General features: G+C 64.7%; 54 protein-coding genes and 1 pseudogene (2 of these 55 running past the window's edge). 17 read left to right on the forward strand and 38 right to left on the reverse strand.

Annotation, left to right across the window (positions count from 1 at the left end; translation table 11 throughout):
• From LDO54_RS21260 to LDO54_RS21295, 8 genes are all read right to left on the reverse strand, one after another.
• A protein-coding gene (locus tag LDO54_RS21260; protein WP_224012639.1) for an alpha/beta hydrolase crosses the window boundary here: on the reverse strand, positions 1 to 588 show its 5' portion. Its footprint begins 315 nt before the window's first position; the window shows 588 of its 903 coding nt (coding positions 1–588); the start codon lies at positions 586 to 588; its stop codon lies beyond the left edge, outside the window.
• Between the two features lie 101 nt (positions 589 to 689).
• Positions 690 to 1532, reverse strand: a complete 843-nt coding sequence (locus LDO54_RS21265; RefSeq protein ID WP_224012640.1) for an AraC family transcriptional regulator — start codon at positions 1530 to 1532, stop codon at positions 690 to 692.
• A 101-nt stretch (positions 1533 to 1633) separates the two neighbouring features.
• Positions 1634 to 3061, reverse strand: coding sequence for a gamma-aminobutyraldehyde dehydrogenase (locus tag LDO54_RS21270; RefSeq protein ID WP_224012641.1), 1428 nt, complete (start codon positions 3059 to 3061; stop codon positions 1634 to 1636).
• A gap of 68 nt (positions 3062 to 3129) precedes the next feature.
• Complete coding sequence (locus tag LDO54_RS21275; RefSeq protein WP_224012642.1) at positions 3130 to 3939, reverse strand: ABC transporter permease; 810 nt, start codon at positions 3937 to 3939, stop codon at positions 3130 to 3132.
• Positions 3929 to 4891, reverse strand: a complete 963-nt coding sequence (locus LDO54_RS21280; protein ID WP_224012643.1) for an ABC transporter permease — start codon at positions 4889 to 4891, stop codon at positions 3929 to 3931. The genes LDO54_RS21275 and LDO54_RS21280 overlap by 11 nt, the downstream gene beginning before the upstream one ends.
• A 2-nt stretch (positions 4892 to 4893) precedes the next feature.
• Positions 4894 to 5919 carry an ABC transporter ATP-binding protein gene (locus tag LDO54_RS21285; protein WP_224012644.1) on the reverse strand — a complete coding sequence of 342 codons (1026 nt, stop codon included), beginning with the start codon at positions 5917 to 5919 and terminating at the stop codon, positions 4894 to 4896.
• A 77-nt stretch (positions 5920 to 5996) separates the two neighbouring features.
• Entirely contained in the window at positions 5997 to 7154 is a 1158-nt protein-coding gene (locus LDO54_RS21290) for an ABC transporter substrate-binding protein (RefSeq protein ID WP_224012645.1), read from the reverse strand.
• A gap of 399 nt (positions 7155 to 7553) precedes the next feature.
• Positions 7554 to 8471 (reverse strand): LysR family transcriptional regulator, encoded by a 918-nt coding sequence (locus LDO54_RS21295; RefSeq protein WP_224012646.1) that lies wholly within the window; start codon positions 8469 to 8471, stop codon positions 7554 to 7556.
• A gap of 243 nt (positions 8472 to 8714) precedes the next feature.
• On the opposite strand from LDO54_RS21295, the gene LDO54_RS21300 reads away from it, so the two are divergent.
• Positions 8715 to 9248 carry an EF-hand domain-containing protein gene (locus LDO54_RS21300; protein WP_224012647.1) on the forward strand — a complete coding sequence of 178 codons (534 nt, stop codon included), beginning with the start codon at positions 8715 to 8717 and terminating at the stop codon, positions 9246 to 9248.
• A 143-nt stretch (positions 9249 to 9391) separates the two neighbouring features.
• Here the strand turns inward: LDO54_RS21300 and LDO54_RS38925 are convergent, their stop codons facing one another.
• From LDO54_RS38925 to LDO54_RS21320, 3 genes are all read right to left on the reverse strand, one after another.
• Positions 9392 to 10930: a methyl-accepting chemotaxis protein gene (locus tag LDO54_RS38925; RefSeq protein ID WP_290371120.1), complete on the reverse strand. Its 1539-nt coding sequence runs from the start codon at positions 10928 to 10930 to the stop codon at positions 9392 to 9394.
• Positions 10931 to 11186: 256 nt separating this feature from the next.
• Entirely contained in the window at positions 11187 to 11537 is a 351-nt protein-coding gene (locus tag LDO54_RS21315; RefSeq protein ID WP_224012648.1) for an immunity protein Imm33 domain-containing protein, read from the reverse strand.
• 76 nt (positions 11538 to 11613) lie between these two features.
• Complete coding sequence (locus LDO54_RS21320) at positions 11614 to 11910, reverse strand: 4Fe-4S dicluster domain-containing protein (RefSeq protein ID WP_224012649.1); 297 nt, start codon at positions 11908 to 11910, stop codon at positions 11614 to 11616.
• Positions 11911 to 12340: 430 nt separating this feature from the next.
• Between LDO54_RS21320 and LDO54_RS21325 the strand changes: the two genes are divergently transcribed.
• Positions 12341 to 13318, forward strand: a complete 978-nt coding sequence (locus tag LDO54_RS21325; protein WP_224012650.1) for a dienelactone hydrolase family protein — start codon at positions 12341 to 12343, stop codon at positions 13316 to 13318.
• 131 nt (positions 13319 to 13449) lie between these two features.
• Here LDO54_RS21325 and LDO54_RS21330 read toward each other — a convergent pair whose 3' ends face one another.
• The 7 genes from LDO54_RS21330 to LDO54_RS21365 form a co-directional block, all read right to left on the reverse strand.
• A complete protein-coding gene (locus LDO54_RS21330) occupies positions 13450 to 14781 on the reverse strand; it encodes a leucine-rich repeat-containing protein kinase family protein (RefSeq protein WP_224012651.1) in 1332 nt (443 codons plus the stop codon).
• 210 nt (positions 14782 to 14991) lie between these two features.
• Positions 14992 to 16323, reverse strand: coding sequence for an MFS transporter (locus LDO54_RS21335; RefSeq protein WP_224012652.1), 1332 nt, complete (start codon positions 16321 to 16323; stop codon positions 14992 to 14994).
• A gap of 134 nt (positions 16324 to 16457) precedes the next feature.
• On the reverse strand, positions 16458 to 17141 hold the full coding sequence (gene ligK, locus LDO54_RS21340) for a 4-carboxy-4-hydroxy-2-oxoadipate aldolase/oxaloacetate decarboxylase (protein ID WP_224012653.1): 684 nt from the start codon (positions 17139 to 17141) through the stop codon (positions 16458 to 16460).
• 2 nt (positions 17142 to 17143) lie between these two features.
• Complete coding sequence (locus tag LDO54_RS21345) at positions 17144 to 18169, reverse strand: amidohydrolase family protein (RefSeq protein WP_224012654.1); 1026 nt, start codon at positions 18167 to 18169, stop codon at positions 17144 to 17146.
• Between the two features lie 37 nt (positions 18170 to 18206).
• On the reverse strand, positions 18207 to 19556 hold the full coding sequence (locus tag LDO54_RS21350; RefSeq protein ID WP_224012655.1) for an MFS transporter: 1350 nt from the start codon (positions 19554 to 19556) through the stop codon (positions 18207 to 18209).
• A gap of 957 nt (positions 19557 to 20513) precedes the next feature.
• A complete protein-coding gene (locus LDO54_RS38930) occupies positions 20514 to 21071 on the reverse strand; it encodes an H-NS histone family protein (RefSeq protein WP_290371121.1) in 558 nt (185 codons plus the stop codon).
• 208 nt (positions 21072 to 21279) lie between these two features.
• A complete protein-coding gene (locus tag LDO54_RS21365) occupies positions 21280 to 21621 on the reverse strand; it encodes a hypothetical protein (protein WP_224012656.1) in 342 nt (113 codons plus the stop codon).
• 308 nt (positions 21622 to 21929) lie between these two features.
• On the opposite strand from LDO54_RS21365, the gene LDO54_RS21370 reads away from it, so the two are divergent.
• On the forward strand, positions 21930 to 22205 hold the full coding sequence (locus LDO54_RS21370) for a helix-turn-helix transcriptional regulator (protein WP_224012657.1): 276 nt from the start codon (positions 21930 to 21932) through the stop codon (positions 22203 to 22205).
• On the forward strand, positions 22202 to 23440 hold the full coding sequence (locus LDO54_RS21375) for a type II toxin-antitoxin system HipA family toxin (protein ID WP_224012658.1): 1239 nt from the start codon (positions 22202 to 22204) through the stop codon (positions 23438 to 23440). Before LDO54_RS21370 ends, LDO54_RS21375 begins: the two co-directional genes overlap by 4 nt.
• Positions 23441 to 23562: 122 nt before the next feature.
• Here LDO54_RS21375 and LDO54_RS21380 read toward each other — a convergent pair whose 3' ends face one another.
• Positions 23563 to 23754: a hypothetical protein gene (locus LDO54_RS21380; protein ID WP_224012659.1), complete on the reverse strand. Its 192-nt coding sequence runs from the start codon at positions 23752 to 23754 to the stop codon at positions 23563 to 23565.
• A 39-nt stretch (positions 23755 to 23793) separates the two neighbouring features.
• Here LDO54_RS21380 and LDO54_RS21385 point away from each other — a divergent pair, with 39 nt between their 5' ends.
• A complete protein-coding gene (locus LDO54_RS21385) occupies positions 23794 to 25014 on the forward strand; it encodes an MFS transporter (RefSeq protein ID WP_224012660.1) in 1221 nt (406 codons plus the stop codon).
• 72 nt (positions 25015 to 25086) lie between these two features.
• Positions 25087 to 25467 (forward strand): hypothetical protein, encoded by a 381-nt coding sequence (locus tag LDO54_RS21390; RefSeq protein WP_224012661.1) that lies wholly within the window; start codon positions 25087 to 25089, stop codon positions 25465 to 25467.
• Positions 25468 to 25516: 49 nt separating this feature from the next.
• Here the strand turns inward: LDO54_RS21390 and phbB are convergent, their stop codons facing one another.
• From phbB to LDO54_RS21415, 5 genes are all read right to left on the reverse strand, one after another.
• A complete protein-coding gene (phbB, locus tag LDO54_RS21395) occupies positions 25517 to 26260 on the reverse strand; it encodes an acetoacetyl-CoA reductase (protein WP_224012662.1) in 744 nt (247 codons plus the stop codon).
• A 208-nt stretch (positions 26261 to 26468) separates the two neighbouring features.
• On the reverse strand, positions 26469 to 27650 hold the full coding sequence (locus LDO54_RS21400; protein WP_224012663.1) for an acetyl-CoA C-acetyltransferase: 1182 nt from the start codon (positions 27648 to 27650) through the stop codon (positions 26469 to 26471).
• Positions 27651 to 27879: 229 nt separating this feature from the next.
• Positions 27880 to 28404, reverse strand: a complete 525-nt coding sequence (phaP, locus tag LDO54_RS21405) for a TIGR01841 family phasin (RefSeq protein ID WP_224012664.1) — start codon at positions 28402 to 28404, stop codon at positions 27880 to 27882.
• A gap of 333 nt (positions 28405 to 28737) precedes the next feature.
• Positions 28738 to 29862 carry a porin gene (locus LDO54_RS21410; RefSeq protein WP_224012991.1) on the reverse strand — a complete coding sequence of 375 codons (1125 nt, stop codon included), beginning with the start codon at positions 29860 to 29862 and terminating at the stop codon, positions 28738 to 28740.
• A 184-nt stretch (positions 29863 to 30046) separates the two neighbouring features.
• The gene (locus LDO54_RS21415) at positions 30047 to 30190 is read right to left on the reverse strand and encodes a hypothetical protein (protein WP_224012665.1); all 144 of its coding nucleotides are present in this window, start codon (positions 30188 to 30190) and stop codon (positions 30047 to 30049) included.
• Between the two features lie 180 nt (positions 30191 to 30370).
• On the opposite strand from LDO54_RS21415, the gene LDO54_RS21420 reads away from it, so the two are divergent.
• From LDO54_RS21420 to LDO54_RS21435, 4 genes are all read left to right on the forward strand, one after another.
• Positions 30371 to 30838, forward strand: coding sequence for a hypothetical protein (locus LDO54_RS21420; protein WP_224012666.1), 468 nt, complete (start codon positions 30371 to 30373; stop codon positions 30836 to 30838).
• 44 nt (positions 30839 to 30882) lie between these two features.
• On the forward strand, positions 30883 to 31128 hold the full coding sequence (locus LDO54_RS21425) for a hypothetical protein (protein WP_224012667.1): 246 nt from the start codon (positions 30883 to 30885) through the stop codon (positions 31126 to 31128).
• 134 nt (positions 31129 to 31262) lie between these two features.
• On the forward strand, positions 31263 to 32894 hold the full coding sequence (locus tag LDO54_RS21430) for an alkaline phosphatase family protein (protein WP_356791071.1): 1632 nt from the start codon (positions 31263 to 31265) through the stop codon (positions 32892 to 32894).
• A 161-nt stretch (positions 32895 to 33055) separates the two neighbouring features.
• A complete protein-coding gene (locus LDO54_RS21435) occupies positions 33056 to 35449 on the forward strand; it encodes a DNA polymerase II (protein WP_224012992.1) in 2394 nt (797 codons plus the stop codon).
• On the opposite strand, the gene LDO54_RS21440 is transcribed toward LDO54_RS21435, so the two are convergent.
• The 5 genes from LDO54_RS21440 to LDO54_RS21460 all read right to left on the reverse strand — a co-directional run bounded on the left by LDO54_RS21440 (position 35446) and on the right by LDO54_RS21460 (position 42325).
• Positions 35446 to 36054, reverse strand: a complete 609-nt coding sequence (locus LDO54_RS21440; protein ID WP_224012668.1) for a GNAT family N-acetyltransferase — start codon at positions 36052 to 36054, stop codon at positions 35446 to 35448. The genes LDO54_RS21435 and LDO54_RS21440 overlap by 4 nt on opposite strands.
• On the reverse strand, positions 36051 to 38141 hold the full coding sequence (locus tag LDO54_RS21445; RefSeq protein ID WP_224012669.1) for a heavy metal translocating P-type ATPase: 2091 nt from the start codon (positions 38139 to 38141) through the stop codon (positions 36051 to 36053). Before LDO54_RS21445 ends, LDO54_RS21440 begins: the two co-directional genes overlap by 4 nt.
• Complete coding sequence (gene hflK / locus LDO54_RS21450; protein ID WP_224012670.1) at positions 38138 to 39172, reverse strand: protease modulator HflK; 1035 nt, start codon at positions 39170 to 39172, stop codon at positions 38138 to 38140. Before hflK ends, LDO54_RS21445 begins: the two co-directional genes overlap by 4 nt.
• Positions 39169 to 40230 (reverse strand): protease modulator HflC, encoded by a 1062-nt coding sequence (hflC, locus tag LDO54_RS21455; protein ID WP_436975639.1) that lies wholly within the window; start codon positions 40228 to 40230, stop codon positions 39169 to 39171. The genes hflK and hflC overlap by 4 nt, the downstream gene beginning before the upstream one ends.
• 61 nt (positions 40231 to 40291) lie before the next feature.
• Entirely contained in the window at positions 40292 to 42325 is a 2034-nt protein-coding gene (locus LDO54_RS21460) for an SPFH domain-containing protein (protein WP_224012672.1), read from the reverse strand.
• Positions 42326 to 42671: 346 nt separating this feature from the next.
• On the opposite strand from LDO54_RS21460, the gene LDO54_RS21465 reads away from it, so the two are divergent.
• Positions 42672 to 44102: a sensor domain-containing diguanylate cyclase gene (locus tag LDO54_RS21465; RefSeq protein WP_224012673.1), complete on the forward strand. Its 1431-nt coding sequence runs from the start codon at positions 42672 to 42674 to the stop codon at positions 44100 to 44102.
• 140 nt (positions 44103 to 44242) lie between these two features.
• Positions 44243 to 45790 (forward strand): alkaline phosphatase family protein, encoded by a 1548-nt coding sequence (locus tag LDO54_RS21470; RefSeq protein WP_224012674.1) that lies wholly within the window; start codon positions 44243 to 44245, stop codon positions 45788 to 45790.
• Positions 45791 to 45895: 105 nt separating this feature from the next.
• On the opposite strand, the gene LDO54_RS21475 is transcribed toward LDO54_RS21470, so the two are convergent.
• The 4 genes from LDO54_RS21475 to LDO54_RS21490 all read right to left on the reverse strand — a co-directional run bounded on the left by LDO54_RS21475 (position 45896) and on the right by LDO54_RS21490 (position 48506).
• The gene (locus tag LDO54_RS21475) at positions 45896 to 46546 is read right to left on the reverse strand and encodes a septal ring lytic transglycosylase RlpA family protein (RefSeq protein ID WP_224012675.1); all 651 of its coding nucleotides are present in this window, start codon (positions 46544 to 46546) and stop codon (positions 45896 to 45898) included.
• Positions 46547 to 46630: 84 nt separating this feature from the next.
• Positions 46631 to 47416, reverse strand: coding sequence for a peptidoglycan DD-metalloendopeptidase family protein (locus LDO54_RS21480; protein ID WP_224012676.1), 786 nt, complete (start codon positions 47414 to 47416; stop codon positions 46631 to 46633).
• A gap of 153 nt (positions 47417 to 47569) precedes the next feature.
• Positions 47570 to 47770 carry a hypothetical protein gene (locus tag LDO54_RS21485; protein WP_224012677.1) on the reverse strand — a complete coding sequence of 67 codons (201 nt, stop codon included), beginning with the start codon at positions 47768 to 47770 and terminating at the stop codon, positions 47570 to 47572.
• Positions 47771 to 47972: 202 nt separating this feature from the next.
• Positions 47973 to 48506 carry a flavodoxin family protein gene (locus LDO54_RS21490; protein WP_224012678.1) on the reverse strand — a complete coding sequence of 178 codons (534 nt, stop codon included), beginning with the start codon at positions 48504 to 48506 and terminating at the stop codon, positions 47973 to 47975.
• Positions 48507 to 48631: 125 nt separating this feature from the next.
• Here LDO54_RS21490 and LDO54_RS21495 point away from each other — a divergent pair, with 125 nt between their 5' ends.
• The 3 genes from LDO54_RS21495 to LDO54_RS21505 all read left to right on the forward strand — a co-directional run bounded on the left by LDO54_RS21495 (position 48632) and on the right by LDO54_RS21505 (position 50589).
• The gene (locus LDO54_RS21495) at positions 48632 to 49153 is read left to right on the forward strand and encodes a DUF1697 domain-containing protein (RefSeq protein WP_224012679.1); all 522 of its coding nucleotides are present in this window, start codon (positions 48632 to 48634) and stop codon (positions 49151 to 49153) included.
• 96 nt (positions 49154 to 49249) lie between these two features.
• Entirely contained in the window at positions 49250 to 49915 is a 666-nt protein-coding gene (locus LDO54_RS21500; protein WP_224012680.1) for a DUF2278 family protein, read from the forward strand.
• Positions 49916 to 50079: 164 nt separating this feature from the next.
• A complete protein-coding gene (locus LDO54_RS21505) occupies positions 50080 to 50589 on the forward strand; it encodes a molybdopterin-dependent oxidoreductase (RefSeq protein WP_224012681.1) in 510 nt (169 codons plus the stop codon).
• Positions 50590 to 50640: 51 nt separating this feature from the next.
• Here LDO54_RS21505 and LDO54_RS21510 read toward each other — a convergent pair whose 3' ends face one another.
• The 4 genes and pseudogenes from LDO54_RS21510 to LDO54_RS21525 form a co-directional block, all read right to left on the reverse strand.
• Positions 50641 to 51366 carry a copper homeostasis protein CutC gene (locus tag LDO54_RS21510; protein WP_224012682.1) on the reverse strand — a complete coding sequence of 242 codons (726 nt, stop codon included), beginning with the start codon at positions 51364 to 51366 and terminating at the stop codon, positions 50641 to 50643.
• A 77-nt stretch (positions 51367 to 51443) separates the two neighbouring features.
• Entirely contained in the window at positions 51444 to 52418 is a 975-nt protein-coding gene (locus LDO54_RS21515; protein ID WP_224012683.1) for an ROK family protein, read from the reverse strand.
• Between the two features lie 260 nt (positions 52419 to 52678).
• A pseudogene (locus tag LDO54_RS21520) lies at positions 52679 to 53818 on the reverse strand (cysteine desulfurase family protein); the annotation flags it as partial.
• Between the two features lie 178 nt (positions 53819 to 53996).
• Positions 53997 to 55088 (reverse strand): FUSC family protein, encoded by a 1092-nt coding sequence (locus LDO54_RS21525; RefSeq protein ID WP_310633043.1) that lies wholly within the window; start codon positions 55086 to 55088, stop codon positions 53997 to 53999.
• On the opposite strand from LDO54_RS21525, the gene LDO54_RS21530 reads away from it, so the two are divergent.
• Both LDO54_RS21530 and LDO54_RS21535 read left to right on the forward strand, forming a co-directional pair.
• Complete coding sequence (locus tag LDO54_RS21530; RefSeq protein ID WP_224012685.1) at positions 54991 to 55485, forward strand: hypothetical protein; 495 nt, start codon at positions 54991 to 54993, stop codon at positions 55483 to 55485. The genes LDO54_RS21525 and LDO54_RS21530 overlap by 98 nt on opposite strands.
• A gap of 20 nt (positions 55486 to 55505) precedes the next feature.
• On the forward strand, positions 55506 to 56516 hold the full coding sequence (locus LDO54_RS21535) for a glycosyltransferase family 2 protein (protein ID WP_224012686.1): 1011 nt from the start codon (positions 55506 to 55508) through the stop codon (positions 56514 to 56516).
• Between the two features lie 26 nt (positions 56517 to 56542).
• Here the strand turns inward: LDO54_RS21535 and LDO54_RS21540 are convergent, their stop codons facing one another.
• Positions 56543 to 56820, reverse strand: the 3' portion of a protein-coding gene (locus LDO54_RS21540) for an MFS transporter (protein ID WP_224012687.1). 1075 nt of this gene lie beyond the right edge of the window; only the last 278 of its 1353 coding nucleotides appear in the window; the start codon falls outside the window, past its right edge; the stop codon is at positions 56543 to 56545.

The raw sequence follows: 56820 nt of genomic DNA on the forward strand, positions 1-56820 counted from the left end.
CGCGTGGCTGTCCGCGCCCGCCATCGCGCAGGGTTCGGCGGGATCGGCGCTGGTCGCGGGCAGCATGGCGGGCGCGCCGCCTGCGAAACGCTGCGCGCGGTCGGCTTCGAAGCGGGCCAGCAGCGCGGGCACGTGGTCCGCGCGCGTGCGCCGCAACGCCGACTGATATCCGCTGATCTGCGGCACCTGCGAGACCACGCACTTCACGCGCCGGTCGATCGCGGCGACTTCGAGCACGTGGCCGCCGCTGAAGCTCGTCCCCCAGAGGCCGATGCGCGACGCGTCCACGTCGGCGCGCGTCTGCACGTAACTGATGGCGTCGCGATAGCCGCGTTTCTGCAAGGCCGGATCGACTTCCTGGCGCGGCGTGCCTTCGCTCGCGCCGAAATTGCGGTGATCGTAGACGAGCACGGCGAAGCCCGCTGCGGCGAACACCTCGGCGTAACGGTCGAGATATTGCTCCTTGACCGCCGAAAAACCGTGCGCCATCAAGATGGCCGGATGCGGTCCCTCTTGCGCCGACGGCAGATAGAACCAGCCGCGCAGGCGCGCGCCTTCCGAATCGAACTCCACGTTTTCACGTTGCATCGCGTATTCCTCTTGAGTGGGCCCGCGCGTTTGAACGAACGCGCGTGATTCAGGACGATACGCAGACGCGGCGCGCGATGCGCCGCGCGTCCAGACATCCGCTACGCCGGATCGGACAGGCTGACATCGGGCAGGCTGAAATACGCGCTCGGCGTCGAGCCCGTCACGCGGCGGAACATGGCGGCGAACGCGCCGGGCGTGTCGTAACCGAGCGCGGCGCTTACGTCGGCGACCGGCAGACCGCTCGCGAGCAGCGGCAGCGCGTGCTGCACGCGCACAAGCTGTCGCCAGTGCACGAACGACAGCCCGGTTTCAGCGAGAAAAAGCCGCGCGAGCGTGCGTGTGGACGCGCCCGCCTCGGCGGCCCAGGCGTCGAGCGTGCGCGGGTCGGCGGGCGCGTGGAGTATCGCGTCGCAGATGCGTTTGAGACGGCGGTCGCCGCCCGCCGGCATCCGCAGCGGATGGCCCGGCACCCAGTCGATTTCGGCGAGCAGATGCGCGATGACGAGCGCGTCGCGGCCCGTGGGTTCGTCGTCGACGGGAATCGACGCGGCGCGCACGATCAGTTCGCGCAAGAGCGGTGTCACGTTGACGGCGTGCGGCATCGCCGGGAAGCCGGGCGGGCAATGTTCGGCGCGAATATACGGGCTGCGCAGCGAGACCGCGCCGCGCGCGCGCATCGCGTGCGGCGTGTCGGCGGGCATCCAGAGCGCGCGCTGCGGCGGCACGAGCCAGAGCGTGTGCGCGACCGACACTTCGATGACGCCGCGCGTCGCGTAGATCAGTTGCGCGCGCGCGTGGCGATGTTCGCCGACTTCGAAGCCGTCCGCGTATTCCTTCGCGAGCACCGAGGCAGGACCGGGCGCGCCTTGATAGTCGGCGGGATCGGTGCTGCGCGCGGGCGGCGGCGCGGGTGAATGGCGTGATGGAGCGGCGGACGGCATGGGCGCATGCGGGAGAAGCGAAGGCGAGCAGTATAGTGCGGCCTTCGGCTCCTCATCGCGCGGCGCGCATCAGGCCCGCGCGCCGCCACGCGCCATGCGCCTCAGGGAAACTTCGCCATGATGTGGCGCGCGCACGTGTACTCCTCCAGCGCGAACACCGACATGTCCTTACCGTAGCCCGAGCGCTTCATGCCGCCGTGCGGCATCTCGCTCACGAGCGTGAAGTGCGTGTTGATCCAGGTGCAGCCGTATTGCAGTTCGGCCGCCACCTTGAAGGCCTTGTTGACGTCGCGGGTCCAGACCGAACTGGCGAGGCCGAAGTCCGAATCGTTGGCCCAGTCGATGGCCTCTTGCGCACCATTGAAACGCGTGACCGACACCACCGGCCCGAACACTTCGCGGCGCACGATCTCGTCGTCCTGACGCGCGCCCGCCACCACGGTCGGCTCGTAGAAGAAGCCGCGCCCCTCGGCGAGCTTGCCGCCCGTCGTGATCTCGATGTGCTTCTGGCTCGCCGCGCGCTCGACGAAACTCGCCACGCGTCCGCGCTGGCGCTCGGAGATCAGCGGTCCCATCTCCACGCCTTCGAGGTGCTGCTCGCCGTAGCGAATCGAACTCACGGCGCTCGACAGATCGGCGACCAGACGCTCGTAGACCTTGTCTTCCGCGTAGACGCGGCACGCGGCCGTGCAGTCCTGCCCCGCGTTGTAATAGCCGAAGGTGCGCAGGCCCGCGACCACTTCGTCGATGTCGGCGTCGTCGAACACGATTACGGGCGCTTTGCCGCCCAGTTCCAGATGCGTGCGCTTCACCGAGCGCGACGCGGCTTCGAGAATGCGCTGGCCCGTCGAGACATCGCCGGTGATCGAAATCATGCGCACCTGCGGCTGCGTGATGAGCGGCGCGCCCACGGTGTCGCCGCGCCCCGTCACCACGTTGATCACGCCCGCCGGGAAGATCGCCGCGATCAGTTCGGCGAGCTTGAGCGTGGTGAGCGGCGTCTGCTCGGACGGCTTGAGCACCACGGTGTTGCCCGCTGCCACGGCGGGCGCGAGCTTCCACGCGGCCATCATCAGCGGATAATTCCACGGCGCGATCGAGGCGATCACGCCCAGCGAATCGCGGCGGATCATGCTCGTGTGGCCCGCCAGATATTCGCCCGCGACCGGACCGTGCTGGACCCGGCACGCGCCCGCGAAGAAGCGGAACACGTCGGCGACCGCGGGGATTTCGTCGTTGAGCGCGCCCAGATACGGCTTGCCGCAATTGAGCGATTCGAGCCGCGCGAATTCGGTGGCGCGCGACTCGATGGCGTCGGCGAGCTTGAGCAGCAGCGTCGCGCGATCCTTCGGCGTGCTGCGCGCCCATGCGGGCCACGCGCGGCTCGCGGCGGCCGTGGCGGCCTGCACCTGTTCGAGCGACGCCTCGGCCACGAGCGCGATCACTTCGCCCGTCGACGGATTGAAGATGTTTTCCTTGCTGCCGTGGCCCGGCACGAATTCGCCGCCGATCAGCAGGTTCGTTTGCATCGATTTTTCCATTTGCTCTCTCTTCGTTGAGCCCACGCTCGTGAAAGTCGATCGGGTCCGCGCGCTGTTCAGCGGCTGCTGCCCGCGGTGCTTTCGGTGTCGCGCGTGAGATACCACGCGCCCAGAATCGGAATCATCGTGATGGTCATCACCATCAGCGCGACCACGTTGGTCACGGGCACGTCGCGCGGCCGCGATAGCTGGTTCAGCAGCCAGATCGGCAGCGTGCGCTCCTGACCCGCCGTGAACGTCGTGACGATGATCTCGTCGAAGCTCAGCGCGAACGCGAGGATCGCGCCCGCCAGCAGCGCCGTGGCGATCTGCGGCAGCACGACGTAACGGAAGGTCTGCCAGCCGTCCGCGCCGAGATCCATCGACGCTTCGACGAGACTCGCGGGCATGCGCCGCATCCGCGCGACCACGTTGTTGTAAACCATCACCACGCAGAACGTGCCGTGCCCGACCGCGATGGTCCAGAAGCCCAGGTCGAGATTCGCGGTCTTGAACGCGGACAGCAGCGCGATGCCGGTGATGATGCCGGGCAGCGCGATCGGCAGAATCAGCGCGAACGTGATCGCTTCCTTGCCGAAGAAGTTGCGCCGGTACAGCGCGGCCGCCGCCGCCGTGCCGAGCAGCAGGGCCAGCAGCGTGGCGAGCGCGGCCACCTTCACCGAGAGCCACGCGGCCGCGAGCATGTCGTCGCGTGCGAAGGCGTCGGTGAACCAGTGCAGCGTGAAGCCCTTGAGCGGGAAGCTGAACGCGCTGGTTTCGGTGTTGAACGCGTAGAGCGCGACCACGAGAATCGGCAGATGCAGGAACGCGAGGCCGCCCCACGCGGCGCAGCGCAACAGGCGCGAGGGTTGGGCGTCAGAGTGCATCGAAGGCTCCGAGGCGTTTGGCGATGACGAGATACACGCCGATCAGCACCATCGGCACGACCGTGAAGGCGGCGGCCATCGGCACGTTGCCGATCGAGCCTTGCATCGTGTAGACCATGGTGCCGATGAAGAGGCCGCTCGGCCCCACGAGTTGCGGAATGATGTAGTCGCCGAGCGTGAGCGAGAATGTGAAGATCGAGCCCGCCGCGATGCCAGGAAACGCGAGCGGCAAAATCACGGTGCGGAAGGTCTGGCCCGGATGCGCGCCGAGGTCGGCGGATGCCTGGAGCAGATTGGCCGGAATGCGCTCGATGGCCGCCTGAATCGGCAGGATCATGAACGGCAGCCAGATATACGTGAAGACCAGAAAGCGGCCGATGTTCGAGGTCGAGAGCGAATCGCCGCCAATCACGGGCACGCGCAGCAGCGCGTCGAGCGCGGCGCGCAGATGCAGCGTGTCGATGATCCAGTAGAGCACGCCGCCCTGCGCGAGAATCACGGTCCACGCGTAGACCTTGACGATATAGCTGGCCCACATCGGCAGCATCACGGCCACGTAGAACAGGCCTTTTTTCCAGCCCTTCGCGTAGCGCGCCATGTAGTACGCGACCGGAAACGCGAGCAGCGCGCTCGCGAGCGTCACGCAGCAGGCCATGCCGGTCGTGCGCAGGACCACGTCCAGATTCGCGGGATCGCGGACCAGCGCCAGATAGTTCGCGAGCGTGAAATCGGGGCTCACGGCCATCGTGAAGTCGTCGAAGCGCCAGACGCTTTGCAGCAGCAGCGCGAACAGCGAGCCCAGATACACCACGCCGAACCACAGCAGCGGCGGCAGAAGCAGCAGCAGCAAATACAGATTCGCGTGCCGGTGCAGGAAGCCGCTCGCGCGGCGTATCAAGCCGGTGCGTGGCGCGGCGGCGCGCGTGACGGCCGCGTTCGAGGTCGTGGTCATGCTCACCCCTGCGGCTCCAGCGTCACCATCGCGCGGCGCGCCCAGGCGAGCGTGACCGTATCGCCGACCGAGGGCCAGGCCGTGCCCGCATCGTCCTGATTCGCGACCGTCACCGCGAGGCGCTGCCCCGCATCCGAACGCACCTCGAAGCGGCTCGTCGCGCCGTAATACTGGATGTCGATCAGCGTGCCGGGCAACTGCACGTCGTCGGCGCTTGCGGGCGCTGTGCCGTTCAAGCGGATGTGCTCGGGGCGAATCGAAAACGGCTGCGCCGCGCCGATGCGTTGCAGCGAGGCCGCGTCGGCGATCACGTTCGAGGTGCCGACGAAATCGGCGACGAACGGCGTGGCCGGACGCGTGTAGAGATTGCGCGGCGTATCCACCTGCTCGATGCGGCCTTTGTTGAACACGGCCACGCGGTCCGACATCGACAGCGCCTCGCCCTGATCGTGCGTGACGTAGATGAAGGTCACGCCGAGCTTGCGCTGCAAGGTCTTCAGTTCGATCTGCATCTGCTCGCGCAGCTTGAGGTCGAGCGCGCCGAGCGGTTCGTCGAGCAGCAGGATGCGCGGACGACGCACGAGTGCGCGCGCCAGCGCCACGCGCTGCCGCTGGCCGCCCGATAACTGCCCGGGACGCCGCGCGCCATAACCGCCGAGCGCGACGAGTTCCAGCGCCTCCTCCGCCTGCCGATGACGCGTGCGTTTATCGACGCCGCTGACGAGCAGCCCGTAGGCCACGTTGTCGAGAATGTTCATGTGCGGGAACAGCGCGTAATCCTGGAACACGGTGTTCACGTCGCGCTGATACGGCGGCAGGCCGGTCGCGTCGCGCCCATGCAGCACGACGCGGCCCGCACTCGGCTGCTCGAAGCCCGCGATCAGACGCAGGCAGGTGGTCTTGCCCGAGCCCGACGGCCCGAGCATCGAGAAGAATTCGCCGTCGTTGACGACGAGCGACACGTCATCCACGGCGCGCACGCCGTCGTAGTGACGCGAGACCCCTGAGAATTCCACTGCGCTATTCATGATGTTTCCTGCCTGTCGCTGCGGTGTGCTGCGTCGTGATGCGGACTGCCGCGGAATGTCGATAAGCGCGCGTGGCTCTATCGACCGCCCATGATCGAGATGAAATCCTGGGTCCAGCGGCTGTACGGCACGCACTTTCCCTGCGAGCAATTCGCCACCGGCGTCTTCCAGAAGTGGATCTGGTCGAAACGGTCATAGCCGTTCGCGACGCAGAAGTTCGAACCGCCCACCGCCGCCTGCTGGCAGCCGCCCTGAATCACCGGATTCGAGCCGAACCATTCGGCCAAATCGGCCTGCAATTTGCGGTTCAGCGACCAGTTCATCCACTTGTAGGCGCAGACCGGATGCGGCGCGTCGGCGTGCATCATCGTCGTGTCGGCCCAGCCCGTCGCGCCTTCCTGAGGAATCGTCGCCGCGATCGGGAATTTCTCCGCTTGCAGCGAGTTCACCGCGTAGCCCCACGCGCTCGACACGGCCACGCCTTCGTTCTTGAAGTCGTTCATCTGCACCGTGACGTCGTGCCAGTAGCGATGCACGAGCGGCTTCTGCGCGCGCAGCACCTTGAGCACCTCGGCGTACTGCGCTTCGTTCAGTTCGTACGGGTCCTTGATGCCGAGCGCGGGATTCTTGTGCATCAGATAAACGGCGGCATCGGCCACGTAGATCGCGCCGTTATAAGCCTGCACGCGGCCCTTGTTGCTCTTGCCGTCGGGCAGCGTCTGCTGCTCGAAGACGACCGACCACGAGGTGGGCGCCTTCGGGAAAATCTTCGTGTTGTAGGCGAGGAAGTTCGCGCCCCACTGATACGGCACGCCGTAATGCACGCCGTTGACCGTGTGCCACGGCGCGTTCTGGAGACGCGGCTCGACCGTGTTCCAGGCGGGAATCAGCGCCGTGTTGATCGGCTGCACCTTCTTGCCGTAGACGAGCCGCAGGCTCGCATCGCCCGACGCCGTGACGAGGTCGTAGCCGCCCTGGTTCATCAGCGTGACCATTTCGTCGGAGGTCGCGGCCGTCTTCACGTTCACCTTGCAGCCCGACTCCTTCTCGAAGCCCGTGACCCAGTCGTATTTCTTGTCGGTATCGCCGCGCTCGATGTAGCCCGGCCACGCGATGATGTTGACCTGGCCTTCCGGCTTGCCCAGTTGCGTGAGCGGCCCGGCCGCGCTGGCGAGCCCCGTGTTGACGAGCGCGGCAAGGGCGATGGCGGCGGCCATGCGAGTGGTATGCGACATGCTCCGATTCCTCGTGGTTGTGGCCCGGGCGGTCTACCGGAAAGCCCCGTGGGCAAAGGGTTTGAGGCAATGCGATGGTGGTCGGATCTATTCTAGGAGGCCGCCCTTTTTGACCGATAGGCCGAAAGCCAGATACGAGCTATCGGTAAATCAGAATGCGCAACCCGCGAAAGGCGACGAAAACGTGCTCAAGCGTGGCCGCACAGCAAGGGAGGAATCGAGGCTGCTCCGCATGACGCGGAGCTTTCGGGCGCGGCGCGATGGCTTGAATGCGCCGCCTGGCGCGACGTCGCGGCGATGGCGATGCTGCACGCGGGCTCCGTGAAAACCCGCACGATTATGCGTAACGCTTTCGTCAATTTCGATAAAACAGAACGATTGCGCGCTGATATCTGAAATTCAGATCGACGATTTGCTGAGTGTGCGCGAATATTCGCGCGCGACCACGAGGAAGTGCTGGACCATCTCGGGCAGCGTCAGGCTGCGCCGCCACGCGATGCCGATATCGACGGTCGGCATTTCACCCAGGATTTTGCGCACCTCCAGGCGGTCGCCGTCGAGCGACCACGGGCGATAGAGCACGTCGGGGAGAATCGACAACCCCGCGCCGGTCGCCACGAGACTGCGCACCGCTTCCACCGACGCCGTGCGCATCACCGTGTTCGGCCGCAGGCCCGCCGCGCGCCAGAACGCGGTGGTGTTGTCTTCGAGCTCGTCCACCTTCAGCATGATCATGCCTTCGTTGGCGATCTCCTGAAGCGAGATGCTGCCGAGTCCGCGCAATGCGTGATTGGCCGGCAGCCACAGTCGCCACGCGGCCTCGATCAGCGACTCGGTTTCGATCGCCTGGCTGTTCTGCACGTTCGAGACGATCAGCACGGCCACGTCCAGTTCGCCGTTGACGAGCAGATGTTCGATGTAGTCGCGCTGGTCTTCGACCACCTGCACTTCCACTTTGGGGAACACCCGCTTGTAGTGGTCGAGCAGGTAGGGCAGGAAATAGCCCGTCATCAGGCTCGTGACGCCAACGTTCAACCGACCGGTCTTGGTGTCCGGCCGCGCGGCGAGCGCCTGTTGCGCGTTGCGCACGGCCGCGAGGATCTGATGCGCATGACGAAGGAATTGATGGCCCGCATGCGTGAGCACCATGCCGCGCGCGTGACGCACGAAGAGTTGTGCGCCCAGTTCGCTTTCGAGGCTTTTGATCGCTTCGGTGATGACCGATTGCGAAATGTTGAGCGTCTGGGTCGCGCCGGTGACCGACTCGGCTTCCGCCACTGCGATGAAATAACGCACGCTTTTGACGGAGAGGCTCATTGCCAGGGCTCGTCGGTCGGGGGTTGAGGATCGGGGGAGTATATATCGGGGGTGGAGTCCACTGTCTTTCGCCAATCACCGGCTTTCAGGTATGGGTGCATGACTCTATTCCGTGAACCGATTTGTAGAGTTTTGTACAACACCTAAAGTCAGATGAAATGAAACCGAAATCCAGAGTGAATGTCTGCACGGCCGTACTGCATTTTGCGGCCCACCCAACACCACTCGTCAAAGGATTCCGTGATGTCCATATCTTCAGTGACCGGTTCGACCGCTGCTTATGACGCGTATTTCAACTTCGCGCAAAAGCAGTCGGCTTCGTCGGACTCGCCCGATCGCGACACGCTCAACAGCTTTTCGACCCAGAAAACGGTCACGGCCATCAATACGAGCACCGGCGCGGCCGAAACGCAGACACTGCGCGCGACGCCGCTCGCGGTGGCATGGGCGCCCCAGATGTTCGTGCAGGGCGACACGAACAACGACGACTCCCTGTCGCTCGATGAATTCCAGGCTCAACTCTCGCGCATCGGCGTAGGCGCCGACGACGTCAAGCAGCTTTTCAGCAGCTTCGATACGTCCGACGACGGTCAGGTATCGCTGACCGAGTTCGTGAAGGGCGTGAACAAGAGCATTGCGAGCGGAAGCCAGGTGTTCAACAATCTTCTGGATTCCTACACAAGGGACGCGGACGGCAATCTCGATCAAACCAAAACCGACAATTTCCTGAGCGCCGGCCTGAGCCTGGCCGAAACGTTCTGGAAAAATCTCGGCTAGCAAACGAAACGCGCCGGCACAAACCATTGCATCAGGTCGCAAAATACGTTGCGATGCAAGTTTGTGTGCCGGCGCAGCTTTAAATCCAGTCGATCGGCCGTTACCGATTAACGGCGATCGACAAACCGCTCACTTTCCAACGATCAAGCCAGCTGGAAAACCGCCACGGTTTCGCGCAGTTTCCCGGCCTGGTCTTCGAGCGACTGCGCGGCAGCGGCAGACTGCTCGACAAGCGCCGCGTTGCGTTGCGTCGCTTCATCCATCTGGCCGACGGCAACCGCCACCTGACCAATGCCGTTGCTCTGCTCCTGCGACGCCGAGGTGATCTCGCCCATGATGTCCGTCACACGCTTGATCGCGGTGATGATCTCGCGCATCGCGCGGCCGGCGTCGTCGACCAGCGTCGTGCCCGAGCGCACGCGCGACACCGACGTATCGATCAAATCCTTGATTTCCCGCGCCGCGGTGGACGAACGTTGCGCCAGCGTGCGCACTTCGCCGGCAACGACCGCGAATCCGCGGCCCTGCTCGCCCGCGCGCGCGGCTTCCACAGCGGCGTTCAACGCGAGAATGTTGGTCTGAAACGCGATCCCTTCGATGATCGAGATGATGTCCGCGATCTTCGCCGAGCTATCGTTGATTTCACTCATCGTCGACACGACTTGCTCGACCACGTTCGCGCCTCGCTGCGCGGTTTCCGACGCGGTCCCGGCCAACGTATTCGCGTGCTTCGCATTTTCCGCGTTCTGTTTAACGGTGCCGGTCAGTTGCTCCATGCTCGCGGCCGTTTCCTGCAACGCCGACGCCTGTTCCTCGGTACGCGACGACAAATCGAGGTTGCCCGCGGCAATTTCGCTGGTCGCCTGCACAATGGCCGCGCTTCCGCTGCGTACGGAACTCACGGTTTCGGTCAGCGCCGTTTTCATCGCCGAGAATCCATTGAGCAATTGGCCCATTTCATCGCGTGAATGAACGTGCACCGGGCGCGTCAAATCGCCTTTGGAAATCGCCTGAAAATGTTCGAGTGCGATCGACAACGGCACGCCAATCGCGCGACTCAACATGAACCACGCGTATCCCGCCAGCGCAAGACCGACCAGGATCGCGATCAGGCTGATCGCCCTGATGCGCTCATATCGAGCGGTTGCATCCTGAAAGGCGCTATCCGTGCTGTTTTGCTGGAAGGCAAAGAGCGCCTCGTTGGACTTCGCGTAGGCGTTGAATTGCCCGGCGAGTTCACCCGCGATGCGTTGCGCCGTCGGCGCATCGCCCGCCTTGACCGCCGCCCATCCCTGATCGAGCAGTTGCTGATGGGCTTCATAGGTCTTGCGGACGGCGTCGTGCAAATCCGCTTCGCCTGGCGCATCCGGCAGGTTCTCGTAAATCTTCAGTTGCTTGGCTGCGGCCTGGCGAAACGCGTGAGCCTTTTCAATGGCCACATCGACGGAGGGTGTACCGATCTGAATCACGGCACGGTCGTAATTCAGCCTTTCGCGCGCGACGTTCAGATTGGCCATGGCCGCGGCCAACATGCCGGGCATTTTAATGTTGTGGGTATCGCCGAAATCTCGATTGCTCGAAGACATACCATACAAGCCAAGCGCGCCGATCATAATCATCAATGCGCCGAGTACGAGCATTGATAAACCCACTTTCGCCTTGATTGTGAAGCCGTTCAACATATTTTTCTTACCTGCAGGAAAGTCTTGCTACCGTGGACAGAAACACTTCATCTACGGTGACTTACGACAGAACTTAAAAAAATCTTTAGGGTTTGCACCTATCAAGTCACGACGCAACCCGCGTTGCGGCGACTGCCGGCACGCTCGAAATGGCGTGAGGCCGCGTATTGCGGGCGAGGCGTGAGTGGATACGGCGTGCTGGCGCGGCGTAATGCCGCAACCCTTTTGAACGGCTTCGTTGTGTTCGAAAGGCCAGTTAGAACGGCGGCTGCGGATCCAGCCAGACGTCCTCATATGTTTCAGTGATCAGGAATCTCCACCCTCGGGCCAGTCCCAGATAAGGGACGACCAGCGGCGCCCATTGATGAAGATGGGCCGCATGCAATGGGACGAAAAAATCCAGATCGTCGCGAAACTCGCCTGCCCAGATGTACCAGCCGCACGTATCGCCTTCCGGTTCGAGACGAATGCCATGAATCGGCCGCACGCCTTCCCCGACATTGCGAGAGATGCCCACTTTCAAGCTCATATCGCATCCAGCAAACGTTGCGCCGAATCGGGCACAGACCGTCCGCATTGCATCGTCCGGGTGATTTTCACGGCTCATTCTTTTTCGAGGCCTATAGAAGAGGATCGGGTACGCGAAGATAAGTCGGCTATCCGGCGAAAGCGCGGAAAGGATGCTAAGCCGTTCTGGCAAGTTTGATCGCGCGTTCCGGGCATGCGCTCACGCAAAGACCGCACGACCGGCACGCGTTTGCGTTCGGCGTGTAGGCGACTTTCATTCCATGAACACGCAGTTTGAAGCGATGCAGCACATTGAGTTTGAGATAGTCGGATTCACCGATGCGCCGAATCTCGAACACGTTCTCTGGACATACTTCCAGACAATCGCCCTTGCCTTCACAACGTTTCAAATCGACGACTGGCGCGATCACACCCGGCTTTTGTTTGCAGTCAACCGATGAATCCTTGCTCATGTTCCATCTCCCCTTTTTGCATGCGCAGACGGACCCACGTCACGGCGATATCGCCGTTCCGGTCGGTCACTGCGTGCGTGTGGCCATTCCATGCAGTTGAAGACGATTCAGGTGCGTGGATATTGTGGGGAGTGGAAAAATATGACTGGCTGGCCGTCGACCGCATTCAATTTGTTAGCAGCCGGAAGGTTTCGAAATATCGATGTAAGTTCAGTTAGCGCTTCCCGGAGTTCATCCAGCTAAGTGGAACGATTGCAGACCGATGTCGAGCGAGCGGATATTGACCATGTCGAAAACACGCGCGAACCGTGACACAACCGAATAAGCGCTTCCAGTTGAATCTCAAGGCAATCGACCGCGCGCTTCATGCTTCTGTCTATACTGAATCTCGTCAGGCATCACGCGAACCATGACCGAAAGGAGGGACGCCGTGTTGACGACAAACCCCTACCCAGCGATTCGAATCGTCTTGATCTGCGTGTTCATCTGCGTAGCGAACGCCGGACACGCGCAGGTCACGCGAATGGAAGTCATCCCGATTCCGTCGGTGACGCTCAGTGATCAGGAATTTCTTGGTGGCCGGGAGGATGGCAAACCTGTCACGGTTGCCGGCGAGCTTCGGCTTCCGCGAAGCGGCACTGACCGGCTTCCGCTTGTCATTCTGCTGCATGGTTCCGGCGGGGTCGGCAGCAGCGTCATCGACTGGGAGACGTATTTTCTTTCGCTCGGTGTCGCGACTTTTGTACTCGACAGTTTCTCGGGGCGAGGCATTGCCAATACGATCAATGATCAATCCCAACTCGGCCGCCTGGCGCAGACCGAGGACGCCTATCGAGCACTCGCAACGCTTTCGAAACACCCGAGAATAGATCCGAACAGGATCATGCTCATGGGATTTTCGCGTGGCGGGCAAAACGCACTGTATGCGAGCCTGAGCCGGTTCCAGAAGATGCACGCCCAAACCGGCACCCAGTTTGCGGCATTCGTCTCGTTCTATCCTGACTGCACTTACACGTATCTCGAAGACGAGGAGATGGTCGACAGACCAGTCCGTATTTTTCAGGGGACGGCGGACAATTACAATCCTGTCGCGCCATGCCGTGCTTATGTGGACCGTCTGAAAGCGAAAGTGAAGGACGTTCAGTTGACTGAATACGGCGGCGCGAGTCACTTCTTCGACGCCCGGGCGCTCAAACGACCTCAGCAGCTATCGCAAGCGCAGACGACGCGAAATTGCCGGACGGTGGAGATTGAAAGAGGTCGGCTCGTTGACGCAAAAACGAAACAACCGTTTAGCTATAGCGATTCGTGTATTGAGCGTGGGACAACCATCGCATATGACGAGGACGCGGCGGCCAAGGCCAAAGCGGCGGTCGGCGAGATCGTTAGTGCCGTGCTGAAGCCCTAGTTCACGTATCGGACGGCAAGGCGGAACTGGTGGCGCATTTTGTCCTCAGGCGAGACAGACCATCCGCTACGACAAGGTCTTGCGTGTGAGCAAGCAGTGGGATGCGCAGTTTCTTGCCTTCCACGCGGCAATCAACCGTCAATCGCCGCCAGCCGCTCCACCACCTCATCAAACGAAGGCCGATCCTCAACGCTTTCGGCCAAACAATCCGCGCTCAACGCCTCAAACCCCGCAGCGAGATCGCCAGACTCCCCCGCCAGCCGCTGCCCCAATTCCTCAACCAGACACCCAAACGCCCGCACTTCGATCCGCTCAAGCGCCTTCGCCAGCGACGCGTCACGCGCATCAAACAGCGACGCCGCGCCGAAATCCCCCAGCAACGCGTGCCCCGCGCCGTCATGCAGGATATTGTGCGCATACAGATCGCCATGCATGATCCCGCGCCGATGCAGATGCCGCGCCGCCGAAGCGATCCCACGCGCGATCCGCAGCGCGGCCGTGCGGTCGAACAACGCATCGGCCGCATAGACATCGCGCGTGCACGACTCGAGACTCGGCGGACCGCCAAGATTGCCGAACGCCGGATCGATCAACGCCATCACGAGCCCGTGCTCGCCAAGCGGATGCCCCGCGGCCTTGCCCAGCACCGGAATCAGATTCGGATGCCGCCCCGCCTGCAAGCAAGCGGCCATTTCCAGCTCCGGCAAGCCGTCGCTCGTCACCGCGCCCTTGAACAGCTTCACGGCGACCGCCTCGACCGGATGCCCGTCCTTCAACAGACGCGTCGCGCGATGCGTGACGCCTGACGCGCCCTCGCCGAGCGTTTGCCCGAGCGCGAGCGTATGCCAGTCGATATCGGGCACCGATGCATCGGCCAGCGCCGTCTGCTCGCGCACGGCGTTCAGCGGATTGCCCGCGTACGCGAGCCATGCGAGCCTCGGCAGACGCAGCAGCCAATCCGGCAACCCATCGAGCCGATTCGCCGACACACGCAGCAATTCGAGCCGCTCACACGCCGCCATCGTCTCGGGCAGCGCGCGCAGGCGGTTGCCCGCCAGCATCAGTTTCTGCAATTGCGGACGTTCGCCGATTTCCGGCGGCAACGTATCGATAGCGTTATCGGTCAGGATCAGCCAACGCAATTTCGGCGGCAGCGCGCTCGCCCGCACGTGACGAATTCGGTTCGCCTTGAAGCCGACCATGCTCAGCGACGCGCAATCGCCGAGCATCGGCGGCAATTCCGTGAACGGATTATTCGAGGCGAACAGAATGCGCAGATGGCGCAGCGTCGGCAGGTCGTCGGGCAGCGAAGTCAGCGCGTTGCCGGAGAGGTCGAGCACCTCCAGCGTATCGGCGAGGTCGAAGATCTCGCGCGGGAATTCGGTCAACCCGCAAGCGAGCTTGAGCTGTCGTGCGCCAGCCAGCCGGCCGGCGCGCAGTTGTTCGAGGGTGGCGGTCGTCACGCGTGGATCGAATCGGAGAATGGCAGGGAGTCGCGGGCGCGCGCGTGCGAGCGGCGTCCACGCTGCCAATTCTAGCGGTAACGATCAGCGAAGGCGGCGAAGGCGGCGATGACGCGATTTCGCGCCGTTCGAACACCGTTTCGGCACGCAGAAATGACAACGGCGCCGCGTGAGATTCCACGCGGCGCCGTTGCTCGATCGGGTCCGGTTTTACGGACGGCGCGTGCCGCCCGTGTCGTCCGTGACGCTCACGCGTTGCAGACGCGCGTCCGTCATTTGCGCGTCGTTGGCGCGCGCCGCGTCATCCGTTGCGACCTGCGAAAGATCGCGGCCGCGCGTTTCGGGCAGCATCAGCGCCGCCGTCACCACGAGCAGATACGAGACGCACGCGCAGATGCCCATCGCCGCGCCGAGTTCGAGCTTGGCGCTCAGCACGCCGACCATCGTCGGCATGATCGCGCCGATTGCGCGGCCCGCGTTGCCGCAGAGCCCTTGCGCCGATGCGCGGATGCGCGTCGGAAACAATTCGGCGATATACGCGCCCGTGCCCGCCGCCGTGCCCGATTGCAGCGTGCCGAGCACGAAGCCGAGCACCAGCGTGACCGGCAGCGTGATCGGCGCGAGCGTGTACGTCGCCACCGCAATCGCCTGCAGGCACGCGATCACGATGAACGTATGGCGTCGGCCGAAGCGGTCCGCCATCCAGCCGTTCAGGAACGCGCCCGCGAACGAGCCGAGAATGTTGATCGCGAGATAGCCGCCGACATTCGTGATCGACAGATGCAGCGCGAGTTTCAGATACGCGGGCAGCCACGTGATCATCACGTAGTTGCCGCCGTAAATGCCGAACGTCAGCAGGATCGCCTTGAAGGTCGTCACGCGCGTGGGCGCGGCGAACACTTCCCAGATGCTCGGGCGATCCTCGGCGTGTTCGCGCTGGATCTGTGCGAACACCGGCGCTTCCTTGATGTGTCGGCGAATCCACAGCACGAGCAGCGTCGGCAGCAGGCCGATGGCGAACAGCACGCGCCATGCGAGCGCCGGTTCGAGCGTGTTGAACAGCAAGGTGGAGAGCAGCACGGCCACGCCATAACCCACGGCCCAGCCCGCCTGGAGCGAACCGACCGCGCGGCCGCGCACCTGCGGACGGATCGTTTCGCTGATGAGCACCGCGCCCACGGCCCATTCGCCGCCGAAGCCCAGACCTTGCAGCCCGCGCGTGATCATCAGTTGCCAGAACGAGTCCGTGAACGCGGAGAGCAGCGTGAACGCCGAGAACCACAGAATGGTGATCTGCAGCACGCGCACGCGTCCGTAGCGGTCGGCGAGAATACCCGCGATCCAGCCGCCCAGCGAGGCCATGATGAGCACCGTCGTGCCCAGAATGCCCGCCTGGCCGCGCGTCATGCCCCACAGCGCAATCAGCGTGGGAATCGCGAGCGCATACATCTGCGTATCCATCGCATCGAGTCCCCAGCCGCTGAAGCACGCCCAGTAGGTGCGCTTCTCCTGCTTCGTCAACTCGGTGTACCACTTGAACATGCTCTGTCTCCTTCCGCCCTGCTTGATGCTCAAACTGATGCTCAAACTACGGCTCTAATTGCTGCTTAAATTGCTGCTCAACCACTCACTTGCGTGCGCCGAAGCGCAACAGCAAAGTCGACCACGCAGCGAACTCAGTCGATGTAACGCAGCCCGAGCTTTTCGAGCGGCTCGCGCATCTTGTACATGTCGAGGCCCAGCACGCCCGAAGCGAGCTTCGCGCGCTTTTCGCCTTCGAACGATTCGCGTGCGATGGCCTTGTCGAGGGTCTCGACGGCCTTCGCCGACGGCACCACGACCACGCCGTCGTTATCGGCCACGATCACGTCGCCCGGATTCACGAGCGCACCCGCGCAGACCACGGGAATGTTGACCGAGCCGAGCGTCGCCTTGATGCAGCCCTTCGCCGAAATGGCCTTGCTCCACACCGGGAAGCCCATTTCCTGCAGCACGCTCACGTCGCGCACGCCGGCGTCGATGATCAGCGCACGCGCGCCGCGCGCCTGGAAGCTGGTCGCGAGCAGGTCGCCGAAATAGCCATCGGTGCATTCGGCCGTGATGGCCGCGACCACGATGTCGCCGGGCTGAATCTGTTCGGCGGCCACGTGCATCATCCAGTTGTCGCCGGGATGCAGCAGCACCGTCACCGCCGTGCCGCTCACGGGCGCGCCCGCGTAGATCGGCCGCATATACGGCTTCATCAGGCCGACGCGGCCCATGGCTTCGTGCACGGTCGCGCTGCCGAGCGCGCCGAGTTCGTCCGCCGCGCGGCGTTCCGCACGCGCGATGTTGCGATAAACCACTCCGAGTTCAGTCATGTTCAACGTCCTTGTGCCTTGAGCGTGGCGTCGAGGCGCGAATACACGCGACGCGCATTGCCTTCGTAAATCTTGTAGCGCTGGTCCGGGTTCATGTCCGCGGCTTCCACGTAGCGCTTCGTATCGTCGAAATAATGGCCCGTTTGCGGATCGATGCCGCGCACCGCGCCAATCATTTCGCTCGCGAACAGAATGTTGTCGACCGGAATCACCTTCGTCAGCAGGTCGATGCCCGGCTGGTGATACACGCAGGTGTCGAAGAAAATGTTCTTCAGCAGATGCTCTTCGAGCAGCGGCTTTTTCATTTCCTGCGCGAGACCGCGGAAACGGCCCCAGTGATACGGCACCGCGCCGCCGCCATGCGGGATCACGAACTTAAGCGTCGGGAAATCGCGGAACAGATCCGACGTGAGGCATTGCATGAACGCCGTGGTATCCGCGTTCAGATAATGCGCGCCCGTGGTGTGGAAGCACGCGTTGCAGCTCGTGCTCACGTGCACCATCGCCGGAATGTCGTACTCGACCATCTTTTCGTAGATCGGGTACCACGAGCGGTCGGAGAGCGGCGGGCTCGTCCAGTGACCGCCCGAGGGATCGGGATTCAGGTTGATCGCGACGTTGCCGTACTGCTCCACGCACTTCACGAGTTCGGGAATACAGGTGGCGACATCCACGCCCGGGCTTTGCGGCAGCATCGCGGCCGGAATGAAATGCTCCGGGAACAGCTCGCTCACGCGATAGCAAAGCTCGTTGCAGATCGCGGCCCACGTGGCGGAGACTTCGTAATCGCCGATGTGGTGCGCCATGAAGCTGGCGCGCGGGCTGAACACCGTGAGATCGAGACCGCGCTCGCGCATCAGGCGCAGCTGGTTCTGCTCGATCGACTCGCGCAGCTCGTCGTCGCTGATCTTCAGCTCGGAGACGGACGGCATTTCCGACGGGCTGTTGATGCCCGCGATCTGGCGGTTGCGCCACGTCTCCAGCGCCTTGGGAGCGGTCGTGTAGTGACCGTGGATGTCAATGATCATCAGTATTCCGTACTACATGAAAAATTCTTGAAACGGTTCAATGCGAGGCGCCCACCGTCGCGTTCGCCGCCGCCACGCTCGTGCGCTGAGCAAACAGGATCGCGATGGCCGCCAGCACCGCCGGCACCGCCAGCGTCGCGAGAATCGACTCGAAACCCCAGCCGAGACCGAGCAGCGCACCGCCGATCGCCGAGCCGAAAATGCTGCCGAAGCGGCCCATGCCCAGCATCCAGCTCACGCCCGTGGCGCGCGCCTGGGTCGGGTAACGGCCCGGCGCGAATGCATTCAACCCCGTCTGCGCGCCGCTCATGCAGAAGCCCGCGGCGAACACCAGCATCGTCAGGCTCGACGACAGCGCGCCCACCGAAGCGACTGCCAGCACGCACAGGCCGCCGCCCACATACGCCGCGCTGATCACCGGCGCGGGACGCGTCTTGTCCATCAGCCAGCCGACGATCACCGCACCGATCGTGCCGCCGATCTGGAACATCGCCGTCACGTTGGCCGCGACCGTCACCGAGAGACCCGCGTCCTTGATCAGCGTCGGCAGCCAGCCCGTCAGCAGATAAATCACCAGCAAGCCCATGAAATACGTCACCCACAGCAGCAGCGTCATCGCGCCATAGCCCTGCGAGAACAGGATGCCGATGGGCTTGCGCGACGGCACCGGCGGCTCGTTCGAGATGAAGCGCTCCTCACCCGTGAAGCGGCCTTCGCAGACGCGGTTCAGGATCTGCGCGATACGCGCCGAAGCCGCACCCCGCACCGCCAGCAGACGCGCCGATTCCGGCAGCAGCCACAGATGCAGCGGGATCATCAGCAGCGGCAGCGCGCCGCCGACGATCAGCACCGTGCGCCAGCCGTGCGTCGGAATCAACCAGCCCGCGACGAAACCAATCAGCGCCGAGCCCAGATTGAAGCCCGTGAACATGATGGTGATCATCAGCGCGCGCTTGCGTTGCGGCGCGTACTCCGACAGCAGCGTCGTCGTGTTCGGCATCGCCGCGCCGAGACCGATACCGGTCAGCAGACGCAGGACCGCCATTTCAGTCGGCGTATTCGTGAACGCCGTCGCGATCGTGAAGATCCCGAATACGAAAATCGACGACAACAGCACCACCTTGCGCCCGAAGCGATCCGACGACGGACCCGCAACCAGCGCACCGATCACGAGACCGAGCGGCGCCGCGCTCATGACGAGGCCAAACGCGGGGCGGGAAATCGCCCACTCGTGGAGAATCGGCGGCGCGACGAAACCCATGATCGCCACGTCCATACCGTCCGCCGTCACGACGAGAAAGCACAGCGCGACCAGCAGCCACTGGTACGCCGTAATTTTCTGCTCGTCGATAAAGGCCTTGATGTCGATAACCCTGCTCCCCGCCATTGCCTCGTCTCCTCTGTCATGGCGGTGCTGCCCGCACATCCGTGCAACGCGCACCGCGAATTCATGTTGTCTACCCGCGCTCGCCGGCATCTTCCGGTCGATTGGCGCTGACAATAAGGAGACCGCTGGCGTGAGGCTACTACGGGTTAACCACAGGTCAAGCCGTCGCGCGTGGAATGCAAGGGGCAACCGGATGCTTTTCGAGGCTGCCTTGCAGGGCTGAAAGCCAAGCCGCATAAGGCTCGGCGTGGCTTGTAGCGAACACCCGCGCGGGGCGCGAACGCATCGGCGCGCGAACAAGCCGATAAGTGAAACAGATGGGGATTGCAAGACTTCGCAATCGGGCTCGATGCGTCGCCGTGAAAGCCAGGGAACGCCCTGGGTACGCCTCGTGGACACACTCGGCGGGAGCGGGAAGCTTGCGGTCATTCGCGAAACGCAGTCCGTTTGCGCAAATATCGCGTGCGGAAAGCCGTCGGGCAGGCGCGGCAAAAAACTCGCGGCATGACAAACGACAGCTTCATGAAAGCCCAACGCGAACGAAATGTGCAGACGCGATTTCAATCATTCGGAACCCTGATCAACTTCGGCGGACGCGATATCGCGTGAGTCACGCTCAGCGTTAATCGGACAAATTCGAACCACGGCGCGATTTCGCTCACCGGCAATTCGCTGAGATCGATTAAAAATGGCGCAGCGCAGCAGAGTGCGGCTTGAGATTGCGAGGACTAGCGGAACAAAAGAAAAGTCCGTTCACTGCTGAAGCAAGCAGCTAATGAAGCGGTCAACGGAATTGAAACGCGGAGGGATAAAGCGATGGGTGATGCTGTTGAAAACGCGGTCGAAAACGCGATCGAAAAGCGCCGTCGAAAACCGTAGCCAGCGCTGCGCTATCGAAAAAGGCGGAGCAACGCACCGCCAGCTACGGTTATCGGCTTTGAACGGCTTTAAGCCGCTTTATTCGGCAGCCGCTGCGGGCGCGGCAGCAGCCGGCGCTTTTGCAGCCGTCTTGCGCGGCGCACCGCGTTTTTTCGCGGCGACGGTCTTGCGAGCGCGCGTGACACCGGCCGGTGCTGCGGCGCGGCGGCCTGCTGCCTTTTTCGTTGCAACCGTCTTTTTCGCGGCAGCGCGTTTTGCCGGTGCTTTCTTTGCTGCCGCCGCCTTGCTTTCCACGGCGCCGGCAATCAGGAATTTCGAGCGGTCTTTCACGTCGCGAATCCAGGCCGGAGCACGACCGCGGCCGGTCCACGTTGCGCCCGTTTTCGGGTCGGCGTATTTCGGCGCGACCGGTGCGCTTGCACGCGTGGTTTTCAGCGCGCCATTCGCGGACTTGACGCCCGGCTTGCGGCCGCGTTTTTTCCCGACGAAGCGTTCGATATCGACGAGGCTCAAGCCATGCTTGTGCATCAGATCGCGAATTTTAGCGAGGCCGACCGAAGTCTGCTTTTCCGCCATTGCGGAAGCCTGCTTCTGGAGTTTTGCAATTTTCAAGTTGATCGAATCGAGCGTAACCATTCTTCCCTCCCTGTCAGGAATGCGTCTCCAGGCTTTGCCTGAAAAACTTCTTTGGCATCTCGAAGTTTGGCCGGAGACATAGTGGCGATATCATTGCGCCACGCAGATTATGAAGGCAAAGCGCTGACACATGCAAATTGCGTGTCCGTATTCGATCAATAGACGTGGTGAAATTGGCTTTTTCGCCACGAAAATCTTTCGAACGCTTTCACGGTAAGCGAACAGCAAACCCAATACCCACCCATACTTCGCTTCGCATGCCATGTCTTGCGCGCTTGATGCATTCGATACGCTCGATCCGAAGTTTCAAAAATTGAAACGCGCGATGCTTGCGCAAGAGCTCGTGCAGGCTTCTATTGCCGCGCAAAAAAAGTCGCGCGATGTCTTTGCCGCATTTTTCATGCAAGACCGGCACCGCGATTTCGGTGATCGGAATTTGCAGTTGCGTGCGTTTGCTTTTTCTTTTGATGACGATGAAGCAACGCGATGCAAATGCGAGGTAGCGCGCTGAGATCGGCAAGTGAATTGTCATGGCGAAATGGAGCGTCATTGAAGCGTGTTGTGAATGCGTCAATGTCGATGCGGATTGAAGCTGGCGAGCGTGGCGATACTCGATCGCATGAAGCAAAAACCGAAGCGTTGAGCGTCGCGGCGTGTGTGCTGAAAGTCGGTGCGAACGCGTGCGGAGCTTCTCGACACACGAAATTCAGTGCGCACAATTTTGCGCAATTTTAAGTCTTACACATAGAATGCGCATAATCATGCGCATTTCTAGCCATCGTCACGGCACATAACACCCGCGGAAATGCGCAAAATTCCGCGCAACCATCGTCCAGATAGACTACTATGCGCATTATCATGCGCAAAAATAGCCCCAACGAACCGATTTCCAACGTCGAGCGCCTCGCCGGGAGCCTGCGCGCGGCCCGGCGCGAGCGCAAGCTCACCCAGCAGACGCTCGCCGAGCAAGCCGGCGTCGCGCGCCGCACGATCACCAATGCGGAACGCACAGGCAGCGTCGGCGTAAAAGAGTTCTGCCGGATGGCGAACGCGCTCGGCTACGAACTCGTGCTGCGCCCGATCGGCTCCGTGGCGCTCGAAGATCTGCCCGACGTGTTCAAGGACGACGAATGAGCACCGAAGCCGCGCTCGACTTCGAGCGTCTGCTGCGGCAGATCCGCCAGCTCGAAGTGCATACGCCACAAGGATCGAGCGGCTTGCTCGCGCGCGAAAGCCGCTTCGTCTTCAACTATGGCGCGGCGCCCGACGCGGCCGCCGTCTCGCTGACCATGCCGGTGCGCCGCGAGAGTTATGCGAGCGGCGACCTGATGGGCGTGTTCGCCATGAATCGTCCCGAAGGTTATTTGCGCTTCGTGATCGAAGATCGTCTCGCGCGTTACGGCGCGCCCAGCGATCTCTTTCTGCTCTTTCTCGCGGGCCGCAATCAGATCGGCCGCCTCACGTATTCGGTGCCCGGCGAGCGCGTGCCCGAAGGCGAAGGCGAGCAACTCGACGAACTGCTTTCGTCGCCATCGGGACGCCTGTTCGAGCGGCTCATCGATCGATACGCATTAGGCTCGGGCATTTCCGGCGTGCAGCCGAAAGCGCTGGTGCCGCTCGCGAGCGAATCGCCCGCGCAAAAACCGCCGCTCGAACACACCACGTTGCCGCTGAAAACCGTCATCGTGAAAGCGGAAGGCGAGGATTTTCCCGGCCTCGCGCGCAATGAATTCTTCTGCATGTCGGTAGCGCAAGAAGCCGGGCTGGAAACGCCGGACTTCTGGCTGTCGAGTGACGGACGACTGTTCGTGATGTCGCGCTTCGATCGTCTGCCCGACGGCACGCCGCTCGGGTTCGAGGATATGAGCGTGCTCACCGGCAAGGCGAAATACGAAGGCAGTTACGAAATGATCGCGAAAGCGGTCGACATTTACACGCGCGGCGAACCGTTGCAGCAACGGCGTCTGTTCGAGCGCGTGGCGCTCTCGTGCCTGCTGCGCGACGGCGACGCGCATATGAAGAACATCGGCATTCTCTACGCCGATCCCACCGGTGCGCGCCGTCTCGCGCCCGTGTTCGACGTGGTCTGCACCGACGTTTATCCCGACCTCGACGGCCGCATTGCACTGAACCTGCATAAGAGCAAAACCTTTCCGGTGCCCGCCGAACTCGTGGCGTACGCGAAGCGGCTCGGTCTGCGCGCGACGGAAGCCGAGCGCATCATGACGCGTCTGCGCGAAGCCTATACGCGCGTCGCGGACCGCTTCGAAGCCGACGCGCGTTATCGGGAAGGCGATTTGCTCGCGCGAATGCGGCACGCGATCGAGCATGCGGGCGTGAAGCCCGTCGCACGGCCCAAGCTGCGTTGATCCGACGTTGAATGCGACGTTGAATGCGAAGTTGAACGCGAGTTGATGCGGCGTTGTCATGCGCGATCGAGCGACAGGTGATACCCTGCGTTCCGGTCTCGTCTGGCAAATCGCCGAGTCGCTCATGAATGGTGATTGACGCCCGCAAGCCGTTCCATGCGGCCGGCGACGCCATTCGTCTGTGCAATCGCGTTGCGCCGCGCATTTGAGCCCGTATTCGGGCCGATCCGTTGCACCAATCCGTTGCACCAAACTGCTGCACAAATAAAGCCGCAGCCATCAAACCCGATTTCCACCACACCAAAATGGGTCATTCGCCCATTCAGTACGCAATAAGTCTTTAGAAAAAACCCATGAGTGCCTCCGCAGAAACCACCTTTCGCGACGAACAAATCGAGCGCGTCGTGCCGCCCATCGAACCGCCTCACGGACTCGGCGTCGCGGAACTGTCGCTCGCGCTCGGCGGATTCGCCATCGGCACCGCCGAATTCGCCGCGATGGGCATCCTGCCCGACATGGCCGGCGACCTGCACGTTTCGATTCCGCAAGCGGGCCACATGATCAGCGCGTATGCGGCGGGCGTCGTCGTGGGCGCGCCGCTGATCACCGTGCTGCTCGCACGCATGCCGCGCCGCGCGCTGCTGATTCTGCTGATGCTGCTCTACGCGATCGGCAATGGCGCGAGCGCGATTTTCCACAGCTACACGCTCGTGCTCGTGAGCCGCTTTATCGCCGGTCTGCCGCACGGCGCGTATTTCGGTCTCGCCGCGCTGGCCGCCGCCGCGCTCGTGCCGCCGCATAAACGCGGCGCGGCCATCGGCAAGGTCATGCTGGGTCTGAGCGTCGCGAATGTGATCGGCGTGCCGGTCGCCACCTGGCTCGGCCAGGGACTCGGCTGGCAGGCGTGTTTCGCGGCAGTCGCGATCATCGCGCTCGTCACGGCGGGCATGATCGCGTGGTCGGTGCCCAGCTTGCCGATGTCGAACAAGGCCAGCCCGCTGACCGAACTGGGCGCGCTCGGCCGTCCGCAAGTGCTGCTCACGCTGCTGGCCTCGGCGGTCGGTTTCGGCGGCATTTTCTCGGTCTACAGCTACGTCGCGTCCACGCTCACCGAAGTCACGCACGTCGCGAGCCATCATGTGCCGTGGGCGCTCGCCCTGATCGGTCTCGGCATGATTCTCGGCAACATGGCCTGCGGATGGCTCGCCGACCGCTGGCTCAAGCGCACCATGCTCGGCATGTACGCGTTCACGGCGGTCGTGCTGCTGGTGTTCGTGGTCGCCGCGCCGCACGTCTGGTCGATGTTGCCGATCCTGTTCTGCGTGGGCTTCGGCTCGGCCTGCACGCCCGCGTTCCAGTCGCGCCTGATGGACGTGGCCGGCGACGCGCAATCGCTCGCCGCCGCGCTCAATCACAGCGCGTTCAATATCGCCAATGCGCTGGGCGCGTGGCTCGGCGGCATCGTGATCGCCGTGGGTTTCGGCTGGATCGCAACGGGCTGGGTCGGCGCGATTCTCGCGGCGCTCGGCATCGCCGTGCTGATGGTCTCGTTCGCGCTCGACCGCAAGGCCTGAGCGTCGCGCGCCATCACGTATGATGTTTTGCGAGGTCCCGCGCACGGCGGGACCGCCGAGGACCTATACGCCATGCCGTCTTCCATTCGCAATTCGCTGGTCTGGATTTTCGACGCCTTCGAGCGCGAACCGAATTACGTCCGCAAGCTGATGTTCGGCTGCGACGCCGCTTATATCGACGGCCTGCTGTGTCTGATTGCCGCCGATCGCGGCGAGCCGTGGAGCGGCATGCTCGTGTGCACGTCGAAAGACCGCCACGCGGCGCTGATCGACGCCATGCCGGCGCTGCGCCCGCATCCCGTGCTCGGGAAATGGCTGTATATCTCGCAGGCCGATCCGGCCTTCGAAACGGTCGTCGAGGAGATGACGGCCCTCGTGCTCGCGCGCGATCCGCGCGTGGGCGTGGAGCCCAAGCCGCGCAATCGCGGCCGCAAGAGCGTGTTGCCGAAATAATGGCGGATAAAGCGAAGCGCGCGCGGTAAGGCGCGCGCGCTTTGTTACGTTACTGCATGTGCTGCCCGCCGTTGATCGGAATATTCGCGCCGGTCACGAAACCCGCGTCGTCCGAACACAGGAACAGCACGAGCGCGGCCACTTCCTCCGGGTTGCCGAGACGGCCCATCGGAATTTGCGGCAGGATCTTCGCATCGAGAATGTCCTGCGGAATCGCGGTGACCATTTTCGTCGCGAGATAGCCGGGCGAAATCGTATTCACCGTCACGCCCTTGCGCGCGACTTCGAGCGCCAGCGATTTGGTGAAGCCGTGCATGCCCGCTTTCGCCGCCGCGTAATTGGTCTGCCCCACCGAACCCTTCGACCCGTTCACCGACGAAATGTTGATGATGCGGCCCCACGCGCGCTCGACCATGCCGTCGCACAACGGCTTCGAGATATTGAAGATCGAGTCGAGATTGGTGCGCAGCACCGCGTCCCAATTCACCTTGTCGAGCTTGCGGAACGTCATGTCGCGCGTGATCCCGGCGTTATTCACCAGAATGTCGATCGGGCCGACTTCGCTCTGAATCTTGTCGGCGCCGCGCTGGCACGAATCGTAGTCGGCCACGTCCATCGAGTACGCACGAAACGTGCGGCCCGCCGATTCCATGCGCGACAGCCAGTCATTCGCTCCGGCGTTGTCGGGGGAGTGCGTTACCACGACCTTGTAACCCGCGTCGTGCAGGCGCACGCTGATCGCTTCGCCAAGACCGCCCATTCCGCCCGTTACCAATGCAATACGATTAGTCATCCTGTATATCCGCGAGAGTCAATTATCAAATAATGGCGTGACGCCACTGGGTCCGTCACGTTGTTCGTTGCCCGGCAGACGTCGTGTGTGGGGACGCTGCAAGCCAGCGCGCGCGGGTTTTACTCACGTCTAATATTGCGCGAACTCTTTCGGGTGGTCCCGCCAGCACGCCGGCGCCAACGGGACCACCGCATTCCTTCAAGGCGGATCAGGCGCGCTCGAGCGCGAGCGCCACACCCATACCGCCGCCGATGCACAGCGACGCCAGGCCGCGCTTTGCGTCGCGGCGCTGCATTTCATGCAGCAGCGTCACCAGAATCCGGCAGCCCGACGCGCCGATCGGATGGCCGATCGCAATCGCGCCGCCATTCACGTTGATCTTCGACGTGTCCCAGCCCATCTGCTTGTTCACAGCCAGCGCCTGCGCCGCGAACGCCTCGTTGATCTCCATGAGATCGAGGTCGTTCACCGACCAGCCCGCGCGCTCCAGCGCACGCTTGGACGCCGGCACCGGGCCCATGCCCATCACCTTCGGATCGACGCCGCCCGAGGCATACGCCTTGATGCGCGCGAGCGGCTTCAGGCCCAGTTCTTCGGCTTTCTTCGCCGACATCACGACCACCGCTGCCGCGCCGTCGTTGATGCCCGACGCATTCGCCGCCGTCACCGTGCCTTCCTTCGAGAAGGCGGGCTTCAGGCTCGACAGCGATTCCGCCGTCACGCCGTGACGCACGAATTCATCGGTCTTGAAGACGAGCGGATCGCCCTTGCGCTGCGGAATTTCGACCGGCACGATTTCGTCGTCGAAACGGCCCGCCTTCTGCGCGGCTTCCGCCTTGTTCTGCGAGGCCGCCGCGAACGCGTCCTGTTCCTCGCGCGTAATACCGTATTCCTTCGCGACGTTTTCCGCCGTGACGCCCATGTGGTACTGGTTGTACACGTCCCAGAGACCGTCGACGATCATGCTGTCGATGAGCTTCGCATCGCCCATGCGGAAGCCGTCGCGCGAACCCGGCAGCACGTGCGGCGCCGCGCTCATGTTTTCCTGACCGCCCGCCACGACGATTTCGGCGTCGCCCGCGATGATCGCGTTTGCGGCCAGCATCACTGCCTTCAAGCCCGAACCGCAGACCTTGTTGATCGTCATCGCCGGCACCGACGCCGGCAGGCCTGCCTTCAGCGAAGCCTGACGCGCCACGTTCTGGCCCGAACCGGCCGTCAGCACCTGACCCAGAATCACGTCGCTGACCTGCTCGGGCTTGAGCCCCGCGCGCTCCAGCGCCGCCTTGATGGCGATGGCGCCCAGATCCGGCGCGGCGATTTTCGCCAGCGAGCCGCCGAATTTGCCTACCGCGGTACGTGCGGCCGAAACGATCACAATCTCAGTCATTTTCCATTCCTGCGTTAGAAGTACTCACGAAATTCGTGGCGCATAAAAACCTTGAACTGCCGACCCTGAATTGCTACCCGTTACGCATGTCGATGACGACATCGATGCAACGAATTGAGGTCTTATCACACGCCAATGACGAATCGGTGAAACGGGAAAGCGCTGTCCGTAATAGATAACATTTAATTGCGGAACAGCGTCTCTCCGTGTGATTGAACGCGAAGAATTATTATTTCGCGGTGGCGGTGGCCGTAGCGGCCTCGAATTGATTTTGCGTCGCTTCGATCGCCTGGCGCGTCATGCCGCGAATGCTTTCCGCGGCATTGCCAAATGCAGAAAATGTGGAATGCATCGCCGCGACAAAGGCTTCCGAGCCCACGGGCGCATGTTGCGAGAATTGCTCGGTCAGCGCCTTCACATTGCGCTCCTGCTGCGTGGCCTGCGCTTGCGCGGCTTCGGTCCAGGCGGCTTGCGTCTTCGTCGCGATATCGAATAGATGGCGGCTATACGAGAGGCTTTTCGCGGCGATCTGCTGCGATGCGCTCACCTGCTGCGTGAAGAATTCCACGGGGCTATTGGTCTGCAACGCGCCCTTGAACGCGGCTTCATTCTCGTTGAGCGCCGCGCGCGCTGCCTGCATGTTGAGCGCAACCACGGCTTCCGCGCCTTGCCATGCGGGCGTGATCAGCGCAAACCAGGTCGCGACGCCAGATGCGTAATTGGCTCGAAGATGCTCAGGTGCGGAAACGGTCATCAGCGATGCTCCATGATTAGAAATGCTAAATAGATAGACTAAATGGCGCATCTGACGACGGGCGGCCCAGAATGCATTGCTCGGTCTCTCATTTCAGCGGCCTGCGACGTGCGCGGCGCCATTTAGAGATTTCATTCTAAGCCAGAAATTTAACAATTTTGTGCAATACGGAATTAGGTATTAACCCTGGGTTATCCCGAATGGGTTTATTTTTTGCGGTTGTCAGGCAAATACATAAAAGCCCTTAAATACAGGCTAAAACGTATTAGCTCGCGTTGTCCGCTCCAATACCGCTACCGGACAACGCGTCGCTTTTGGCGTGTGGTCAGACGATCAGAAGCCGTGAATTAGTGCAATGCGGTAGAGCATCTGGTTTTCTCCAGACGAAATATCGGCCGAGCCCGGAATGTTTGCGTAATCGAATTGCGTTCCGGTGTTGGCGCTGACCGCGTGCTGCCACGCGCCTTCGAGATATACCGATGTGCGCGGGGACAGGTCGTAATTGAGCTTGAGGCTCAGCTGATGCCATTTCGGACGGAAGCTGCCCACGCTCGACGTGAGATTCGCCTGGGTATAGGTGTACGCGCCGCCGAGATAGAGCGCATGCGTGAAGTGATAGAGCGCGTTCACTTCGATGTTGTCGAATTTCCATGCATTCCAGGTGCCGCCCGCGGGCTGCGTCGCGCCGCCGTCGGACGTGAAATAGGCATTCGCCGTGGGATCGTAGACATCGACGTGCGAATAGGCGACGCCGAGCAGCCAGTTCGAAAAGGCGTAAGTCGCGCCGACGCCGATATTCTGCTGCGAGCCCGCCGTGAACGTGGCGTCGTCCGATACCGCGCCCGATGTGGTGCCGGCGTGATTGAGCTTCAGATACGACGCCGCGACCGTCAGCCCGCCATGCACGTATTGCGCGGCGAAGCCGTACAGCCGGTTGTCCGCGAAGCCGCCCGTCTGATTGCTGAATGCGTACATCGCTTCGGCGCTGAAGCCGTGATACGTCGGCGAGACGTATTTGACCGCGTTGTTCGCGCGAAACGAGTAGTCGGTGTTGTCGTTGTCGTAGGGGTGCGCAAAGATATAGCCGGTCCAGTTGCCATTGGCCGTCGTCGGCGAAAACATATCGACGCTCGGGTCGTACTGGCGGCCCAGCGTCAGCGTGCCGTAACGGTCGGACGCGATGCCGACAAACGCCTGGCGTCCGAATTCGCGGCCACCCTGGCTATTGCGTCCGGTATTCACGTCGAAACCGTTTTCGAGCTGGAAAATCGCATGCGTGCCGCCGCCGAGATCCTCGCTGCCCTTCAGGCCCCAGCGGCTGCCGTAGTCGTAGCCGCTTTCGAGTTGATACGCGCTATGGCCTTGCGCATTGCTCGTGTAATTGAGCCCGTCTTCGATCTTGCCGTAGAGCGTCACGCTGCTTTGCGCCTGGGCCGCGCCGCTTGCGACGAGCGCCATGCACAGCAGGCCGCCGCTTTTTCCCCATGTTTTTGCGTGCAAATCCGATCTCCCCGTTGAGACGGACACGGCACGGCGAGCGCGCCGTGCCGATCCGTCGTTGTTGAAAGGGAGGAGTGTCGAATACCGATATTTTCGAACTAAGTGCCTGCGCGAGAAGGGACCGTTGCGAGATCTGGCGCAATCAGTGCGGCTGCGTGACCGACTCGATGGCGTCGCGACGCACTTTCTCGATGTACTTTCCCAGCGCGACCGTCGAAATGATTCCCACGGCCAGCGTGATAGCAAAAGCGGCGAGATGTTCGAGCGGCGAGGTGTTGTTGATCATGTGACGTGGCTCCGTGGCGGGTCGTGATATCGGCTGCGCATTGCGCTTCGATGCGCGTGAACGGCAGTTGCAATCAATGTAAATCGGCATCTGGACACTGTCTGTCCTGATGCGTCCGCGCATTTCCACCCGCAAAAACACGAGGCAATTGGACAGCCGCTGTCCGATTGCGGATTCACCATGCAGGCCATCGTCACTGCCCGCATGGAAACCATGAACGCCTCGAATTCTCACGCCCGCTCGCTCGCCGACCTGACCGTGCGCGAACTCGCCGGACTGCGTCTCTTGAACGAACGCCTTGCGCTCGCCGAACGCGGCATTCTCGAACGCGCTTTCGCGCGCACGCAGCCAGAGCACGACATCGAATCCAGCAACGACGTGAACGTGCAAGCGCACGTGATCTGCAGCGCCGCCGCGAGCGACAGCGCGACCTTCACACTCGACGCGCGTGCGCTGCTCGATAACACCCACGCGCAATGTGCGAATGAAGCCTTGCCGGATCCGCTGGCCGACATGACCGCGTGTCGTCTCTTCAACGATCTGCGTGTGCAGCATTGCGGCGGCGACTGGACGCGAATGCTCGCAATCGACGTGATTCGCATCGACCTGTCGATCGTGCAGCGCCGCTCGAATACGTGGACCGCGTGAGCCCGGCGCATCATGCATTCACGCCTTTGGCAATCACGAAAGCCATGACCGGCCCGCGCAACGCGAGCCCCTATACCGCGCGCAATCTCGATGCCGCCATCGCGCATCTCGAACTCGCGATCGAAGCCGATCGCGAAGCCGCCGTGTTCGGGCCGCATTACTGGCTCGAACGTGTGCGCCAGGCGGGCGCGACGCCCGGCATCGTAATCGCGCAAACGCGTCGTCTCGAACGCCTCGCGCAGCACCTCATCGCGTCGAGCGGATCTGCAATTGAAATCAATTCCAGGTAATAAAATGTAATTGAAAGTCGAACGTCACCGCATCGACGTAATACGCCTGCAAATTTTCACTGATTTTTTTCGCGTGATTTCCCCACGAACGAATGAGGTGAACAATGAAGACAGCACGGCGGTGGAAAGCAGCAATGGCGGCAACGGCGGCGTTCGGTGCAGGCGCGTTTGCGTTCGGCGGCATGCAGACGCCCGCCCAGGCGCGCGAAGCGTCGGATATCAAACATGTCTTGCTGATCAGCTTCGACGGCCTGCACGAGCAGGACGTCTCGCGCTGCATCAGCGGCAATACCTGCCCGAATCTCGCGCTGCTCGCGAAATCGGGCGTGACCTATACGAACGCCTATACGCCGGGACTTTCCGATTCTTTCCCCGGACTCGCCGCGCTCGTCACCGGCGGCTCGCCGAAATCGGCGGGCCTGTTCTATGACGTCTCCTACGACCGCACGCTTTACGCGCCCAACGACACGGGCTGCGTCGGCAAGCAGGGCTGGAATGTCGTATTCGACGAAACCACCGGCATCGACGCCGAAAATGGCGGCGCGCTCGTGCACCTCGACGGCGGCGGCGCATTCAATCCGCAAGCCATTCCACGCGCGCGCGTCGGCAAGAAATGCGTGCCGGTCTTTCCGCACGACTACGTGAAAACCAACACGATTTTCGAAGTCGTGAAGCAGAATCTGAGCGGTTCGCGCACCGCCTGGGCCGACAAGCACGCGTGGGGTTACGACTGGCTCAACGGGCCTTCGGGACGCGGTGTGGACGATCTCGCGCGCACAGAGATCAATTCGATCGATCCGGCCACGCAAACGGCCTACACCGATATTTATACGCACACCGAAAAGTTCGACGACTATCACGTGCAGGCGATCCTGAACCAGATTGGCGGCAAGAATTCCACGGGCACGCGCGACGAACCGGTGCCCACGCTGTTCGGTACCAACTTCCAGACCTTGAGCGTCGCGCAGAAAGCCACGGTGGCCTCGGGCGGCGGCTATCTCGACGCGAGCTTCACACCGGGACCGGACGTCACGAATGCGATCACGTATCTCGACACGTCGCTGGGCCGTATCGTCGCCGCGCTCCAGCAGCAGAATCTGTACGCGTCCACGCTCATCATCGTGACCGCGAAGCACGGCCAGTCGCCCGCCGATCACAGCAAACTCGTGAAGAACGGCGACACGCTCACCGCGCTGCTCGAAGCGAATAACTATCTCGATCCGAATGGTCAGTTCGGCCAGAACGCCACGAAGACCGGCAATCTGAACGACGGCAGCGGGCTCGTCGGCACGGGCCTCGTGCAGACCGACGACGTGGGCCTGATCTGGCTGCGCGATCAAAGCCAGCGCGACGCCGTGGTCGCCACGCTCAAGCGCAATCTGTCGTGCAACGCGCCCGGCATCTGCGCCGATGGTCCGCAGGCGTACATTCTCACCGGCAACGCGTTGCAGCAGCGCTTCGGCGATCCGGCGCAAGGCCGCACGCCCGATATCGTCGTGCAGCCGAATCCGGGCGTGATCTACACGTCGAGCAAATCGAAGGACGAGGAGCACGGCGGCAACGCGCCCGACGACAGCCATCTGGGCCTCGTGGTGTCGTATGCCGGTTTGCGCCACGGCGGGCGCACGGTGACGGCGCGCGTCGAGACCACCCAGGTCGCGCCGACGATCCTGCGCGCACTCGATCTCGATCCGCATCTGCTGCATGCGGTCGAACTCGAAGGCACGCGTACGCTGCCGTCGCTCGGTTTGCGCGGCGACGAGTAATCCCCCGCACGCGGACGCCTCGCCGGGCGTCCGCGCCGCCCCTGCCTCTGTCCGGCCGCAGCGGTACAATGCCTGCAATCAAAGCAGGCCTGCGGGTACGGGACGTGAGCGAGTTTCAGGGTGAATTGACGGCGGGCGCCGATGCCGAAGCGCAGGCGAATTTGAATGAGGGTTTCATCCTCACCCGCCATTGGCGCGACACGCCCACGCATACCGAAGTCGACTTCTGGCTGGCGACGCCCACGGGGCCGCGCCAGTTGCGTCTGCGTGCGCAAACCTCCGTGGCCTTCGTGCCCGTCGAGCAGGAAGACGCGGCGCGCGCCGAGTTCGAAGCAAGGCGCGATGCAAAACCCAACGCCAAATCCGACGCCCAATCCGGCATCGAATTCCGCCCGCTCGAATTGAAGGACTTCCATCAGCGGCCTGTGCTCGGGATTTACGCGCGTCAATATCGGCATTTATCGGGCGCGGCGAAACGGCTCGCGAAATCCGGCGTGAATATCTACGAAGCCGATATTCAGCCGCCCGACCGCTACATGATGGAGCGTTTCATCACCGCGCCGGTGCTGTTTCGCGGCACGCCCGACGCGCGCGGCGTATTGATCGACGGCGAGATGAAACCCGCGAACGGCTATCGCCCCGCGCTGAAACTCGTGTCGCTCGATATCGAAACCAGCGCGCGCGGCGAACTCTATTCGATCGCGCTCGAAGGCTGCGGACAACGCCAGGTGTATATGCTCGCGCCCGAAAACGGCGACGCGAGCGGACTCGATTTCGATTTCGAGTATTGCGAAAACCGCGCGCAGATGCTCGAACGCCTGAATGCGTGGATGGCGCTGCACGATCCCGATGCGATCATCGGCTGGAATCTCGTGCAATTCGATTTGCGCGTGCTGCACGAGCATTCGCGCCAATATGGCGTGCCGCTGCGGCTCGGCCGGGGCGGCGCCGTGATGGAATGGCGCGAGCACAGCATCAATCAGAATCACTATTTCGCGGCAGCGGCGGGCCGGCTGATTATCGACGGCATCGAGGCCTTGCGTTCGGCCACCTGGAGTTTTCCGTCGTTCAGTCTCGAATCGGTGTCGCAAACGCTGCTCGGCGAAGGCAAGTCGATCGACAATCCGTATCAGCGCATGGACGAAATCCAGCGCCGTTTCGACGAAGACAAACCTGCGCTCGCGCGCTACAACCTCAAAGACTGCGAACTCGTCACGCGCATCTTCGAGAAAACGGAATTGATGGCGTTCTTGCTGGAACGCGCCTCGGTCACCGGCTTGCCCGTGGATCGCAGCGGCGGTTCGGTCGCCGCATTCACGCATCTGTATTTGCCGCGCATGCATCGGCTCGGTTACGTCGCGCCCAATCTCGGCGACATCGTCGGCGAAAACAGCCCCGGCGGCTTCGTGATGGATTCGCGGCCCGGCCTTTACGATTCGGTGCTCGTGCTCGATTACAAGAGCCTGTATCCGTCGATTATCCGCACGTTTCTGATCGATCCGGTCGGACTGATCGAAGGCTTGCGCCAGCCCGGTGACGAAACGTCCGTGCCCGGCTTTCTCGGCGCGCGTTTCTCGCGCACGATGCATTGTTTGCCTGAAATCGTGCGGCAAGTGTGGGAAGGCCGCGACCAGGCCAAGCGCATGAAGAATGCGCCGCTTTCGCAGGCGCTGAAGATCATCATGAATGCGTTTTACGGCGTGCTCGGTTCGACGGGCTGCCGGTTTTTCGATCCGCGTCTCGCTTCGTCGATCACCATGCGCGGCCACGAAATCATGCGCAAGACCCGCGAATTGATCGAAGCGCAGGGTTACGACGTGATTTACGGCGATACCGATTCGACTTTCGTCTGGCTCAAGCGCGCGCATTCGGAAGACGACGCGACGCGCACGGGACGCGAACTCGTCGCGCACGTCAACGCCTGGTGGAAGGCGCATCTGCAAACGCAATTTGGCCTGGAAAGCGCGCTCGAATTGCAATTCGAGCGTCATTACTCGCGCTTTCTGATGCCCACCATCCGCGGCGCGGAAGAAGGCAGCAAGAAGCGTTATGCGGGCCTGTCTCGCGCGAAAGACGGCAGCGACGAAATCGTGTTCAAGGGACTCGAAACCGTGCGCACCGACTGGACGCCGCTCGCGCAGCAATTCCAGCGTGAACTGTATCGGCGCGTGTTTCAGCGCGAACCTTATGCCGACTATATTCGCGATTATGTGCAGCGGACTTTACGCGGCGAATTCGACGATCAACTCGTATTCCGCAAACGGCTGCGCCGCCCGCTCAGCGAGTATCAGCGCAACGTGCCGCCGCATGTGCGCGCCGCGCGGATCGCCGACGAATTCAATCGCCAGCTTGGCCGTCCGCTGCAATATCAGAACGGCGGCTGGATCAGCTATGTGATGACCACGGTCGGTCCCGAGCCGCTCGAAACGCTGAGCGCGCCGCTTGATTATGCGTTCTATCTCACGCGCCAGTTGCAGCCGGTCGCCGATGCGATCCTGCCTTTTCTGCGCGAGGAATTCGAAACGGTAATTTCCGGGCAGGCGAGTCTGTTCTAGTTTTTAATGCGCGTGGCAAGACGCGCTTCGAGATTCGCCCGCACGTCCGGCCATTCGTCGTCGATGATGGAAAAGCGCACGGAATTGCGTTTGCGTCCATCGGGCATGATGCGTTCGTGGCGCACGATGCCTTCCTGTTTCGCGCCGATACGCAGAATCGCCGCGCGCGATTTCTCGTTCAATTCGTCGGTGGTGAATTGCACGCGCACGCAATTGAGCGTGTCGAACGCATAGGTCAACAACAGATATTTGGCTTCGGTATTCGCCGCCGATCGTTGCATCGACGCCGCCAGCCACGTATGGCCGATTTCGAGTTTGCGATTCGCGCGATCGAGCTTCCAGAAACGCGTGCTGCCGATCACGCGCCCCGTCGCACGCTGCACGACGACGAACGGCATGACCGTGCCCGCGCGCTCGCCTTCGAGCGCCTTGTCGATATAAGCGTCGACGGTGGCCGGTCCCGGCACCACGGTCACCTTGAGATTCCAGAGTTCGCCGTCGGCGGCGGCTTCGACCAGCGCGTTGGCGTCGCTGGCGCGCAGCGGGCGCAGTTCGACGATCTCGCCGCTCAGCGTCGGCGTGGTGAGGGAAGACGTATTGCTCATGACGGTTCGTGTGTTGACGCGTGGTGTGTTATGGCTTGCGGTTCACCGCTGGGCTCGCCACGGGGTTCGCCATCATCGCGGCGCAGCAGGCGGCCCGCGTTCGCGATCACGACGAGCGTGCCGACGTTATGCAGGATCGCGGTCGCCACCGCGCCCAGGGCACCCAGCGCCGCCAGCGCGATCACGGCCACGGTCCACGTGAGACCGATCGCGGCGTTGGCCGTGGCGATGCGGCGGCAGCGGCGGCCCAGCCGGATGCAGTCGGGCAGGCGGCGCAGGTCGTCGGCGAGCAGCACCACGTCGGCGGACGCCACGGCGATATCGATGCCACGCTCGCCCATCGCCACGCTCGTCGAGCCCGCCTTGATCGCGAGCACGTCGTTCAGGCCATCGCCGACCACGAGCGGATGATGGCCCGCGTCGATCTCGCGCAGCACGTAATCGAGCTTGTCGTGCGGCAGCGCCTGCGCCACCACGGTCTCGATGCCGACCTGCGCCGCGAGCTTGTGCGCCACATCCGCGCGGTCTCCGGTCACGAGCGCCTCGCGTTCGATACCGAGCGCACGCAGATCGGCGAGCGCTTCGCGCGCCTCGGCGCGCAGCGTGTCCGCGAAACCGAACCACGCGAGCAGCTTGCCGTCCTGCACGAGACCCGCGCGCGGGCCGTCGAAATCCGCGGGCGCGGACGGCAGCGCATCGACGTATTGCGCGAGCAGTTCGTCGCGGCCCAATACGGCTTCGCCGTCGCGCGTGTTCGCCTGCACGCCCAGGCCGCGAAGCTCGCGCAGATCGCGCACGTCCTGCCCATTCAGCATCTCGTCCGGGTTCGCGTTCAAGCCGTCGCGCACCAGCGCGCGGCACACCGGATGCGCGCTGCCTTGCGCAAGCCGCACGGCCAGCGCACGCGCGTGCGCCTCGTTCACGCCGGGCTGCCACGCAATCTGCGTCACGCGCAATTCGCCGTGCGTGAGCGTGCCGGTCTTGTCGATCACGAGCGAATCGATCTCGGCGATCTTGTCGAGAAACGCCGCGTTGCGAAACAGCATGCCGCGCCGCGCGCCCGCCGCGATGCCCGCGATGGCCGTGGCCGGCGCGGCCAGCACGAGCGCGCACGGGCAAGCCGCGACGATCACCGCGAGCATCGCCGACGCGTTCGCGCTCACGAACCAGACGATCGCCGCGATCAGCAGCACGAGCGCGAGATACGCGTCCATGTAGCGTTCGAGCGCCTGCGTGATGGGCGGCTTCGCGGCCTCGGCGCGCTGCATCAACTCGACGACCTTGCCGAGCGTCGACGCCTCGCCGACCTGCGTGACCTCCACGCGCAACGGTCCGTCGAGATTGATCGCGCCGCCGTAAACGCTCGCGCCCTCGCCCGCATCCTGCGGCAGCGACTCGCCGGTGATCGGGCCGTTGTCGACGCTCGAACGGCCTTCGCGCACGCGCCCGTCGGCGGGAATGCGCGCGCCCGGCAGCACATCGACGAGATCGCCGGGACGCAGCGCGTCGTACGCGACTTCCTCGATCGCGCCCGTCGCGCTCACGCGCCGCACGATGCCCGAGGTGAGGCGTCCGAGCGCGCGGATCGCTTCCTGCGAGCCGAGCACGCTGCGTTCTTCGAGCGCGTGGCCGAAGGTCATGACGATGGGCAGCAGCGCCGCGGTCGTCATATCGCCGACGGCCCACGCGCCCAGCATCGCGAGCGCGATCAGGCGGTCGGTGACGCCGTGCAGGCTCGGCGACTTGAGGCTGTGCCATGCGCCCGCGAAGACCGGCGGCGCGACCACGAGCGAGGCCGCCGCCGCGAGCAGTTGCGCGAGCGTCCCGTCGCCCTGGACGAGATGCGGCCACGCGAGCGAGAGCAGCAGCAGGCCGCCCGCGATCAGCGCGAGCAGCGTGTGGCGCGTGATCGCGCGGCGTTCCTCGGCGGACATCGCGAGGCCGGGAGCGAGATCGTCTGTGTGATTAACGTGATTGTCGTGATCGGCGTGATCTTCGTGCGCGTGATCAGGTGCCGCGTGCGCTGCTTGGTGCGCCGCGTGCGCTTCATCGCGCTCGATCGTTTCCGTCTGCGTATTCATGGTCATGGCGCACGCCCCGGCAACACGAGGCTCGATCCATCATTCGGATCCAGCGTCGTCACGCGCGCGGCCTTCGCAAGCACGGCCTGAACGCGATCGCGATACGCGCGCGCAACGAGCCCCGGATCGTGATCCTGCGCGAGCGCCGCTTCGAGTTGCGCGATCGTCGAGGTTTCGGATTGCGCCGTCGCCACGCGTTCGGCTGCGCTCGCCTGCGCGTCCTGCACGATGCGGTCGGCGTTCTGCTGCGCGCCCTGGCGCGTTTTCTCCGCGACCGTGCGCGCCTGCGCGACATCGCGTTCGGCATTCTGCATCGACGTGAGCACCGCATTGAACGCGTCGATCGCCGAGCCCGGAAAAGACGCCTGCACATCCACGCGCGCGACTTCGATGCCGAGGCTCGCCTGCGCCGCCGCGAGCGCATCGAGATGACGCTGGATCGCGCGCGCGAGGTCGCCGCGCAACTGCTCGCGGCGCACGGCCATCTGCTGATCGGCGGCCACCATTTCGGGGCGCGCGACGAGGATCGCGTCGAGGTCGCGCTGCGCCGCCGTCTCCACGACCGCCGCCGAGACGATGCGTTCGAGCGCGTCGTCGAGATGATCGAGTTGCAGCGCGTAGGCGTAAGGATCGGCCACTCGATAGAACAGCGTCGCGCTCACCTGCACCACGCCGCTGTCGCCGGTCAGCACGTAACCCGAGCCCGCGAGCGCGTCGGTGTCGAGCCCGAGCGTGGCGCGCGCACGCGGATCGCGCGACAGCGAAACGATGCGCCGCTCCAGCACGCGCTCGCTGCCCGGCACGAGCAGCACGTTCTCGAACGGACGCGGCCACGCAACGAGCAGCCCCGCGCCCTGGCTGCGCACGAACGCGCCGAAGCGCGTGACCACCGCGCTGCTGTCCGCCGGAATGCGGCGCACGTTCGAGGTCGCCCACGCGAGCGCGGCCAGCACCGCCAGCACGGCGACGAACCAGAACGCCAGGCGCACGGCCTGGGCGCCGGGTCCGAGCGCGGGGAAGTCGTCGCGCGTGCTCATCGGGCCTTTCCGGCCGCTTTGGCGCTCGCGTGCGGCGGCGGCGCGGTGAAGGTCGACGCGCCGCCCAGCCCCGGCGGCCCTTGCACGAGCGCGCGGAACGGCGCGGCATCGGTGCGCAGAATCAGATTCGTGTTCGTGTTGACGACCGAGCCGAGCGTGTCGAGCGAGCGCAGCATCGTGTAAAGCTGCGGATCGGCGGCGTAGCTCTTGCCGTAGATCGCGGCTGCGTCCTTGCGCGATTGCGCTTCGAGTTCGGCGGCTTTCACGTTGGCGTCCGCGATCAGCACGCGCGCGTCGCGGTCGGCGTCGGAGCGGATCTGCGCCGCCTCGCGCGCGCCCTGCGCCGTGCGCTGCGCGGCCACGGTCTCGCGCTCGGCGCGCATGCGCTCGACGGTCGCCGCGAGCGTCACGGCGGGCAGCGTGAGCTTCTCCAGCCCCACCTGCGTGACGTGCACGCCATACGCGGTGTAGACCTGCGCATCGACCTGGCGGCGCAACTGCTCCTCGAATTCGGGGATATGCACCTGCGCGGGATCGGTGTTCACGAGCGCGGCGAGGTCGTAGCCCGCCGACGTCGTCTGCAACGCGGAACCCACCAGCGAGCGGATCTGACGCGCGGCTTCGTCGGGCTCGTTGCGCACCGCGCGCACGAAGCGGCCGATGTCGTTCGCGTTTTCCGGCACGCGCCACGCCACGTAGGCTTGCACGATGATGCGCAGGCCGTCGCGCGTGCCCACGTCCTGCAATCCGCTCGACGTCGTATGCAGACGCAGGTCGACGGGCACCGCCGCTTCGATCGGCGCGGGCCAGCGCCACGCGAGGCCCGGCTTGAGCAGCACGCGCACGGGATCGCCGAAACGCGTGACCACGGTGGCCTCGCCTTCGCGCACCTGCACGAAGCTCGCGACCACGAGCGCGATCAGCACGCAGAGCGCGGCCAGCGCCACGCGCAGCGCGAAACGCGGACGCGGCGCGGGACTGCCCGCCGCGTCGTGCGAATGTCCGTGATGGTGATGATGGTGCGCATCGCCGTGCGCGTGATAGTGGCCCACGTTCACATACCCTTGTTCGAGATTCGCATGAGGTTGCCCGAGTTCGCTGAGGTCGATCGCGCGCCGCTCACCATGCCGGCCTCACGCCCGCCGCCGCCGTCCCAGGCGTGAAGGTGCGCAGGTCGATGGTCGCGCGATTGCCGCTCGCGAGACGGTCGTCGATGATCGTCACACTCGCGTTTTGCAGGCCTTTTTGCAGGCGATGCAGGTAATACTCGAACGCGAACGCGGGGCCGCCGAGGCCTTGCGCGATCACGTCGGCGTCGAAATCGGTCTGCTGCACGCGCGCTGCCGCGAGCGTGTCGGCGGCGTCGGCGCTGCCTTGTGCCACCGCTTCGATGGCCTGCTGCTGCGCGCCGCCGAGCGTGGCCGCCGCGAAGCCGCGTGCTTCCACCACGCTCGCCTGCGCGCGGATCTGCGCGGCCTGCACGCCGTGATACGCGGCCGCCGCGCCCGCAGGCGGATGCACGCTCTCGATCACCACGGCCATCACCTCGATGCCGCTCGCGAGGCGGTCAAGCTCGCCCTGCACGCTCGCGCGCAGTGTGTTCGCCATCGCGGTCTGCGGCGTGTCGATCAGCGACTGCAAGGTGCGCGAGGCGAGATAGCGCACCACGGCGCGGTTCGCGATCGCGCGCACGGTCTCGTCCATGTCGACGGCGCGATAGAGTGCCGCGCGCGCCGCCGCGTCGGAGAGCGCGATGCGGTAGTCGAGGCGCACATCGGCGCTCACGACCTGGAAAGCCTGCTGATCGCCGCTCGTGCCCGCGATCACCTGCGTGGTTTCCCACGGATGCGCGACGTCCCAGAGACGATTGAGCTGATCGGGCGGCGCGGCGTCGGCGGCCACCGGACGCGCGGCCTGGCTCGCGTCGTTCGCGTCGTTCGCATCGTTCGCACTCCCCGAGACGATCAGCTGATGCACCGCGCCGTTGTCGATCACGCGCGCGCGCCCGAAGGGCCAGGGCAAGCCGACGTGCAAGCCGGGCTGCCACACCGCGACCGGCGCGCCGAAGCGCTCGTACACGGCGCGCTGATCGGGACCGAGCACGGCGACACCGCCGAGCAGCCAGCCCAGCACGATCACCGCGACGATCGCGCCGGGCAGCAGGCGCACGAAACTTTGCAGCGCCCAGTTCTGGCGCAGGTCGATGCCGTAACGCATGCGCAGTTGCGCGTTCAAGGCCGCGAGCGGGCGCGCCTGCACGCGCAACGCGTTCGCGAGCGCGCTGTGCAGGAACCACGCAGCCGATGGCGGTGACGAGGCGAACGCGGCCCACACCGAGCGCATCGCGAGTTCGACGGCCACGAGGCCACTCAGCGCCGCGACGAGACGCACGAGCCAGGTGAGCGTCTCGCCGGTCTGCGCGAACCAGGCCGCGCCGACCGCCACGCTCAAGGCCGCGACGAGCAGCACGCGCAGCAGGCCCGCCAATGCGGCGGGCGCCTGCGCAACCGACGTCGATGCCGATGCCGATATCGACGCGGCTTGTTCTGCCCGATGCGTCTGCACGCGTTCGGCGTAGAGCGCCGCGAACGCCAGCAGCAACGCGCCCACGCCCGCGACGAGCAAAGGCGCGGGCACACCGCCTGAGCCCGCAACGAGTTCACCCGGCGCGGGCATCGCCCACGCACACACCACCAGCGCGAGCGACACGATCGCGCCCAGCGGCACGACAGCGGGCCGCCACGGCAACTCGCGCAGCAAGGCTTGCCATTGCGCGCTTTCATCGGCAGCGGGCGGCGGCGCGTCGTCATGCGTCGCGTCATCCTGCTTCGCGCGTTCCGGCTTCGCACGATCGTGCCGCAACGCGAGCCGCGCGAGTTGCAGCAGCGTCTTCCACACCGGCTTTGTGACAGGCGTGCGCTGCACGCACAAGCGCGTGCCGATCACCGCGATCAACAGGTTCAGACACGCGCTCGCCAGCACCGCGCACGCGCGCGCGTCGATCATCAGACGCGGCGCGAGCGTGGCGGCGAGTGCGAGCGCGGCCCAGACGACGGCGAGTCCCACCGCGCAGCCTGCCAGCTTCGCATGTCCCGCGCGGCCGGCGAACCAGCCGGACGCTTCGCGGTTGTCGCGCGCTGCGCGATGCACCATCGGCGATCCTTTCATGGAAATTACGGAAATCGGGCGCGCAAACGTTAGCGACTCACGCGCCCGGAAACGCGCGCCCAATGTAGCGCGCTCGTTAAGGAAACTCAACATTCGCGGCCCGCCGCGAGGCCGATGCGAGGCCGATGAGTCGTCCTCGCAACCCGGTCTCGCGCGTGGCGGCGGCTGCACCTTGCACGCGCTTTTCGGCGCACAATAGGCGACGCGGCCAAGGCCGTGCGGGGGAATGGCAAGACTCGAATTCATGCGGACGGCATGCACGCGATGGGCGGCTTCGGCGCCCGCGCGAGGCCGTCGTCATCGACGCTCAATCCAACATCGGCCACACGCTATGGACGGCTTGCTGATCGGACCGGCAACACGCAGACAGGCAATCGCCGCAGGCCTTTGCGCACTCGCGATCCTGCTCACGCTCGCCCTCGCCGCGCCCCGCGCACGTGACGCGCTGCCGCCCGTCGCGCCCTTCATGCCGATGTGCGCGCTCACGGTCTTCACCACTTCGGGCATCGCCGCGTTCCTGCTCGGCGGACGTTTCGCGGCCACGCGCCTGCCGATGCTCGGCGCGCTCGGCGGCGCCTATGCGTTCACGGCCATCGCCGTCGCGCTCCAGCTCCTGATGTTTCCTGGCGTGTTCACGCGCACCGGCCTGCTCGGCGCGGGGCCGCACAGCGCGGCGTGGATGTGGGTGTTCTGGCACGCCGGATTTCCCGCGTTCGTGATCGTCGCGGAAATCGTGCGCAGCCGCGCGCAGGCCGTGGAATCGTCGATGGCGGCGGCGTCGACTTACAACGGCCCGCGCGGCTGGCTGCTGATCGCCGGTCCCGCCGCGCTCGCGGCGCTGCTCGGCGGGCTCGTGATCGCCGTCGATTTCGCCCAGCCCTGGCCCGCGCCGCATGCCGCCGAACCGGGCGCGCCGCTCGCGGTGCATGGCGTGGGCGTCGGCATCGGCTTGATGAATCTGGCGGCTATCGCCGTCGTGCTGCTCAAGGGACGGCTGCGGCTCGTGCTCGATCTGTGGATCGTGGTGGCGCTGCTGGCTTCGTTCGTCGACGTCGCGCTCAACACGCTGAGCGTCGAGCGCTTCACGCTCGGCTGGTACGTCGCGCGCGTGTTCAGCATGTTCGCGCCGGGCGTGCTGGTGTGCGTGCTCGTGTGGGAAGTGACCGCGCTGTACCGGCGGCTCGCGGAGGAGCACGCGTCGCTCGTGCACAGCTCCGCGCACGATGCGCTCACGCGCGTCTACAACCGCAGCTATTTCGACGAGCAGTTCCGCCGCGTGGTCGATCAGGCGGCGCGCGCCGGTCAGCCGCTTTCCCTCGTGATGATCGACGTCGATCACTTCAAGCAGTACAACGACGCCTACGGCCATCTCCACGGCGACGCCTGTCTCGGCGCGGTGGCGGGCGCGCTCGCGGGCACGCTGCGTCGGCCCGGCGATTTCGTCGCGCGCTACGGCGGCGAGGAATTCGCGCTGGTGCTGCCCGACACGAACGCCGACGAAGCCGGCGCGCTCGCCGAACGGGCGCGCGCGGCCGTGGCGCGGCTGGCGATCGCCGCGCCGCGCGCGGGCGGCCACGTGACGGTGAGCGCGGGCTGCGCGACGAGCGCGCCCGTTCATTTGCAATCCCACGCGAACGGACAGGCCAAAGCCAGCACGAACGCCAGCGCCCTCGCGCTGATCGAAGCCGCCGACGCCGCGCTCTACGCCGCCAAGCGTGCCGGACGCAACCGCATCGCGCGCGCGGACGCGAGCCTCGCCTGAAGCCGTTCCGGTGACGATCGCGATGCCCGCCTGCCCTCGTGTATTCACGGCGCAGACGCGGTTTCATGCGCCGCACCGTCCGCGTGGCGCGCGCTGCAAGCCGTGCTACGCTGAGCCCCTTCCCCCACCGGGAGACCTCCATGGCCGACATCGCGCACGTGTTCGTCCTGATGATGGAGAACCGTTCCTTCGATCACGTCTTCGGGCTCGCGGGCCTCGAAGGCATCGCGCCGCCGCCCGCTTCCAGGGGCTTCGCCGACGGCGCCGCCGACCGCCTCTCGACCGACCCGCCGCACGAATTCGACGACGTCGCCGCGCAGATCGCCGGCACGCCGCCGATGAGCGGCTTCGCGAGCGGACCGAACGCGGCCATCGCGATGCACGGTTTCGGCGCGGGCGCGCTGCCGGTCGTCGACCAGCTCGCGCGCGAGTTCGTGCTGTTCGACAACTGGTTTTCGTCGATGCCGGGACCGACCTGGCCGAACCGCTTCTTCGCGCACGCGGCGTCGTCGGGCGGCCTCGCCAACAGTCCGGGCGGGCTAACGAGCGCGGCCTCGGAAACCATCGACAGTCTGGGCTTTTCGTTCCAGAACGGCACGCTGTTCGACCGCCTCACGGCGCACGGCAAGCGCTGGCGCGTCTATCACGCCGACGCCTTCCCGCAGGTGCTCGCCATCAAGGGCCTCGTGGGCGGCTTCTTTCACGGCGACACGTTCCGCACGATCCGTCCCGGCAGCACCGACGACGCCTTCCAGCAAGACCTCAACGACAGCGGCGGCTACGACATCGACTACACCTTCATCGAGCCGAGCTACGGACTCCTGAGCGCCAATTTCGCCGATGGCAATTCGCAGCATCCGGTCGGGTCGATGTCCTCGGGCGAGCGCTTCATCCAGTACGTGTACGAGACGATTCGCAACGCGCCGGCCATCTGGCCGCACAGCGTGCTGCTGGTGACGTGGGACGAGCATGGCGGCTTTTTCGATCACGTGCCGCCGCCCGCCGCATCGCCGCCCGGCGACGCCGATCTGAACAGCCAGCGCGCCGCCGTGCCGCGCACCTTCGCTTTCGACCGGCTCGGCGTGCGCGTGCCCGCGCTGCTGATCTCGCCGTGGGCGCCGCGCGGCGGCACGGGCAGCGCGCTCTTTCCCGGCGCGGCGGGTGCAGCGGGTGCATCAGGCGCGGCGCAGGCAACGGCGTTCGATCATGCGTCGATCGTGCATTCGGTGCGCGAGTTGTTCGGTCTTGGCGCGCCGTTGACGCAGCGCGATGCGGCCACGCCGTCGTGGACCGGCGCGCTGCTCGTCGCGCCGAGAGCGGATGGCGACGATGGCCCCGCGCGATTGACTGCACCGCCGATATCCGCCGCGCCTGCCGCGCCGCCCGCCGCGGCCGCGCTCGCGCAGCATGCGCCGCTCGCGGGCGTGGCCACGCCCACTTCGACGCAGGTGAACGGCTTCGCGTCGATCGCGCATGCGCTCGATCTGCAAATGGCCCAGGAGCAGAGCACCGCGCCCGCGATCGAGAATCCGTCCTTGTTCGGCGCACGTCTGCGCGGACAGGCGCCGGGCGCGGCGACGCCCAAGGCCGCGGCCCCCGGTCATCCGACTGCGCAGGCGGTGGCCGATTATGTCGCGTATATCGCGAAGCAGACTGAGGCGCATCGGCGGCGGCGCGGACGCCGGTGACGCGCGCGCGTTTGAAGCGCAGCGCTTGAGGATTTCGCCGATCGAACCGCCGTGCGTGCTTGAGCCGATTTATCCGCTTTATCCGCTTTATCCGCTCTAGCCGCTTCAGCGCGCGCGATACGCCTTCGGCGGCGGCGTGGGCTTCGCGCGGCGCACGGGGCGTTTGGCGCGCCGCGTGCCCTGGAGCGCCGACGCCTGCCGCGCCGCCACCGGTTCGATGCGCACGCGCGCCGATCCCGCGCTCGAATAACCCAGCACGCGCGCCGCGCCGAACGACAGATCGATCACGCGTCCGCGCGCATACGGCCCGCGATCGTTGATGCGCACGATCACCGAACGCCCCGTTGCGGGCAGCGTCACGCGCGCGAACGAACCGAACGGCAGCGTGCGATGCGCCGCCGTCAACGCATACATATCGAAACGCTCGCCGTTTGCGGTGCGATGGCCGTGGAATTCGCGTCCGTACCAGGACGCGATGCCGGTCTGCAGGCGGCGATGCGCTCGCAGCGCGTGCTGGCTCGACGACACGCGGCGCGGCGTGACACGATGCGCGTCACGCTTGTCCGCCTGCGACTTCGCTTCATGTGCTTCATGTGCATCGTGCTTGAGCGGTTCGACGCTCACGGGCTTGCGCGCGTGCGCGGTGCCCATCAACGCGAAAAGCAGCGGCACGAGCGCGGCGCGCAGCCTTCGTGTGTTACGCCGCGTCGTGCGCAAGGCGTGCCCCGACGCCTGCGCGTGTGGTTTGTTTTTCAAATTGTCCCCGATGATTCGAATGTTCTTCCGCCCGCATCGGCCCGGCGTATGGATGTGCGGGCGCGCGTGCAGACGTGCGGGCGTTCAGGGCGACGCGAGCGGCCCCGAACCGGCGGGCAGATGCGCGAGCGGATCGACCGGCTTGCCCGCTTCGCGCATCTCGAACTGGAGCACCGCGTGGCCGTCGGCGCGCGCGCCCATTTCGGCGATCGACGCGCCCTGTTTCACCGTGTCGCCTTCCGCGACGAGCAGGCGCCGGTTGTTGCCGTAAGCGGTCACATACCCCTCGTCATGTTTGACGATGACCATCAGCCCGTAAGCCTTGATGCCGTCGCCCGCATAGACCACGCGCCCCGGCGCGGCGGCGCGCACAGGCGTACCGGCGCGGCCCGAGATCTCGATGCCGCGCGCGCCGTCGACGCCGAATTCGCGCACGATCACGCCGCTGACGGGCCACACGAAGCGGCTCGACGCGCTCGCCTGCGACGCCGCGCCCCCAGCGCCCGCCGCCGGCGCCGACGCCTGCATCGACGCCGCGCCGTCATGCCACGAGCGCCAGTCCGGCGGCCCAAGGCGCAGCACCTGGCCGGCGCGCAGTGGCGCGGTTTCCGCGATGCTGTTCCATTGCGCGACTTCGCGCGCGCTGCGGCCGAAGGCAAACGCCACGCTCTGCAAGCTGTCGTTGGGCTTCACGCAGTAGTAGCCCGCCATCACGCTGTGGCAAGGACCGGTATCGGTCACGCCTTCGATGGCGCTATCGATCGCGCAGCCGGACAGCGACGCGGCCACGGCAAGCGACGCCGCCCAAACCGCGCCACGTCCCAGCGATTCATGGAACGACCCGATGCATGAATCCAGGCACGATTTCATTGATTCGTCATCCTATGTTTATCGGCAAGACAATCGACACGCGGGTTCGTCGACGGCCACGGTGCGGGGTGTCAAATGCCGAGCGGCGCAAGTCCCGGTGGGGAGCCTGCGCCGCTGTGGAATGCGCCGCTTCAGGCGGCCATCACGGAGGCGTTAGTGCTTGAATTCCGGCGCCTGGTCGATCGGCTGCGCGCGGTCGGCGGGCGACTGCATGGCGGCGTCGTGGCGGGCGTGGTGCTTGCCGCTGTGCTTGTGAGCGTGCTTGTGATGATGGTGAGTCGCGGCGGACGCCGTCTGCGTGAAGGCGGCGGCGGAAACGAAAATGGCGAGGCTGGCGATCAGGATGCGCTTCATGAGGTCACTCGATAAAAACCGGGATTAAGGAACGACGGAACGTGTGCCCGTCGCTCGCATAACGCCCACCTTATCGCCCAGTTGACGCCTCGCCTTCTCGCCTGACAATCCTTTACAACAATGCGCGAAACCCGCCCATCTCTGCAAATTTCCCTTAAATTCAGGGACGTTTCGCGCGGTGCGCCGTGCGTCTGCGGTCGCCTCAAAACACGCCGAGCGCGAGGCCGGCCGCGAGCCCCTCGCCGAGTTCGGCGCAGCGCGCGAGATCGTCGGAGGCGATCGTTTTCGGCGCGAGAATGCGCTCGGTCGTCTGCGCGTGCGTGCAGACGATGAGTCCCTGCGCCACCGCTTTCAGGCGCCAGCCCGTGGCGATGCGCTCGATCTGGCGCAGCGCGTTTTGTCCGTCGCTGCCCGCGCAGATCATCGCCGCATAGGGACGCCCGTTCACGTGGTCGAGAGCCGCGTAATAGCAGCGGTCGAAGAAGTCCTTCATCAGCCCCGACATGGCCGCGAGGTTTTCGGGCGTCGCGAACAGATAGGCGTCGGCGGCCAGCACGTCGTCGGGAATGGTGGCGTCGGCGCGTTGCAGACGCACGTTCACACCGCTCTGCGCACGCGCCGCATCCGCGGCCGCCTGCGCCATCTGCTGCGTGCCGCCGGTCATCGTGTGATAGACGATCAGCAGCGCTTTCGTGGACGCATTCGTGGCCGCTTGCGTCGTCGCTTGCGTTGTCATTCGCGTGGAGGGTTCCATCGGCGTGTTCATGGCTCAATGCGTGCGTGTTCTCGTCCGACGATGATACCGCGCGCACTCATGGCTTCGGCACGCCTGCACGCGCCGCTTCGCTGTATCATCGTCCGATGCCTACCACCACCTATGTCGCCCTGCTGCGCGCCGTGAACGTCGGCGGCACCGGCAAGCTCGCCATGACCGAATTGCGCGCGATGTGCGAAGCGCTCGGCTTCGCGAACGTACGCACCTATATCGCCAGCGGCAATGTCGTGTTCGACAGCGGCCTCGCGGCATCGAGCGTGAAAAAGCAACTCGAAGCGCGCCTCGATGACTATGCGGGCAAGCCGGTCGGCGTGCTGTTGCGCACGGCCGCCGAGATGGCCGCCATCGTCGCTGCAAATCCGTTCGCCGATGCGCCGCCCGAGCGCACCGTCGCGATCTTTCTCGATGCCGCGCCGCCCGCCGACCTGCCCGATACCGCGCACGGCCAGCAGTCGGAGACGATCGTCGCGGGCAAGCGCGAAATCTACGTGCATTACCCGGACGGCATCGGCCGCTCGAAGCTCAAGATTCCCGCCGCCGCCAACGGCACCGCGCGCAATATGAACACCGTCGCCACGCTCGCGCAATGGGCCGCCGAAGCGAAATGAAAGCCCGCTGATACCTTCGCGCAGCCGCGATGCAGCACAACTGTCACGCGCCAGTCTTATGATGAAGCGCCGTGCACTCGCAGAGGCAGACAGACGATGACGCTTCCATACGGCTTCGCGAAAGGCAAGATCACGACCGCGCCGCAACTCAAGCCCACGCAGCGGCCCCACGAAGTGCAGTACCACCTGCATTTCGGGCTCGACGTCGGCGGCGCGCAGTGGGACGTGGCCGTGAACGTCGGCACCACCGACGCCGACGACCTGCTCAAATACAAGCTGCTGTTCGATTTCCGCCACGCCATCCTGCAGACGCTGCAAGCCGATGCATCGGGCGCGCAGAATCTCACGGGCCAGCACGCCTTGCCCGCGCTCGACTTCCAGCGCAGCGACTTTCTCGCCAACACCGGCGCATGGCGCGACAGCGACGTGATGGACGGCACCGATGCCGTCGAACCCGTCGCCACGCTTCAGCGCCTGTTGTTGCGTGCGCAACAAGCTGGTAACGACGTCTATGTGTACGGCCGCTTCTACAGCGAAGGCAACGGCGTGCACGACGTGCATATGAATCAGGGCTCGAAAGGCGAGTTCATCCATCGCGCGGGCAACGACCGCAACGATCACAACGACATCTGGCAGGACGGCGCGCTGCTCGTCGACGTGGGCGCGCCGCAATGGGCGCTCTACGTCGCCGCGTTCGATCAGCAATATCTGCCGACCGACGACCTCGGCAATCCCACCCCGGATTCAACGCCGATTGCCTGAGCCGGTTTCGTGAACCGGCTGCGATCCGGCCCGGTCACGAGATAAGCGGCACGATATGCACGGCATGTCGCGCGGATCGTTGAAGCGGCGGCGCGAGGCGGCGTAATATACGCGGAATCATATCGATTCCCCGTCAGGCCGCCGCGCGGCCCGGAGCCTTCACGATGAACCTCGCGCCCCCTGCCGATCCGGCTCAATCCATCGATATCGCCGATATCGCCGGTGACAGCGTCGCGCTGACGCTGTCCGGCAGCGTGCTGCGTCCCCAGACGCTCACGCTCGATGCGCTGCGCGCGATGCCCAGCGTCACGTGCGCGCCCTTCGATCTGCGCTGCTACACCACGCAGCGTTTCATCCGCGCGGTCGAGCCTTATCGCGGCGTGCTGCTCACGGAGCTGATCCAGCACGCGGGCCTGCGCTGCGAGGCGCACGGCGACTTCAAGCGGATGATTTTTCTCGCCGTCGGCCATGACGGCTATGCGGTGCCGTTCACGTGGCACGAGCTGTTCAATTCGCCGGTGGGCGAGCAGGCCATCGTGGCCTACGAATGCGGCGGTCAGCCGCTGAGCGCGGCGGACGGCGCGCCCGTGCTGTTTTCCGGCGCGGATCGCGTGCCCGCGCCGCGCCATCTGAAGCGCCTCGCACGCATCGAAACGCGCGTGATTGCGCTTTGAATGCGCTTTGATCGTCCGTTGATCGAGCCTTGAGCGCGCTTCCGAACCGCTTCAGGCGAACGCGGCCAGCGCGTGCCGGAGGCCCAGCACCGCGCGCGCCGAGGTGCAACTCCCGCGCTCAGGAAAGAAGCCGAGTTCGACGCCCTTCTGCTCGCCGTACGCGAACGCCGCGCGGCACGACGCATGCACCTCGGTCGCGCCGCTCGCGCGCACGATGGCTGCGACGTTCAGCGCATCGATGCCGCTGCCCGGCATGATGGCGATGCGCTTCGCCGCCTGCCGCACGAGCGCGTGCAGCGCGACGATGCCATCGGCGGCCCGCGCCGCGCATCCCGACGTCAGGATGCGCTCGAAGCCCAGCGCGACCGCTTCTTCGAGCGAGCGCGCCGGATCGGGCACGAGGTCGAACACGCGATGCAGCGTCGTGCCCAAACCGCGCGCGCGTTCGCACAGGAGCGCGAGCACGTGCACGTCGAGCTGGCGATCGGCACGCGCCGCGCCGAGCACGACGCCTGCGAGTCCGGCTGCGCGCATCGCGTCGATGTCGGCGAGCATGGCGTCCACATCGGCGGGCGACCAGGCGAACGCGCGCGCGTGCGGCCGGATCATCGCGTAGACGGGAACCGGCGCGCGCGCTGCCGCCGCGATCAGGCCGGGCGTGGGCGTCAAGCCGCCCAGATCCAGCGCCGAACACAACTCAATGCGGTCGGCGCCGCCCGCGATGGCGGCATCGAGTCCGTCCACGCTGTCCACGCAGACTTCGAGCGTAATGGGCATCGGCGATCCTTGTTCGTTGGGGTGATGGCGATGGTGACGATGGTGGCGATCGTCGCGCAAGCGGCGACGGTGGCGCGCTACGAAAGCGCCTGACGCGCGATCAGCGCCGCGCCGATCAGCCCGCCATCGGCGCTGAAACGGCCCGGCACCACAAGCGGCCCGGCACGCCGATGCAGCACGCGCGCGCGCACGGCGTGGTCGAGCCGCGCGATCAGCGCGGGCGCCGATGCGAGGCCGCCGCCCACGGTCACGATCGACGCGCCCGTGACGTTGACCGCCGCCGCCAGCGGGTCCGCGACCAGTTCGAGCCAGACGCCAATCGTCCGCATCGCGGCGCGCTCGCCGCGCGACCAGGCGTCGAGGATCGCATGGCTGTCGGGCGCGGCCCAATCCGGGTGCAAAAACTGATGCAGCCGCTCGATGCCGCGCGCGCCGCCGATCGTATCGACGCAACCGCGCTGGCCGCAGCCGCACGCGAAGCGCGGCACATAGAGCGGTTCCGGCTCGCCTTCGGGCTGGCATTGCGTGTTGACGATGGGACCGTGACCCCACTCGCCCGTCACGCCACCCGCGCCGCGAATCGACTGGCCGTTCGCGACGAGCCCGCCGCCCACGCCGGTGCCGAGCACGATGGCAAACACCACGCGATGACCGGCGCCCGCGCCCGCCACGGCTTCGGCGAGCGCGAGGCAGTCGGCGTCGTTGGCGGCGAACACCGGGCGGCCGAGCCGCGCGCCGAGTTCGCTCGCGAGCGGGCGGCCCGTGATGCAGGGGATATTCGCGGAAAGTGCGGTGCCGTCGGCGGGATCGACGAGGCCCGCAATGGAGAGCGCGAGCGGCGCGGGATCGATATCGTCGAGTGCATGCGCTGCGAGCATCGCGCTCAAGGTATCGGCGAAATGCGCCCAGTCGCTTGCGGGTGTGGGCTGCTTCGCGAGCGCGACGAGTTCGCCCGCGCGCGTGCAGGCCGCGAGGCGGATGAACGAGCCGCCGATATCGGCGCTATAGAGGGAGCGCGCGCCCGCGAGCGCGGGCAAGGCGTGGTCCGGCATGAGGGCCTCTCGCAGCGCCGCCCGCGCGGTGTGCGCACGCCGCGCCAGGCGGTCCCGGCCGGCGCCGGGGAGCGGCAGCCCTCACACTTTACGCGGCGCGGCGGGCTGGAAGCAAACGCATCGGCAGATGCGACGCACAAGCGACGCAGAAGCGACGCAGAAGCAAGCCACAAGCGAAGCACGCAATGCCAGCGTTCGAGGCGACGCCTGCACGCCGCCCACGCTCAGTCCGCCGTCGAAAGCTCGCGGCGTTGCACAGGCTGGCATTGCGCCACGACCTGGGCGAGACGGGCGATAGCGTGATCGACATCGGCCTGCGTGGTGTAGCGGCCGATGCTGAAGCGCAGCGTGCGGCTCGCGGCGTCGGCGTCGAGGCCGATCGCGCTCAGCACGTGCGAAGGCGCGCCCGACGCCGAGTTGCACGCCGACGTGGACGACACCGCGACATCGGCGGCCAGCATGAACGGGAAAAAGCCCGCGTGGCCGATCGTGAGGCTCAGCGTGTGCGGAATGCGGCGCGCGGCGCGCGCGTTCTGCGTGACGCCGTCCAGACGCAGCGCGCCGTCGCGCAGACGCTCGCTCAGTTGCGCGATGCGCTGCGTGTCGGCCTGCATCTGCCCGGCGGCCAGCGCGCACGCCGTGCCCATCCCTACGATCTGATGCGTCGCGAGCGTGCCCGAGCGCAGTCCGCGCTCGTGGCCGCCGCCGTGCATCTGCGCCGCGATGCGCGCGGCGGCTTCGCGGCGCACGTACAGCGCGCCAATGCCCTTCGGCCCGTACACCTTGTGCGCCGACATCGACAGCAGATCGATGCCGAGCGCGTTCACGTCGATCGGCGTCTTGCCGAGCGCCTGCGCGGCGTCCACGTGCAGCAGCGCGCCGGCCGCGTGCACGATCGGCGCGATGGCGGCGATATCGGTCAGCGTGCCGATCTCGTTGTTCACGAGCATCAGCGAAACCAGTCCGGTGTCCTCGCGCAGCGCCGCCTGCACAGCGGCGGGCGTGATATCGCCGTGCGCGTCGGGACGCACGAAACTGGCCGTCATGCCGCGATGTTCGAGGTTCGCGACGGTGTCGAGAATCGCCTTGTGTTCGAGGCAGCTCGTGATCAGATGACGGCGTTCGGCGGCGTTATCCGCGTAGCCCTTCAAGGCGAGATTGTTCGATTCGGTCGCGCCCGAGGTCCAGACGATCTCGTCGGCGTGCGCGCCGATCAGCGCGGCCACCTGGGCGCGCGCGGCTTCGACGAGCGAGCGCGCCTGCATGCCCGCCGCGTGCGAACTCGATGCCGGGTTGCCGAACGCGCCTTCCATGCCGAGGCATTCGCCCATGGCGGCAATCACGCGCGGGTCGGCCGGGGTGGTCGCCGCGTAGTCGAAATAGTGCAGTTTTTCAGCCATTCTCGTGGTACTGGGGAGTGAGATTTCGATACTCGAATGGCCATCCATGCTACGCGGCAGCAACGAGAAAATGATTCCAAATCACTCGCCGATTTCAGGCAAACGCAGAATTATTTTTTCTTTCGTGCCAGATCGAAAGCGGCGGATGCCGCCTTCAAACCCTTAAAGCGTGAAATCCTTATACCGGCGCTTCGCCCAGATGCTCGGTGTGCATGTCGCTCAGGCGGCACAGCAAAATGCCGTAACCCGTGAGGTGCCCGAGATACACGCTGGTGTAGACGCCCGCCGCGGGCAGCGCCTCGAACAGCGTCTGCAACGCGGCCAGCCGCAGCGGTTTGGCGTCGAGGCCGGGCCGCTCCACACGCAGATCGGCGACATCGGCCAATTGCCGGTGCGCGGCCACGAGCAAACCGAGCCCGCGCAGGTACTCCGTTTTCCAGTGCGCGTCGAGCGCTTCGAATTGCGCGTGGAAGGTGTCGAACGTTTCGAGAAAGTTCACCACCGAATCGAATAGCTCGTGATAGCACCAGAAAAGCGGCAGGCGCGTGCGATTACGCTCCAAATGCGGCGAAACCCACGACTGCGCGATATCGGCCTTCAACAGATCGTGCGCCTCTTTCAGATTGCTGCTCGATTTGCGCAGCGCCGCCGTGAGCGACTTCAATTGCTTGCGGTCCAGTTTTTCTTCGGCGATTTCCGCGAGCAATGCAGTCGCCTGTTCATTGCCGCTATTCACGAGCGTATTCGCCCAATAACCATGATCGGGCGGAAAGACAATCTGCTGAATCACGAAACCGAGCAGCATGCCGAGCACCACGCCGATCAAGCGTTGCTCCAGCAGCGGAATATGTTCGCCGGTGTAGAGCACGAGCGTCATCGGCACGGTGATGCTCGTCATCTGGAACACGGAAGGCCGCACGCTCACGATCGCGAAGATCACGATCGGCAGCAGCAGCACGCCGAGCCATAAATGCGGTGCGGTGAGCCAGATCAGCAGCGTGCCGATCGGCATCGCCACGAGATTCGAGGTCACGCGCTTATAGAAATAGCCACGCGCGGCGGAAATCGAACTGCCGAGCGCGAGCGTGAGCATGGTCGAGCCCGCGAGCGCAACGGCCGCGTCGGGATAACCGAAGTGATAGGGAATCGCAAAGCCGATCCACAAGCCGAGCGTGAGCTTCGTGTACTTCGCCATTTCCGAGAGCGAAAAGCGCGCGAACGAGCGGCGAAATGGCGTTAAAGGTTTGTGGACGTATTGGGATGGCGTCATGGGCGTTGGTCAATTCAAGCGAATTCAGGCGAATCCGGGCGGGCGATCCCGCGCGCGAAACACTCGCGTGCCACCAGGCGTCGCCCCCGATCAGGATGCTAATCGAGCCAGCGCATTTTCTGGCGCTTCTTTCATGCGCCCAACCCTGCTTTCGCTTACACCGCGCGACGCGCCGTTATCGATCAGTCAGCGCACCGCAAGCTTCGCTTTGCACTGCAACATGCGCTTTTCTTTTCGAATCATCCGACAAATAGCACGCAACGCCCGCCAGATCAGCGTTTTCCCGAATTCGCCAAGCTTGCGAATTATTTTCAATTTCTTTCGAGTTTTGTTCCCTTACCGTCTTGCAAGTTGTTTGGCGTTCGCTCTGCGAACCTCACCGTATTCACTGAATTAATTGAGCAATGGGGTAGGCCCATGACGATAAAAAACAAGGTCTCGATTTGTCTGCCCACGTGCAATCGTCCCGATCTGTTGATTCGCTGCATTGAGTCGTGTTTGCAGCAAACACATACCCATATCGAAATCGTGATCGGCGACGATTCGCAGGACGACCGTACGGCGACGTTGATCGCCACGCGTTACGGTCACGATGCGCGCGTTGCGTATCGACGCAATGTGCCCTCGCTCGGCCAGGCGCGCAATGTCGCGAGCCTGTTCGCGCGCGCCACCGGCGACAAGATCCTGCTGATTCACGACGACGATTTTCTGGTCGCGGACGGCATCGAAAAACTGCTGGCGCAATGGACGCGCTACCCGGATCTGCAAGTCGCGTTCGGCAATCAATATGAAGCCGATCATCGCGGCCGCATCGATCACGCGGGCAGCCGGCGGCTCAATCTCGCGTTTCATCGCACGCCCGCGGCGGCCGGTTTGCAGGCGCTGCCCGGACGCGCGGGCATCGTGCAGATGTTCCCGAATAACGGCTGGCTCGCCGACGCCGCGCTCGTCAAGCAGATCGGCTATGGCGGTCACGACGAGGTGTGCTGCGACTTCGTGTTTGGCACGCTGCTGTGTCTCGCGGCGCGCAAGGTCTGTTATGTCGATGAATACGTGTCCATCTATTGCAAGACCGACGTGTCGGTTTCGCAGGCCACGCGTCATACGCCGAGCGCCGCCTCGCTCGCGGCCTGGCGTTTCGTGCAGGCGCTGGCCTTGCCGCCCTCGCTCGAACCCGCGCGCCGGCTCGCGCTGCGGCGGCTCGTGCCGATCGTCGTGTCGCTGCACTTTCGCAATCGCGAAGCGCGCGTCGGCCTGACGCTTGCGCTGCGCAATCTGCGCGCGTATCGCTTCGGCTTGAGCCCGCGCCTCTACTATCACCTGCTGATGATCTGGCGCGGCGCGCGGCGCGTGAATCAAGCGTTGCCGACGCTGGATTTCGACGCGGCCGAACAGCCGGTCGACATCACGCGCACGCGACTTCCTTAGGATGCCGATGCGATTATTTCAGCGCGCTATGAGCCCATGACCTTGTGCGCGTCGGGCGCCCCGGCGCGATCGGGCGTGCTCATGGTTTCGAGCGCCGAATCGTGATGCAGCAGCAGCGCCGCCGCCGCGCCGATCAGTCCCGCGCCCGCGAGGCACAGCAAGCCCGCGCCGAAGCTGCCCGTGCTGTCCTTGATCCAGCCCATCGCATAGGGGCCGAAGAAGCCCGCCAGATTGCCCAGCGAGTTGACCGCCGCGATGCCGCCCGCCGCCGCCGCGCCTGAAAGAAAGGCGGCGGGCAGCGTCC

The organism is Paraburkholderia tropica (genome assembly GCF_914484835.1).
GTDB classification, from domain to species: domain Bacteria; phylum Pseudomonadota; class Gammaproteobacteria; order Burkholderiales; family Burkholderiaceae; genus Paraburkholderia; species Paraburkholderia tropica_A.

Coding starts and splice junctions, on each gene's coding strand:
- LDO54_RS21460 (WP_224012672.1), bottom strand. CDS start 42,325: ATGGTGCATCGCGCAGCGCGCGACAACCGCGAAGCGTCCGGCTGGTTC.
- LDO54_RS21295 (WP_224012646.1), bottom strand. CDS start 8,471: ATGAGCCTCTCCGTCAAAAGCGTGCGTTATTTCATCGCAGTGGCGGAA.
- phaP (WP_224012664.1), bottom strand. CDS start 28,404: ATGACCGTTTCCGCACCTGAGCATCTTCGAGCCAATTACGCATCTGGC.
- LDO54_RS21315 (WP_224012648.1), bottom strand. CDS start 11,537: ATGAGCCGTGAAAATCACCCGGACGATGCAATGCGGACGGTCTGTGCC.
- LDO54_RS38925 (WP_290371120.1), bottom strand. CDS start 10,930: ATGTTGAACGGCTTCACAATCAAGGCGAAAGTGGGTTTATCAATGCTC.
- hflK (WP_224012670.1), bottom strand. CDS start 39,172: ATGAGCACGCGCGACGACTTCCCCGCGCTCGGACCCGGCGCCCAGGCC.
- LDO54_RS21350 (WP_224012655.1), bottom strand. CDS start 19,556: ATGGCGGGGAGCAGGGTTATCGACATCAAGGCCTTTATCGACGAGCAG.
- LDO54_RS21415 (WP_224012665.1), bottom strand. CDS start 30,190: ATGATCAACAACACCTCGCCGCTCGAACATCTCGCCGCTTTTGCTATC.
- LDO54_RS21380 (WP_224012659.1), bottom strand. CDS start 23,754: ATGACCCATTTTGGTGTGGTGGAAATCGGGTTTGATGGCTGCGGCTTT.
- LDO54_RS21465 (WP_224012673.1), top strand. CDS start 42,672: ATGGACGGCTTGCTGATCGGACCGGCAACACGCAGACAGGCAATCGCC.
- LDO54_RS21300 (WP_224012647.1), top strand. CDS start 8,715: ATGTCCATATCTTCAGTGACCGGTTCGACCGCTGCTTATGACGCGTAT.
- LDO54_RS38930 (WP_290371121.1), bottom strand. CDS start 21,071: ATGGTTACGCTCGATTCGATCAACTTGAAAATTGCAAAACTCCAGAAG.
- LDO54_RS21505 (WP_224012681.1), top strand. CDS start 50,080: ATGAACCTCGCGCCCCCTGCCGATCCGGCTCAATCCATCGATATCGCC.
- LDO54_RS21470 (WP_224012674.1), top strand. CDS start 44,243: ATGGCCGACATCGCGCACGTGTTCGTCCTGATGATGGAGAACCGTTCC.
- LDO54_RS21285 (WP_224012644.1), bottom strand. CDS start 5,919: ATGAATAGCGCAGTGGAATTCTCAGGGGTCTCGCGTCACTACGACGGC.
- LDO54_RS21525 (WP_310633043.1), bottom strand. CDS start 55,088: ATGACGCCATCCCAATACGTCCACAAACCTTTAACGCCATTTCGCCGC.
- LDO54_RS21490 (WP_224012678.1), bottom strand. CDS start 48,506: ATGACAACGCAAGCGACGACGCAAGCGGCCACGAATGCGTCCACGAAA.
- LDO54_RS21390 (WP_224012661.1), top strand. CDS start 25,087: ATGCCGTCTTCCATTCGCAATTCGCTGGTCTGGATTTTCGACGCCTTC.
- LDO54_RS21535 (WP_224012686.1), top strand. CDS start 55,506: ATGACGATAAAAAACAAGGTCTCGATTTGTCTGCCCACGTGCAATCGT.
- LDO54_RS21375 (WP_224012658.1), top strand. CDS start 22,202: ATGAGCACCGAAGCCGCGCTCGACTTCGAGCGTCTGCTGCGGCAGATC.
- LDO54_RS21280 (WP_224012643.1), bottom strand. CDS start 4,891: ATGACCACGACCTCGAACGCGGCCGTCACGCGCGCCGCCGCGCCACGC.
- LDO54_RS21320 (WP_224012649.1), bottom strand. CDS start 11,910: ATGAGCAAGGATTCATCGGTTGACTGCAAACAAAAGCCGGGTGTGATC.
- LDO54_RS21485 (WP_224012677.1), bottom strand. CDS start 47,770: ATGAAGCGCATCCTGATCGCCAGCCTCGCCATTTTCGTTTCCGCCGCC.
- LDO54_RS21410 (WP_224012991.1), bottom strand. CDS start 29,862: ATGGCGCTCGTCGCAAGCGGCGCGGCCCAGGCGCAAAGCAGCGTGACG.
- LDO54_RS21365 (WP_224012656.1), bottom strand. CDS start 21,621: ATGACGCTCCATTTCGCCATGACAATTCACTTGCCGATCTCAGCGCGC.
- LDO54_RS21400 (WP_224012663.1), bottom strand. CDS start 27,650: ATGACTGAGATTGTGATCGTTTCGGCCGCACGTACCGCGGTAGGCAAA.
- LDO54_RS21515 (WP_224012683.1), bottom strand. CDS start 52,418: ATGCCGGACCACGCCTTGCCCGCGCTCGCGGGCGCGCGCTCCCTCTAT.
- LDO54_RS21275 (WP_224012642.1), bottom strand. CDS start 3,939: ATGCACTCTGACGCCCAACCCTCGCGCCTGTTGCGCTGCGCCGCGTGG.
- LDO54_RS21510 (WP_224012682.1), bottom strand. CDS start 51,366: ATGCCCATTACGCTCGAAGTCTGCGTGGACAGCGTGGACGGACTCGAT.
- LDO54_RS21440 (WP_224012668.1), bottom strand. CDS start 36,054: ATGAGCAATACGTCTTCCCTCACCACGCCGACGCTGAGCGGCGAGATC.
- LDO54_RS21495 (WP_224012679.1), top strand. CDS start 48,632: ATGCCTACCACCACCTATGTCGCCCTGCTGCGCGCCGTGAACGTCGGC.
- LDO54_RS21290 (WP_224012645.1), bottom strand. CDS start 7,154: ATGTCGCATACCACTCGCATGGCCGCCGCCATCGCCCTTGCCGCGCTC.
- phbB (WP_224012662.1), bottom strand. CDS start 26,260: ATGACTAATCGTATTGCATTGGTAACGGGCGGAATGGGCGGTCTTGGC.
- LDO54_RS21480 (WP_224012676.1), bottom strand. CDS start 47,416: ATGAAATCGTGCCTGGATTCATGCATCGGGTCGTTCCATGAATCGCTG.
- LDO54_RS21500 (WP_224012680.1), top strand. CDS start 49,250: ATGACGCTTCCATACGGCTTCGCGAAAGGCAAGATCACGACCGCGCCG.
- LDO54_RS21335 (WP_224012652.1), bottom strand. CDS start 16,323: ATGTTCAAGTGGTACACCGAGTTGACGAAGCAGGAGAAGCGCACCTAC.
- LDO54_RS21430 (WP_356791071.1), top strand. CDS start 31,263: ATGGCGGCAACGGCGGCGTTCGGTGCAGGCGCGTTTGCGTTCGGCGGC.
- LDO54_RS21370 (WP_224012657.1), top strand. CDS start 21,930: ATGCGCAAAAATAGCCCCAACGAACCGATTTCCAACGTCGAGCGCCTC.
- LDO54_RS21345 (WP_224012654.1), bottom strand. CDS start 18,169: ATGATCATTGACATCCACGGTCACTACACGACCGCTCCCAAGGCGCTG.
- LDO54_RS21270 (WP_224012641.1), bottom strand. CDS start 3,061: ATGCAAACGAACCTGCTGATCGGCGGCGAATTCGTGCCGGGCCACGGC.
- LDO54_RS21385 (WP_224012660.1), top strand. CDS start 23,794: ATGAGTGCCTCCGCAGAAACCACCTTTCGCGACGAACAAATCGAGCGC.
- LDO54_RS21420 (WP_224012666.1), top strand. CDS start 30,371: ATGCAGGCCATCGTCACTGCCCGCATGGAAACCATGAACGCCTCGAAT.
- LDO54_RS21425 (WP_224012667.1), top strand. CDS start 30,883: ATGACCGGCCCGCGCAACGCGAGCCCCTATACCGCGCGCAATCTCGAT.
- LDO54_RS21265 (WP_224012640.1), bottom strand. CDS start 1,532: ATGCCGTCCGCCGCTCCATCACGCCATTCACCCGCGCCGCCGCCCGCG.
- ligK (WP_224012653.1), bottom strand. CDS start 17,141: ATGACTGAACTCGGAGTGGTTTATCGCAACATCGCGCGTGCGGAACGC.
- LDO54_RS21445 (WP_224012669.1), bottom strand. CDS start 38,141: ATGACCATGAATACGCAGACGGAAACGATCGAGCGCGATGAAGCGCAC.